Genomic DNA, 41,088 nt, shown 5'->3' on the forward strand with positions numbered 1-41,088 from the left:
TCCTTTTCTCTTCATCTTACTTCTTCCTTTTTTTTTTTGGTTTGGTTTGGCTGTTATTTTTTTATAAGACCCCGCACCTAACCGGCCCGGGAGCGGTGGCGCCACCGCTCCCGGACCGCTGAGAGGCAGGTGGACAGTGGCATCGACGACCCCGGACGGGCTCGGCCCGCAGCTGGGCAGGCTGGGCCTCGGCGAGACCGCCGCCCGGATCTACCGGCGGATGCTCGAAAGCGCGCCCGTCAAGGCCGAAGACCTGGCCTGGCGGGAGGACGACGCGGAGAACGTCGAGCTGGCGCTGAAGGAACTGGCCGACGCCGGCCTCGCGGTGTCGTCCGGAGTGGACGGACGCGAATACCTCCCGGCGAACCCGAGCGAAGCGCTCACCGCGTTGACCACGCGAAGACAGGCCGAACTGCACGACGCGCGGCTCGCGGTCCAGACCGCGTACCGCGCCTTCAGGCGGGCGCACTCGGGGATGCCGAACGCTCAGGACCTGCTCGAAGTGGTCACCGGCGACGCCATCATCCCCCGGCTGCAGCATCTCGCGACCACGGTGCGGCACCAGGTGCGCCGTCTCGATTCCCCGCCCTACTTCACCGGCGGCCGCCGGAATCTCCTTGAGGAGGAGCAACTTCGGCGCGGGATCGGTTACCGTTGTGTCTACAGTGGAGCGTCGTTCGGCGATCCCGGCTATCTGGCCGCGAACATCCTGCCGTGCCTGCGAGCCGGCGAGCAGGCCCGTCTGCTGCCCGAACTCCCGGTGAAGCTGACGCTGTTCGACGACCGTGCGGCCACCATCGCGCTGACCATCCGCGAGGCCGATCGCAACCAGTCCATCGTCATCGTGCGCCCCTGCAGCCTCTTCTCCGCGTTGGAGGGACTGTTCGAGACGTCCTGGGCGGCCGCGCTCCCGATCGACCGGCGGGGCCGGACGTCCGGGCAGCCGATCCGGCCGGTCGAACGGGAACTGCTGCTCCTGCTCGCCGCCGGGCGCAAGGACGACGAGATCGCCGCCGAGCTCGGCGTCAGCAGACGCACGCTGTTCCGCTATCTCGAGAACCTGATGGACCGCGCGGGCGTGTCCAGCCGGTTCCAGCTGGGAATCTTCGCCGCGCACAACGACTGGCTCTGAGAACCGGGTTCTCACCCGGCCGGGGTCACCCGGATGGACCTTCCCCGCTGCGGCGAACGCGCCGGGAGCGGATGGTGATCTTGGAAGGAGGGCGGAATCATGGGGAATCACCGGCACCACACCGGCACCGCGTCGCTCCGGATCGCCACCGCCGGCCTGCGGGTGTTCGCGGTCGTCGTCGCGATCGCGGCCTGCGCCTGGCTCGCGCTCTGGCTCGCGTTCACCCTCTGAGACCCGCCGGTCCCGGCTGGGATTCGGGCGGGCTCTCGGGTTCCGGCACCGGGCGGTCCGGTCCCGGACCGGGGACCCGTTCGGGCACCCCGGGGTCCGGGACCGGCTCCGGCCTGCCCGGGTCGGGCACGGGTTCGGGAATACCGGGTTCCGGCGGCATGGGGTCCGGCGGCGCCGGAGGCGCGGTCGTTCGAGGACTCGTCATCGCACTACCTCCTGATCACGCCACTACCCGATGCGCCACCGGCCGAAACGGTCCGCTAGCCCGTATGGGTGGCGATCCAGTCCGCGATGACGTCGGCGCGGGAGGTCGTCTCGATCCCGGCGTGCGGGCAGTCGGGTCCGGTGGCCTCCAGCGAGACCAGCGCGCCGCCCGTGTCCCCGGGGACGAAGTACGGCGCCCCCGAGTCGTATGTGCAGGCACTGGTCGTGATCGACGGTGCGGCGCCGCGGACGCCGAGCGTCGTCGGGGCCACCGTCGCCACCTGCACGGTGCCTTGCTGCATCCGGGTGGCCGGAGCGGGATTCTTGGCGGTCAGGCTCCCCCAGCCCGCCAAGGTCAGCTGCTGGCCGACCTTGGGGAGCACCCGGTTCACCGTCAGCGGGGTCACCGTCGTCACCGGGGTGTCCAGCTTGATGAGGGCGACGTCGTTTTCCTTCGCCTGCAGCACTTCGGTCGCCTTGCGGGCCACACCCGATTCGACCGCCTCGTCGACAAGGCCCAACGTCACCATCGTCGGATACGGCATCTTGCCGGCGACCCGCTTGCGGTGCGCGTCGTGGAAGCAGTGCCCCGTGGTGACGACCCAGCTCGGCGCGACCAGCGCGCCGGTGCAGTAACTGCTGTAGGTCGAGCCGTCGGGGCGCGGGATCTTCGTCATCGCGATCTTCGCGACGAACCCGAACCGCCCCGGCGGGACATCGGTGCCGTGGGCGACGTCCGGCGCGGCGAGCGCGGCCGGAGCGGTGGTGATGGTCAGGACAGCAGCGGCCAGCAGGGCGCGCAGACGCAATTTCTTACCCTTCGTCGATGAGGTGATCCGAGGCTAGGACCCCCTGCCCGACAAGGGGAATTCCCCGACCAGGTGTCACCCGATGGCACGCCCGCTCCTCGATCGGTCCCGCGCGGCGGGTGAGCCAGTGGCGATAGGGAAGGCTGTTTTCGGTGTCTGACCGGTAAGCCGCCTCGGCCGCCGCGATCAAGGCACCGGTGTCCTCGCCGAAGGCGCCTTCCGCGCTCCAGGCGATCAGATACCGCATCCACAGCGGATCCCCCGCGAGCGGCCGGATCGCGATCCCCGGTGAAGCGGGGAAGGTGACCTGGCACGGGGAAATCGCCCGGCCCGCGGCGATCAGGCGTTGCACGGGGCGCAATTCCGTGCTCCGGTGCGCGACCTGTGGCCGGAAACCCGCGCGGGCACAGGCTTCTTCGAAGCACTCCGGCCATCCGGCACCGTCGGACGGCCCGAGCACCCACCGTTCCCCGGCGAGCTCGGCGAGCTCGATCTCGGCGCGGCGGGCGGCGGGATGGTCCTCGGCGATCGCCACGAACACCGGTTGCGTGGCCAGCGGCCGCGACGTCACCCCCGGGGCCGACGGCAGGAGGTGGCCGGGATAGTCGGCGACGACCGCGGCGTCGAGCTGCCCGCCCGCCACGAGATCCAGCAACCGCAACGGCGAGAACTCGGTGGTCACCGAAACCGCTTGTCCCCGGCCCGAATCACCGAGCCGGTCCGCGAGTTCGACGACCATCGACCCGCCGATCCCACCCAGCGCGACAGGACGTTTCTCGCCTTCCGACAGGAATCGCGCCGCGTCCCGGTGCATCGTGTCCGCCGCGGCGAGGACGGCACGGGCGCGGACGAGCACGCATTCGCCGAACGCCGTCGGGAAGACGCCGTCCCGCCCCCGGACGAACAAGGTTCCGCCGAACGCGCGCTCGATCCGTTGCACGGAGGCGGTCAGCGCGGGCTGGGTGCTCCCGATCCCGATCGCCGCGCGCGTGATGCTGCCCGCGTCGGCGACGGCGCACACGACTCGCAGGTGACGTAACTCGACGTCCATCACGCGGACCTTATGGCCACTTGGGATGTGCCGGAAGCCGTCGAAAGTCGGGATCGTTTTTCGTACTCCACTCCCCCTCCCCGCAAGGAGTACGCATGCGACGCGTCTGCCTCATGGTCGCGCTGACCGCCGTCCTCGTCGCCGGGTTCGTTCCCGCGACGGCGTCGGCGGCTCCCCGATTCACGACGTCGATGGAAGCCTTCGAGCCCGGAGGAACCATCACCCGGGTGGACGTCACCCGGCCCGTTTCGGACCGGGCCGCGGCGACGCAGCGGATCGCCGCCGCGGTGACCCCGATCGAGACCAACGGCCCCAGCGAGACCACCTTCGACCTGGTCTTCGTCGGTGACGGCTACACCTCTACGCAGCTGGGTACCTATTCGCAGCACGTCCGCTTCAGTGTCGCGGCGCTGTTCGCCATCGAGCCGTACAAGAGCTACCGCAAGCAGTTCAACCTCTGGCAGGTCGACGTCGTCTCGGCCCAGTCCGGCATCACCAACGACCCGACGCAGGGCATCCGGCGCAACACCGCGCTGGGCTCGTACTTCTGGTGCGGCGGCATCGAACGGCTGTTGTGCGTCAACGAAACCAAGGCGAACCAGTACGCCGCGGCCGCGCCGGACGTCGATCAGGTCATCATGCTGGCGAACACCACGAAGTACGGCGGCGCCGGCGGCGGGGTCGCGACCTCTTCCGGCGGCAACATCCAGGCCAGCCAGATCGTCGCCCACGAACTCGGGCACTCGATCGGCGGGCTCGCCGACGAATACGACTACGGCACCTGCGACACCCGGGAACCCCGGGAGCCCAACGCTTCCGCGCTCACGGCCCAGCAGATGAGGGACCGCCAGGCCAAGTGGTACAAGTGGCTCGGCAAGCCCTCCCCCGACGGCGGCACGGTCGGCGCCTTCGAGGGGTCCCGCTACTGCAAGACCGGGATGTACCGCCCCAGCGTGAACTCGCTCATGCGCACCCTCGGCCAGCCGTTCAACCCGCCGGGCACCGAAGCGATGATCGCGGGCTTCCACCGCGAAGCCGCCCATCGGCACTGATCCCCCGTCATGGCCTCCGGACCGGGCCGCCGGCGTGACCGGCGAGCCCGGTCGCCATGTCGCGCATGAAGCGGCGGAGGTACCAGCGGAAGATCCACGCGCTCCCCTTGCCCACGCGATACGTTCCATGCCAACGGATCCGTGTTCCCCCGCCGGGCGTTTCACACAGGTCGACCGAGGCCTGGTAGTCCAGCATCACCGGAACGTCCACGCCCTCGTAGGAGAACCGGCGTTCCGGGTCGAGCGCGGTGATCCGCTCCTTGGTGACCGTCTTGCCGGTCCGGAAGGCGCGGACCGCGCCGACCTCGTCCCGTCCGTCGGCGGAAAGTCCTTGTGACGCGGCGACTTCCAGTGAACCGACCCGTGACCAGACCGGCCAGCTGCGGGCGTCCAGCAACAGGGCCCACACCGCTGCGGGCGGCGCCGGCGATTCGGCGGTGACGTCGTACGACTGCATTCCACTCACACGGCTCACCCTATGAACGGCCGGACGAGGCCACCATGCGCCGGATTGCGGGGCGATGATCAGGAATTGCGGTACTCCGAGGGCCTCGATCCGGTGTGCTTCAGGAAAGCGGCCGACAGGGCGCCGGGAGTGGCGAACCCGCACCTTCCCGCGATGGCGGCGATCGGGAGATCTGTGCCCCGCAACAGCCTTCGCGCCTCATCGATCCGGAGCCTCCCGAGGAACCGGTGCGGTGTCTCGCCGGTCTTCTCCTTGAAGACCCGGATGAAGTGGTAAACGCTCAGATGTACCTCACCGGCGATTTCGGCGACACTGAGCGGATCGGCCAGCCGGTCGCGCATCATCGCGGCGGCCGCGCGGACACGTTCGTCCTCCCGTCCCGCGCCCGGTGGGCCCGGTTTCCGCGCGTGGCGGGTGAGCAGGTGCACGGTGAGGAAGGCGGCCGCGGATTCGGCGTAGAGGTCGTCGTCCTCCCGCGCGTCCCCGACCGCGCGGACCAGCTCGTCGAGCAGCGGATCTCCCCCGGCCACGGACGCCGCCATCGCCTCGTGGTCGACCGCGCGGCCACCAAGCCGCGCGGCGACCGACTCCACCGTGGTGCCCGGGATGTGCACCTGCAGGCTGCGCATCGATTCGTCCCCGCGGTAGCGGCGATGCTGCGGCTTGCCGGGGACGGCGAGTTCGAGCCGTCCCCATTCGTGGCTGCTCCACCGGCCTCCGCCGCGGGTCTCCATCACCGCCCGCCCGGAAAGCGGCAACACCAGATGCAGATCCGCGACGGCGGGCAGCCGCAGGTCCTCCGCGACGGGAACGTGCTCGAACCGCTGGACGAGAAGCGACTCCCAGCCGGAATCCTCCCAGCTGCAATAGGTCCGCCGGACATAGCGGGACATGTCGAAACCGGTGTAGGGCTGAAGGTCGAATCGCTCGGAATCGAACACCACGGCTTCGAGGCTAGCTTGTCTCTGTCAAGGCGCGCTTTCGGATTTCCGTAGCCGGGCCGCGGCATCAGCTGATCTCACTCAGCCGTGTCGACGGCCCACCTCCGCAAATCCGAGGCCTCCGGCCGAAGAGAAACGCGCACGTGTCCTCACCTACCAGCCGAACTTCGGTCTGAGAGACACGCTCTAGCCGAGAAGTTCCTTCACGCGCGGGACGACCTGCTCGCCGTAGAGCCGGATCGAGTTCAGGCGCTGCTCGTGCGGAAGCGCGCCGACGCTGTACTTGAGCTGGAACCGCGAGAGACCCAGGGTCCGCACCGCCCAGGCGATCTTCTGCGCGACGGTTTCAGGGGAGCCGACGAACAGCGCACCGCGCGGGCCTGCCATGGCGTCGTAGTCGGCGCGGGACATCGGGCCCCAGCCCCGTTCGGCGCCGATTTTGGCGAAAGCGGCCTGGTGGTGCGAGAAATGCTGGGAGACGGCCAGTTCGTCGGTCTCGGCGACGTGACCGGGGCTGTGCATCGAGATCGGCAACTCCTGGTGGCCCGCCTCCTTCAGCGCGCGCCGGTACAGGTCGGCGAGCGGGGTGAACCGCTCCGGCGACCCGCCGATCACCGCCATCACCAGCGGCAGGCCGTACGCCGCCGCGCGGACCACCGACTGCGGAGTCCCGCCGACCCCGACCCACGCGGGCAGGCTGCCCGATTCGGTGACAGGGAAGGCCTGCGCGCCTTCGAGGGCCGGACGGACGGTCCCGGACCACTCGACCGGCTTCTCCTCCTGTAGATGCGTGAACAGGTCGAGCTTCTCGGCGAACAGCGCTTCGTAGTCCTCCAGCGAGTAACCGAACAGCGGGAACGACTCGGTGAACGAGCCCCGGCCGAGCGTGACCTCCGCGCGGCCGCGGGAAACCGCGTCCAGCGTGGCGAACCGCTCGTACACCCGCACCGGGTCGTCCGAGCTGAGCACCGTGACCGCCGTGCCCAGCCGGATCCGCTCGGTCCGGCCGGCGATCGCGGCCAGCACGACGTCCGGCGAGGACACCGCCATCTCGGCGCGGTGGTGTTCGCCGACACCGAAGTAGTCCACGCCCACCTGGTCGGCGAGGACGCCCTCGGCCACGACCTCGCGGATGGCCTCGGCCTGGCTCACCGGCTGGCCGTCCGCGCCGTTCGCGACGTCGCCGAAGGTGTCCAGGCCGAAAGTCGGCGCCTGCGGGGTGCCCAGGATCTCGTAACCCATGTCCAACTCCTCAAGTAGTTGAACGCTCAAACGTCGGGTGCGGTGATCGTATTCCGCCAGGTGCGCCCGGGGTCTCGTGAGTGGCAAGGACGGTTAGAACCGTCCTTGCCACTCACGAGCGGAAAGGTCAGCCGCCGGCGATGTCGCGCGCCAACTGACGGGCGTCGTCCATGGTGAACTTGCCGGTGATCTGGGTTTCCCCGCCGGTGATGGCCGACTGGATCGTCGGCGCGGTCAGCACCCGGCTCTTCAGCACCATCGCGACCTGCTTGCCGACGTTCGCCGCCGTCCAATCCGCCCAGGTCCGCGCGCCCGCGTCGGTGAAACTGAGCCCGACGAGCGGACCGCCGGACTGCGTGTCGAGGCGAGCGTTCGCCCGGCTGAGGTCGGCTCCGGTGAGGAACGCCGGGCCGAGCAGGTATTTCGTGCCCTGCACCCGGTCGCAGCTGACCAGCGGGAGCGCCGGGTCGTCGCGGCCGTCCAGCGGATCCGGCCCCTCCGAGCAGTCCAGCGCCGCCGCGGCGGCCTGCTGTCCGGCTGGATCCGTGCTCTGGCGGTCGGTCGCCGCGCCCGTCGCCGGTCCGGACGGGAACTCCGCCAGCACCGGGCGGAACCGCAGCCGCGACCCGTCCTTGATCGCGAAACTGTCGCCTTCGGGCTCGGCTTGGCCGGAAACCCCGCCCTGGCAACCGGTGACACCGAGCAGGACGAGGACGATCGCTACGAGGATGTTCCGCACCGGGACATTCTGGCGTGTTCAGCGTCCGTGCGTGGGCGAAACGCCCCGACGCCGCACAGTCCGCTCGAGGATCCCAAGCGTGGCCTTGAGCGCGGACTCGGGAACCACCGGGAAGGTGATGCGCTCCTTCCACTCCTCGCCCACTTCCGACCAGTCGTAGTACGACGTGACGAGCGTGCCGCCCTCGGCGGGTTCCAGCCGGTAGCCGTAGATGTGCCGGGCATGCGGCCTGATCCGGCCTTCGACGGTCCAGGCGATCTCTTCGTTCGGGGTGAGCGTGGTGATGACGACCTCGACGTCGTATTTCCCCAAGGGCACGTCCCCGAGCGCTTCCCGGTCCATGTGGACCACGAACCGGTCGCCCACCTGCTCGACCGGCTCCCCTTCCGCGTCGATGAGCATTCCCGACGCGTCGATGTCGACATGCCCCTGCGGATCGCTCAAGACCGCGAAGATCGCGCCGGCGGAAGCGGGGACGAGCCGCGAGACCTCGATGCGTTCGGGGCCCGGGGTTTCCGCCGTGGCGACCAGGACCGCGCGGGCGAGCACGTGCGAGGCCATGGTGAAGCCGAGAAAGGCGGGCGTGCTGTCGGCCGGGACGCCGAGCGACTCGACGTCGAGGGCGTGCACCACGACGAAGTAGCGGTGCACCCCGTGCCCGGCGGGCGGCGCGGCACCGAGATAGCGGGCGAGGCGGGCGTCGTTGGGCAGCTGGAAGGCGCCTTCGGGGAGCCCGGAACCGGTGTCGTCGCCGGCGCCCTCGGGCAGCTCGGTGACAGCGGCGGGGATGTCGGCGACCGCCCAGTGCCAGAAACCGGAACCGGTCGGCGCGTCGGGGTCGTACACGGTGACGGCGTAGCTCTTGGTTCCGCGCGGAGCGCCGCTCCAGCTCAGCTGCGGCGAAACGTCCTTGCCGGCCAGCTGTTCAGGCGCCCATGCGGCACCGTCGGCGACAGACGTGCTGGTGACGGTGAACGGGTCATTGACTGAGGTCATAAATCGACCATAACACAAATAATCGATTATCTTCCCGTTCGTCTATGCTCCGTGGATGGCCTCACCGGACAAGCGGATGCTCTCCGAGCAGGTGTACACCCGCCTGCGGGACGCGATCATGCGCGGCGACCACGCCCCCGGCGCCGCGCTCAAACCGCAGGACCTCGCCAAGGAACACGGCGTGAGCCTGGCGGTCGTCCGGGAGGCGCTCGTCCGCGTGGTCGGCGACGGCCTCGCCGACAGGCTCCCCAACCGCGGCTTCGCCGTCCCCGCCTTCTCCGATCGGCGCTGGCAGGAGATCACGGAAGCCCGCCGGACCATCGAGCCGCTCGTCCTGCGCCTCTCCGTCGAACGCGGCGACCTCGACTGGGAGGCCCGCGTCCGCGCCGCCCATCACCGGCTGAGCCGGACGCCGCCGTTCGTTCCCGAAGAAGGCGAGTACATCAGCGCGGCGTGGTCCGAAGCCCATCGCGTCTTCCACCGGACCCTGCTCGACGGCTGCGGAAACCCCGTCCTGCTGGAGACGTTCGACCGGATGTGGACCGCGAGCGAACTGGCCAGGCGCTGGGCGGCGCACCGCGCTCCGAGCCGCGATCATCTCGCCGAACATCGCCTGCTGGAGGAAACGGCGCTCGCGCGCGACGCCGACGCGGCCGCCGAGGCGCTGACCCGGCATCTCACCCTGACCGCCGCCGCCTTGGCAGGAAAATCACCCGGACCGACCTAGCCGAGATCATCGCATCGGGTGTTTGCTTGCTCACAGAACGTCGTTGATCGACGATTTGGGGGCCGCCGATGTCCTTCCGATGGGTACTTCGACTCATTCCGGTGATGTTGCTCGTGACAGCGGTGGCCGTCCCGGCCCCGGCGAGCGCGGCTCCCGTCCCGTCCTTGGCGCAGGTGTGGCCGACACCCCAGCAGGTGACGCCGCGATCCGGCCAGGTGACCATCCCGCGCACCGTCGTCGAAGTCGTGGGAGCGGGCACCGATCCGTCCGCGCTCGCCGTCGTCGACCAGGTCCTCCGCTCGGCGGGCGCGAGCACGATCGTCAAGATCACCGACCACGATCAGGCCGCCGCCGACCGGGAACGCGGCAACGGCGGCCTCGTCGTCTTCGTCGGCGGGCCCACCGAAAGCAGGGCGACCGCACTGGCACTCGCCGCGCTCCGCATCGAGGGGCCCGAAGGTCTGGCCCCCGGCGGATACGTCCTCGCCGCCGACCGCGGCGTGATCGCACTGTCCGGTGTGGACACTTCGGGGACGTTCTACGCCGCGCAGTCGTTCCGGCAGCTGTTCGCTTCCGGCAAGAGCCGCGCGTTCGGGATCCGTGACTGGCCCGCGGCCCCGCTGCGCGGCGTGATCGAGGGCTTCTACGGCGCGCCGTGGTCCCACGCCGATCGGCTGGCACAGCTGGACTTCTACGGCCGCACCAAGCAGAACATGTATGTCTACTCCCCCAAGGACGACCCGTTCCTGCGCGCCCGCTGGCGCGACCAGTACCCGCCCGAGCAGCTCGCACTGCTCTCGCAACTGGTGAACCGCGCCGACGCGAACCACGTCGAGTTCACCTACGCGCTCTCCCCCGGCCTTTCCGTGTGCTACTCCTCCGACGCCGACAAGACCGCGCTGGTCACCAAGTTCCAGTCGCTGTGGGACATCGGGGTGCGGTCGTTCGCGATACCGCTCGACGACATCTCCTACACCCGCTGGAACTGCGCCGCCGACGCCGCGAAGTTCGGCACCGGCGGCGCGGCCGCGGGCGCTGCGCAGTCGTTCCTCCTCAACCGCGTTCAGCAGGACTTCATCACGACGCATCCCGGCGTCGAGCGGCTGCAGACCGTCCCGACCGAGTACTACGACCTCGCCGACTCGCCGTACAAGACCGCGCTGCGCACCCAGCTCGACAAGGCGGTGATCGTCGAGTGGACCGGCGTCGGCGTGATCGCCGGGCAGATCACCGAAAAGCAGGCGCGGCAGGCGAAAGAGGTCTTCGGGCACGACATCCTGATCTGGGACAACTACCCGGTCAACGACTACATCACCGAACGTCTCCTGCTCGGCCCGTACATCGGCCGCGAACCCGGGGTCGCGAAGTACCTCTCCGGGATCACCGCGAACCCGATGGTGCAGGCCGAGGCGTCCAAGATTGCCGAGTTCACCTCCGGTGACTTCCTGTGGAACCCGGACCGGTACGACCCCGACAAGTCCTGGCTCGCCGCCATCGCCGACCTCGGCGGCCCCGCCGCACCCGCGCTGAAGGTGTTCGCGGAGAACAACTATTCGAGTCTGCTCGTGCGCCTCGAAACCGGGAAGCCGGATCTCGATTCACCGGTGCTGCGGCCGCTGCTGGCCGCCTTCTGGTCCGCGCTGGAGAAGAAGGACCCGTGGGACGCGGCCGCGAAACTGGATCGCTACCTGACCACGATGGCCTCCGACCCCGAAGATCTGCGGCGCGGGATGGCCTCGAACCCGAAATTCCTCGCCGAGGTCGGCCCCTGGCTCGACCAGGTCGGCCTCTACGGTCAGGCCGGCCGTCACGCGGTGCGGATGCTGCTGGCCCAGGTCGACGGCGACGGCGCGAAGGCGTGGGCGGAACGCGGCGAGCTCGTCGCCGCGCTCCAGCAGGCGCAGGCGATCCGCGTCCCGACCTCGCGCGGCCCGCGTAACCCGAGCACCTGCACAGGGGTCTGCGTGCCGTTCCTCAACAGCGCGCTGGCCACCGCCGACCGCTGGTTCGGCCTGCCCGGGATCCGGCCGCAGCCGACGACGTCGCTCGGCACCTACACCGACCACGTCCCCGCCCGGATGGTCGACGGCGACCCCGAGACCTACTACTGGAGCGACTGGGCGCCCCGGATCGGCGCCACCATCGGGGTCGATCTCGGTTCCCCGCAACGGGTGTCCCATGTGGACATCCTGATGGGAAAGCCGACCAGCCCGGACGACTACGTCCGCGACGGCGTCCTCGAATACTCCGCCGACGGCACCCGGTGGACGACGGTGAAGCCGGTCACCGAGCCGGTGATCTCGGCCGACCTGCCGGAGGGCGCCGTGGCGCGGTTCGTCCGCGTGCGCACGACCGGCGCCCAGACCTTCTGGGTCGTGGTACGGGAATTCACCGTGTCCACACCGGACAGTCCGAAGTACACGGTCACCGGCACGCCGGCGGGGTCGAACCTGGCCGCGGCGGCGGACAACAACGCCGATTCGCGGTACGCGGCGGCATCGGCGCCGATGCCGGGCGACGCGCTCGTCGTCACAGCCGTCGCGCCGAAGCCACTGGCCAAGATCGTCGTCCTGGCGGCGGACGCCGGTGCGGGCGCCGACGTCCAGATCGCCGACCCGGCGGGCGGCTGGCGGACGATCGGCAGAATGTCCGGCGGCTACACGGAACTGCCCGCCGAGGGCGCCGTGACCGACAAGGTCCGGCTCCTCTGGTCGCCGGGAGGCGCGGCACCGAAGATCGCCGAGGTCGTCCCGGTCAGTCCACCGCGACCGTGATGGCCGCCGTGTGCACCCGCCCGCCGTGTGAGAACTCGAGGAACAGCCGGTACTCCCCGCGTTCCGAGAACAGGGAGTGGAAGGTCAGCTCACCGCCGGCCAGCGCCGCGCCCAGCGGCTGGGCCGGATGCAGGTGCGTGGCCGACAACAGCATGGTGTGGAACCCGGTCAGATGGCCGTTGGCGCCCAGATGCGGGTCGACCGCGGTGACGGGCGCACCGTCCGGGCCGCGGAGGGCGAACCGGAGGACCTGCGCCCGCATCGACGGGATCCGGGCCGCCCCGTCCACCCGCGCCACCCGGTATCCCGTGGCCGTCACGGTGTCGGTCGACGGAGCGGGCACCGGCACGAAGGTGGTGTCACCGGGCACGGTGAACGGGACACCGAGCACCACCGGATGCTTCGGATCCTTGGTGTCGAGCGGCACGAACTCGGCGAACATCCGGTAGGCGCCACCGTCGGTCAGCGACAGGTTCGTGTGCCAGGTGTCCCCGTCCAGTCTCGGATGCACGTGCTGGAAGACGTTCATGTCGTCGCGCACGGCGAAGAAGTGCATCTGTTTGGTCTGGTTGTCCAGGAACCGGGTCACCGGCCGTCCGTCGGGGCCGAGGATCCGGAAGGCGACCGGTACCTCGGGGCCCCGGACGGCCGGTGTGGTGACCCGCTCGAACCGGTAGCCGCTTTCCGCCTCCGACAGCCCGTCGCTGTGGGCTGCCGGAAGCAGATCCGCGGTCACGACCGGCTGTTGGTGAGCCGAATGCGCGGAGCCCGGTGTCGGCCGGAGGGCCACGAACACCGCGGCCGTGCCGATCACCAAGGCCAGCGCGAGGAACAGCCAATCCGTCAGCCGGGGTTTGCGCACGCCCTGCCCCCGGTCACTTGCCGCCGAGGTTCGGCTTCACCACGACCAGGCCCTGCTCGATGCCGTTGACGATGACGATGCCGCTGGAGAAGTACGGGTAGTTGCTCCACGCCCCGTTGAAGTTCGCCGCGTCGCCCGCCGGGTAGATGTCGAAGTAGCCGACCTCGGACAACTTCGCCGAAGCGACCCCGCTGACGTCAAGGATGCGCAGGCCGGCCTGGTAGTTCGCCTGGTAGGAGTACTGGCCCTTGATGTACTGGTTGTGGTCGATCGCGGTGGCCGGCGAACTGTAGACGCCGGTGTGCACGGGGGCGGACAGTTTGGCCAGGTCCCACACGTAGGTCTTGGTGCGCTTGTCGGTGCCGCGCGACTCGTCCAGTTCGTCGTCGAGCAGGAAGTAGCGCTGGTCGCCGGTCAGCCAGCCCTGGTGCGAGTATTGCGCGCCCGAGTAACCCTTGCGCGAGATCTGGACCGGCCTGGCCTTGTCGGTGACGTCGACGATGGTCAGGGTGTCCTCGTTGGCGTTGAAGCAGATTTCCCTGCCGCTGTAGGCCGCGTCCGGTCCGCGGTAGACGACGCACTGCGTGTCGTGGGTGTAGCCGTCCTGCGAAACGCAGCCCGCCTTGGCCGGCGCCTTCGGGTTCTGGATGTTGACGACATGCGGCCCGCCGCTGCACGTGTTGGAGCCGATGGCGTAGGCGAAACCGGTCTCCTCGTTGATCGCGATGTTGTGCGCGGGACCGAATCCCTTGTACAGCGCGTCGGCGGTGAAGGTCTGCGGTGTGGTGACCGTGCGGAGCCTGGTCAGGTCGAACACCTGCATCCCGTGCCCGGTGATGAAGTCGGCCACGATGAACGCGTGGTTCTTGTACACCTTCATGTCCCGCCACGAACTGCTGCCGCCGTTGGAGGGCAGGTTGCCGAGGAACTTCGGCGAGGTCGGGACGCTCAGGTCGACGAAGGCGGTGCCGTTGGTCCGCCCGACAATGGCGTATTCCTTGCCGGACGAGGGATCCGTCCAGCCCCAGATGTCGTTGCCGTTGCCGCCGCCGAGCCCGGAAAGGGGGAGCACGCTGAGCAGGTCGACGTTCTTGCACGGGTACTTGTCGGCCTTGCCGTTGACACACGGCACACCCGCCGCGGTGCCGGTGACGGCGTGCCGCTCGGCCGGGACGTGGTCGGCCATGAAGGTCCGCGCCGCCGCCTGCCCCTCCGCCGTCTCGGGATCGTGCGCGGACGCCGCGGTCATCGACAGCACCAACGCGGAGGCCGTCAGCACGGCCAACCCCATCATCCGCACGAGTTTCATCAGAGGCGCTCCTCACCGGGTCGCGGTCGGCCTCCGACGATAGGAGCACCGACTCCCGGTGTATCCCGTCGAACGTATGGGGCTTTTAACCGTTTACCGGAGGTCCCGGAACGCTTCCCGGATCCCGGACACCAGCAGCTCCGGCGTACTCCAGTCCGGGGAAGTGACCGCCGCGGCCGAGTTCCGTCCACCGGTACAGGTTCCGGTAACGCCGCTCGGCCCAGCGTCGCGCGGTCGGCCAGGGATCGGCAGGGAATTGCGAGACGGCGGTGGGCACGGTCACCGGCCGCGCGTTCTCCTCCTCGGCGCCCCGCGGCATCGCTTCTCAGTACCAGCGGGCGCTCGAAGCTCCGGTGCCGGTCAGCCAGTACAACGCGATGTTGTCGACCTGGTCGGCCACACTCACCTCGCCGCCGGCTTCCGGCCGGTCGTCGGCGTAGGCGGCGAACTTCTCGCCGAGCCCCGCCGGGGAAGCGAGCAGGGAGTAGCCGAGGGTCTGCGGGCGCGTCCCCATGAGCATCCCGAAGGCGTATCCGTCGGCCAGGTGCAGGAAGCGCCGGTCCAGCATGCGCTGTTCGTCCGCGCTCGGCGCCGTCCGCCCCGGATTCCGGCCCCGCTCACGTGGCCGTTCGCTGAAACCGAAGCCCGGCAGCGAAGGCACGACCACATGGAAGGCGTCGCCCGCGGAAACCGGCTCGGTGAGCGGCCTGATCACCTTCTCGAACTCGAGGATCGAGCCCGCCAGCCGTGGGTCAGGATCAGCGGGAGCGCCGTGGGCTCGGCTGAGCGGACGTGCCAGAACCCGATGTCCAGACCGTCGGTCCGGGCCCGGTGATGAGGCTGCGTGTTCCAGCGGATTTCCCTTGCGCGCCAGTCGTGTTCCCGCCATGTCTGGAGCAACGCCGTCAACCGGTCCAGCTCGATTCCCTGCGTCGCGTCGGGAACCGTCTCGGGTTCGGGAAGGCGGACCTTGGCCAGTCGAGTGTGGAGGTCGGCCAGTTCGCGATCGGGCACACGGACGGGGAAGGGTTCGATATCGGGCACGGCGCCGAACCTACGGCCGGGTCGCGGCGTTGCATTTGCCCCTGGACCGGAATGCAACGCGGGGCCGGCGACTTCCTGACGCTCGTCGCCGCTTACGGGCGGCCCCGGGCGCAAGGGTGCCGTCCACGGATCCGGCGTGCTGGCCGTCATCGACGGCTCCGGTGGCGCGGTCTGGTCAGGACGGCTCCTGGGTGACCGTCCAGGAGGTGGGCGAGGTTCTCCGCGAATACGCGGATCAACTCGGTTGCCTGGTCACGGACCTCGGCGGGACCGACCACACCCAACGGTCTCGGGCGGTCGCGACGAGATCGAGAAGGCGTTCCCGGTCGAGTTCTGCACCGTCTCGAAGTGAGTCACCGGCGTACCTCATTTCCACCCGCACATTCGAGATCGCGGCGAGAAAGGCTGCATGGATCCGAAGTCGTTGATCGCGCCGGTATCGCTCGGTCTCTAGTTCACGCTCCCCTGTTCACCGCTGCCGTTCGCGGGCTTGCTCTCGGCGCCGGTGTCGTCCAGAGCGGTACCTGACCACCTCGCATGACAGCAGTCCAGGCTTCGGTCGAATGACGCTTTCCGACTGTGGGCATGCCGAGGAGCCCGTCGTCGGTGTGGCCGACGGGCTCCTCGGTGGTCAGACGTGATGCAGGGTGTTACGGCGGGGTTGTCGCAGCGGATCCCGGTATTGGGGTGGGATGAATTCCGGTAGGCCGTCGGCGGCCATCCGTACTTCCCAGTCGCCGTGATGAATCAACCGATGATGGAAACCGCACAGCAGCACGAGATTCCGGAGATCGGTGGGTCCGCCGTCTGCCCAGTGATGTATGTGGTGGGCGTGGCAGTTCTTGGGTTTCCGATGGCAGCCGGGGAAGGCGCAGCCCCTGTCGCGGATGTTCAACGCGCGTCTCTGCCCGGGCGTGACGAACCGTCTCAGCCGTCCCATATCCAGTGGCTCACCCGAGGTGCTCATCACGACCGGCAGCATCAGGCAGTCGCAGGCCGCGAGCCTGGCTTCCCGAGCGGTCATCGTCCCCACGAAGTCGAGACACGCGGTCCCGAGGCCGGACTTCAGTTCTTCGAGTCCGATGGTGACGTTCACGAGGGTGCGGTAGCCGCTGGTGCCGGGCTGGTCGGGGCAGGCAATGGCCAGGTCCAGCAGGTCGGCCCAGGCGTCGCCCATGCGTTCGCATTTCATCCGCAGATCCGCCTGCCCGAACTCGTCCACCGGCCGCGGCTGGGCGTGCGCCTCCAACGCGGCCGCCGTCCGGGCACCGGTCTCGTCATCGAGCAGGCCGGTCAGCTTCCAGAACCCGTCCTTGCGACGCTCCAAGGTGAGTTCGCGGCGTGGCTCTTTCGGTTCGGGTTCTTTGGGTTCCTTGCCGTCGGGATCGAGCCAGCCCAACAGGTTCGCTTCGGCCTTGGTGAGCTGTGCGGGACCGGCGTTCGGGGCGAGATCGGCCAGGATCTTCTCCGCGCTCGCCCGATCCTCGGCGGAGGTGTCGGCCGGGAGTCGTTTCAGGATGTCCAGGATCTGATCGATCCGTTCGTCCCCGACCAGCCCCTCCGCGGCGACGGCGGCGGTCGCGGGCGCAACAGGCGGAACCTCCGTGCCATCCAGAGCCCGGGTGGGGTTCAGGGCGATGGCCCGTTTCACGATCGCACCGGCCTCGCCGCGCGACAAGCCCGCCAGATCCGCGAGCCAGCTAGCCGTACTGCCGTGGCCGTACAAGTCCTTGACGCCCCGAGACTCGATCTCCGCCAAGAACCGCCCCAGCGCGGCGGTCGCCACCCGGATCACCTGCAGGGATTGCTGCACGCCATGGGCAAGCTCCAGCTTGCCGGCACGCCACAGCTCCTGCGGCAACTCGGGAAGGAAGGTCTCGGACACGACTCCATAATAGCACTGTTCTTCGAACATGTGTTCGTAATTTTAAGCGACCAGCGAAACGCGCCAACAACACTGAAGAGTGAATCAGCCTCACTTCAACCAAGCCAACCCAGTGACAGCGAGCGAGCTCCAACACTGACACATTTCCCGTTCGTTAAAAGAAATGCAGCACCGATGGCCGGTCGAGTAAGCGCTTACTGTCAGCACCGCGACCCCGGCGACCGACAGGAAGAACAGCACGAGGCTCGACTGACCAACTGCCGTCCACCCAAGGATGCTTGTCTGATCCCGAAGCGACCGAGCCGGAGTTGAGCACGAACGACGGCACAATCTCCGTAGCCGACATCGTGAACCGAACCTTCGCCGTCGAAATAGCCGCGAACATGGTCGGCCTGCGCGACACGCAAGGACGACCCGACGTCCACGACCCCGATTCCCCCAAAGGCCGCGCGGAGTTCGAGCAATTCCTCAGCGACATGAATGACCCAACTCAAGGGCACCCGAGGAGCCCATCGAACACTCCTACGAAACCAGCCGCCTGAGCAACGATCCGACATCCTCGGCGAGACCGTTCTCCTCGCCGGCGAGATGGTGCAGCAGCGCCTGCTGGAAAAGACCGTCGAAAGCGGCATAGGCGACCGCCCGCGTCACGACCGGCGAAGCGTCGGCGAGTTCGGCGTAGCGCTCCACGACCCGCCAGATCATCGCCTGCCGTTGAGTGTCGATCTCGAGCACGTCGGCGCGGAACGCGGACTCGAACAGGCTCTGGTTCCGCAGGTCGTACCACAGCCGGTGCATCACGGCGTCGGCTCGCAGCGTGTCCGCCATCGCGGCACCGAAGCCCCGCTCCAGTTCCTCGGCCGAACGCGCCGCGGCCACGGCCTCGTCGTAGCGGGTCACGCACACTTCCTCGAACTTGCGGACCGCGTAGGTCAGCAGTTCCACCTTGTCGGTGAAGTAGTAGTGCAGGACCCCGTGCGAGAAGTTCGACTTCTGCGCGATCTCCCGCAGGCTCGTCCTCGCGTATCCCAGCTCGGACAGCGTCTGCAGCGCGGACTCCGCCAGTTCCGCCCGTCGCTGGGCGAACTTGTCCACGCTCCGGCGTGCGATCCGCTCGCTCGTCTCGGTCACCACGAGTTCCTGTCCGGTCCGGGAGCCCGCGCCTGCCGCGGGGTCCCTCAGTCTAGCGTCGCGGATTTCTTGACGACTGTCCAAGAAAATCTTGACGACTGTCCAAAACTGGCTCAGGATGTGACCCACACCGCAGCCGCGGACCGTCTCAAGGAGGAGAAGTCCATGGGTTCGTACGACCTTTCGGGCCGGAAAGCCCTGGTCACGGGTGGCGCGCAGGGCCTGGGCGCCGGAATGGCCGAAGCGCTGGCACAGGCGGGCGCCTCGGTGGTCATCGGCGACGTCCAGGAGGATCTCGGGCGCGCCACCGCCGACAAGATCGACGCGGGTTTCGTCCGGCTCGACGTCACCGACGACCAGAGCTGGGAGCAGGCGGTCGACGCGGTGATCGCCGAACTCGGCGGGCTGGACATCGTGGTGAACAACGCCGGTGTCGAGATCACCGGCCTCGTCGCCGACCTCGACCCCGCCGACGTGCGCAAGATGCTCGACGTCAACGTGCTCGGCACGGCTCTCGGCGTGAAGCACGCCTTCCGCGCGATGCGGCCCGGCGGTCCCGCGGGTGCCGGTGGCGCCGTCGTGAACATCGCCTCGGTCGCCGCGACCATCGCCTTCCCCGGTATCGCGGGCTATTCGGCGACGAAATCGGCGGTCGACCGGCTCACCAGGGTCGCCGCGATGGAGGCCGGGAAACTCGGCTACGGCGTACGCGTCAACTGCGTCTACCCAGGCCTCGTGCCCACGCAGATGGGCAACCAGCTCGCGCAGGACGTCGTCGAGGTCGGCCTGTTCCCCAGCGTCGAGGACGCCATCGGCGCGGTCGTCGGGCAGACCCCCGCCGGACGGCTCGGCGAGGTCGCGGACATGGCCGACGCCGTCGTGTTCCTCGCCTCCGACGCCGCCCGTTTCATCACCGGCGCCGGGCTCCCGGTCGACGGCGGAATGGGCATGTGACCAGCACGAACCCGAAAGGAATCACCATGAGCAGCCCCAAACCCGTCGTGGTCTACGGCGCCTCCGGCTACACCGGACGGCTGATCTGCGAATACCTGCGCGAGTACAACGTCCCGTTCATCGCCGCCGGCCGGGACAAGGCTCGCATCCAAGAGGCGATCGACCACGTGCCCGGCCTCGACACCATCGAGCACGAGGTCGTCGAGGTCTCGCACGACGTCGAAGCGCTCACCGAACTCTTCCGCGACGCGAAGGTCGTGTGCAACACCGTCGGCCCGTTCAGCGAGTACGGCCACGAAGTCGTCGAAGCCTGCCTGCGCACCGGAACGCACTACCTCGACACCACCGGCGAACAGGACTGGCTGATCGCCGCCGAAGAGCGCTACGGCGCGCGGATGGCCGAGAAAGGCCTGCTGCTCTCCCCCGGCATCGCGCAGATGTACACCACCGGCGAGATCGCCGCGAACCTGTGCCTGGAGACGCCCGGACTGGACACTTTGGACATCCTGGTGTTCTGGAAGGGTTATCCCACGGTCGCCTCGACGAAGACCATCCTGGTCAACGCCGCGCTGTCCGCCGCGTACTACCTCGAGCAGAACGAGTACCTGCCCTGGCCTGCCGACGGCGGGCTGCAGGACGTCACCGTGCCCGGCCATCACGAGACCGGACTGGCCCTGCCCTGGGGCGGCACCTCGCATCCGGTCTGGTTCAAGAACGACGCCCGTGTGGCCAACGTCAAGGCCGTCGGCGGCGTCTTCGACCGCGCGCTGATGCAGGGCGTGCCGCAGATCGTCGCCGCCGTGCTGGAACAGGTGAAAGACCTGCCGCTGGACGAGAAGATGCGCGTACTTGCGGAGCAGGCGGCCGCGGTGCGCGACGAGATGCCGCCGCGCGAGAACCAGCGGCTCAACACGTCGCTGGATTCGGTGCACGCCTCGGGACCGCTTGGCCGCGCGCACTGCGTCATCCACGGCACCTGCAACTACAAGCAGACCGGGTTGATGCAGGCCTATGGCGCCTACTCCCTGCTTCAGCAGCCCCCGAAACGCGTGGGATTCGCCTCCGGGTGCCAGGCTTTCGGCCACCGCGAGCTGCTCGGCGTGCTACGAAGCTTCGGGCTGGTTTCGAAGCCGGTCCTGACCGTCCACGACTGACCGGAAGGACGAGCGCGTGCGACTGACCGACTACCTCGACAAGGGCGCTTCACTCGATCCGGCGGCACCCTGCCTCACCATGGGCGACACGTCCCTCGGCTACGGCGAAGTGCGGGAACTGTCGTGGCGAGTGGGGCGGGCACTGGCCCGGTCCGGCGTCAAGCCGGGCGACAAGGTGGCGATCCTGTCCGGGAACGATCCCCTGTCGTTCGGCTGCGTCTTCGGGATCAGCCGGGCCGGTGCCGTGTGGTGCCCGGTCAACCCGCGCAACGAGGCCGCCGAGAACAGGGAGCTGCTCGACCTGTTCGACTGCACCTGTCTCCTGGTGCAGGAGTCCTTCGCACCGCTCGTCTCCCGGATCCGCCCCGACCTGCCGAAACTGTCCACAGTGGTCTGTCTCGACGGCTCGATGCCCGGCGCCATCCCGTTTTCCGATTGGCTCGGCGACGCCGAGCCCTGGGAGGCAACGCCGCCGGACGACATGGTCCTGCTCGTCGGCACCGGCGGCACCACCGGCCATCCCAAGGCGGTGATGCTCAGCGGCACCAATGTGGAGACGATGTCGGCGCTCACGCTGATGAGTTACCCGTTCACCGGGCGGCCGCGGTACCTGGCGCTGGCTCCGCTGACACACGCGGCGGGCGTGCTCTGTTTCCCGGTCATGGCCCTCGGCGGCGAGATCGTCGTCATGCCGTCACCGGACCTCGGCGAATTCCTCGCGCTGGTGGAACGCCGCCGGATCACGCACACCTTCCTGCCACCGACGCTGATCTACCTGCTGCTCGACAATCCGGCGCTGGCCGACGCCGATCTTTCGTCGCTGCAATGCCTTTGGTACGGCGCCGCGCCGATGTCGGCCACCAAACTCGCCGAAGCGATCACCCGGATCGGCCCGGTCTTCGGGCAGCTGTTCGGGCAGAGCGAAGCCCCCATGATGGTCTCCACCCTGTCCCCCGCCGAGCATGTCCATCCCGATGGATCGCTTGCCCTGGAACGGTTCACGTCGGCGGGCAGGCCCACCCCGCTCACCCAGGTCGCGATCATGTCCGCCACGGGCGAGCTGCTCCCGCCGGGCGAACGCGGCGAGATCGTCGTCCGCGGCTCACTGGTGATGCTCGGCTACTACAAGAATCCGGACGCGACGGCGGAAGCGAGCGCGCACGGCTGGCATCACACGGGCGACATCGGCTACCTCGACGACGAGAACTACCTGTACATCGTCGACCGCGCCAAGGACATGATCATCACCGGCGGCTTCAACGTCTATTCGGCCGAGGTCGAGCAGGCGCTCATGGCGCACGAAGCGGTGCAGGACTGCGCCGTGATCGGGCTGCCGCACGATAAATGGGGCGAGCAGATCACCGCCGTGGTCCAGCTTCACTCCGGGAGAACGGCCGCGGCGCAAGAACTCCGCGCCGCGGTCAAGGAGCGGCTGGGCAGCATCAAGACACCGAAGGAGATCCTGGTCTGGCCGGATCTCCCTCGGTCCAAGATCGGCAAGGTGCTCAAGACCGAGATCCGGAAGGCCTTGCTGGACAACGCCTAGCGCCGCGCCAGCTCCTCCGCCGTCGGCAGCGGCCACTCGTAGCGTTCCTTGGCGATGCGGAGGTGGACCCACGTCTCCGCGGTCACGACGTCGGGTCTGCCGCTGATCTCTTCGAGCGCCCGGTCGAGCGCGCGGGCGGACTGCGCGGCGATGGTGGCGACGACGTCGAACCGGCCGATGGTCCTGGCGAGGAACTCGGTGTCGTCGCGTGCGGCGAGCGCGGCTGTCACCTCGTCTCCGGCGCCCCGCACGTTCAGGCCGATCCCGCAGACGAGGCCGGCGTCCGGCCTGGCCCGGCTGAGCACCGGCGCGATGCGGATGACGTCGTGCTCGATCAGGAAACGCACGCGGGTACGCGTGGCCGACGGCGACAGCCCGACATGCTCGGCGATCCGCGCGTAACTCTCCCGCCCGTCGGCCTGCAACCGCAGCATGATCGCGAGATCGCGGTCGTCGAGCCGCAGCCAGGGCGGCAGCGGGCGGCCCGGCATGAACAGGCCTTTGACCACGTCCACGTAGACGAGCGTGTTGACCTGTTCCACCTCCGGCAGGCCGCGGATGTCGGCCACCGTGCGATAAAGCTCGGGCGGGTCGGGCAGCCGCAGCTCGGCGACGGTCTGGTACTCCCCGCTCACCGCCGAGACGAACGCCGCGGCGGGCAGCGCCGCGATGGCGTCCGTCGTCGCCTGCGAGCGGCCCGAAGTGCGGATGGCGAGGTGCGCGTACGCGGTCAGGCCGAGGAATTCGGGATGGACCGCCGCGACCACGTTCAGCGAACCGTCGGACTTCAGTTGCTCCAGCCGGGCCGACACGGCCGACCTCGAAGCCCCGACGCGTTGGGCCAGATCGGCGACGCTCATCCGGCCGTCCGTGCGCAAAGCCGCGACCAGCGCGTCGTCCACGACGATTTCCCTCCGCTGAATTTCCGACGGCGAGAGGAACCATATCACCGGCATGGATGGCCATAGAACAGCCGAGATAGAGCGTTGTGTCCATGATCGGGTGCATATCGATCGTGAACACCGTCGGTGAGCAAGCGATCTGATTGCGCCGAGGGTTTTCGTCGCTTACCTTCGCCCCACTTCATCGTCGAAAACCCCAGGAGTCCGCCCGATGCGCCTGTTGCCCCTCGATCGTTCAGCCCTCGACGCGCGAGCGACGATCCTGCGTCCCGACGAGCTGGCGACCGTCGACGACGCCACCGAGGGCGCCGAAGCGGTGCTCGTGTTCGGCGAGGAGATCGCCGCGGTCGGTTCGGTGGACGAATGCCGTGCCCGCGCGGTGAGCCTCGGCCGTCCCGATCCGGAGGTGCGGCGGCTGCCGGGCACGCTCCTGCCGGGATTCGTCGATCCGCACGCGCATCCCTTGATGTACGGGCAGATGATGACCTGGGTCGACTGCGGACCCGAACGGGCCTCGACCATTCCCGCCATCGTCGCGCTGCTGCGCGAGGCGGCCGAGAACACCCCGGCGGGCAGGCCGGTCCGCGGTTACGGCTACGAACACCGCAACCTCGCCGAGAAACGCCATCCCCGCAAGGAAGAACTCGACGCGGTCGCCGACGATCGCGAGGTCTACCTCATGAACGCCAGCGGGCACGGCGGCGTGGTGAACAGCTTCACGTTGCGGCGCAACGGCGTCACCCGCGACACCCCGGATCCCGACGGCGGGGTGTTCTTCCGTGACGAGCACGGCGAACTCACCGGGGAGCTCTCGGACGCCGCGTGCAACATCCTCACCGGCGTCACCGGGGTGAAGGTCGGACGGCACGGGCCGAACTTCCACCTCGAGGACGAGCCGGAGGAGCACGCGCGGCAGCTGGCCGCGGCGCAGGAGAAGTTCCTCGCCGCCGGGGTGACCACGATCGGCGACGCGCAGGTCACGCGCCGCGAGTTCGACATGTACCTGCGGCTGGACGAAGCCGGGCGGCTCAAGACACGGGTCCACATGTACCTGCTGTCGCATCTGCTGGACCAAGCCCTGGAAATGGGACTGCACGGCGCTTTCGGCACCACTCGCCTCGCTTTCGCGGGCATCAAGTTCTACGCCGACGGCACGCTCGGCGGGTGGACCGCGTACTTCCCGGACGGCTACGTCGGCGACCCGTGCCGCACCGGGCAGCTCTACCACGACCCGAAGGACTACGCCGCGCTCATCGGCAAGGCGCACGAAGCCGGGCTCCAGACCGCGACCCACGCCCAGTCCCCCGACGCGATCGCCATGGTGCTCGACGCCATCGAGGACGCGCAGCACCGGAATCCCCGGCCCGACGCCCGGCACCGCATCGAACACTGCGGGCTGCCGTCCCCGGAGCAGATCAAACGGATGGCCTCGCTCGGCGTCCACCCGGTCAACCAGCCCCAGCACTACTACAACTGGGGCGAAGGCGTCACCGACGCCGTCGGCACCCCCGGCGAGCGGTTCAATCCCCTCGGCGAGTTCCAGGCCGCGGGCGTGCCGGTCACGCTGAGCTCGGACGCGCCGGTCGCGGAACCGAATCCGCTCGAAGCCATCCAGACCGCGGTGACCAGGACGACCCGCCGCGGCCACCGGCTCGGCGGCGGCGACCTGCTGATCGACGTCCGCTCGGCCGTCGCCGCGCATACGATCGCCGGCGCCCGGGTGCTCGGGCGGGAACGCGACCTCGGCTCCATCACCCCCGGCAAACGCGCCGATTTCGTGCTGCTCGGCGAGAATCCCCTCACCTGCGAGCCGGACCGGATCGCCGGTATCCGCGTGCTGGAAACCTGGATCGACGGCGAGGTGGCCCGATGACCGTCCGAACCGACACACAGTCGCTCCGCCGCGCCCGCCGGGCCGGGCTCGCGGCCTTCGTCGGCACCACGATCGAGTGGTACGACTTCTACATCTACGCCACGGCCGCGAGCCTCGTCTTCGGCACCGTGTTCTTCCCCGCGACCGGCGACCGGCTGACCGGTGTCGCGGCGGCCTTCGCGACGTACGCCGTCGGGTTCTTCGCGCGGCCGCTCGGCGGCATCGTGTTCGGGCACGTCGGTGACCGGGTCGGCCGCAAGACCGCGCTCGTGGTCACGCTGACCATGATGGGCGCGGCGACCTTCCTCGTCGGCTGCCTGCCCGGCTACGCGCAGATCGGCACGTGGGCGCCCATCCTGCTCGTGGTGCTCAGGTTCGTCCAGGGGCTCGCCGTCGGCGGCGAGTGGGGCGGTGCCGTGCTGATGGCCGTCGAACACGCGCCACCGGACAAGAAGACCTTCTACGGCGCGTTCGCGCAGGCGGGGAATCCGGCGGGCGCGTTGCTGGCCACCGGCCTGTTCAGCCTGCTGAGCACCGGCGGCACCGAATGGCTCACCGCGTGGGGCTGGCGGATCCCGTTCTTCGCGTCCGTGCTGCTCATCGGCGTCGGTCTCATCGTGCGGCTGAAGGTCGAGGAGTCACCGGTCTTCGAGGAAACCGTCGAAGACACCGGCGTGCCGATCCTGTACGCGGTGCGGACGAACTGGAAGCCGATCCTGCTGGGCATCTGCGTGCTGCCGGTCGCGGTCGGCGGCTATTACCTGGTCACCACCTTCGCGACGGCGTACGCGACCGATCCGGCCGTCGGCGTCTCCGAATCGCTGGTGCTCAACGCGCTCACCATCGCCGCGTTCGTCGAACTGGTCGTCAGCTTCGGCGCGGCATGGCTCGGTGATCGCTTCGGCCGGGTGCGGGTGGTCGTGCTCGGTCTCGCCGGGGTGGCCGTGCTCGCGGCCCCGCAGTTCCTGGTGCTGTCGACCAAGAACGCGGCGCTGATCATCGCGGCGTTCGTGGCGATGCGCCTGGCGATGACGGCGACCTACAGCCCGATCGCCGCCATCCTTTCGCAGATGTTCCGGCCGCGGGCGCGCTACACCAGCATCTCGCTGTCCTATCAGCTCGCGGGCGCGCTCTTCGGCGGGCTTTCGCCATTGGTGTCGACGCTGCTGTTCCAGGCGACCGGCAGTATCTGGCCCGCGATCGGCCTGCTGATCGGGATGTGCGTGCTGAGCATCGTCTGTGTGCTGGCCGCTCCGCAGCACACCGACGAGGTCTAGCGGATGCGCAAGCGCCGCATGAGTTTCAGTCCCGACAGCATCCCTTCGACGTACTTCTCGTAGGTCTGGCCGCCGCGGGGGCCCATGACCTGCTTCTTGAGCACCGCGACGTTCTTCACGTCGGTGTACTTGAGCAGGCCCTGGTCCCCGTGGCGGGCGCCGACGCCGGAGTTCTTGACTCCGCCGGACGGCGTCCCTTTCGAGGCGTACGCGGTGGCCAGGATGTCGTTGATGTTGACGTTGCCGGACTCGATCCGCGCGGCCACGGCACGTGCGGCGCCGACGTCCCCACCCCAGACCGAGGCGTTGAGACCGTACTCGGTGTCGTTGGCGAGCGCGACGGCTTCGTCGACCGTGCGGTACTTGTGCAGTGCGACAACGGGTCCGAAGGTTTCGGTGACGCCGCAGAGCATGTCCTTCGTGACACCTTCGAGGATCGTCGGCTCGAAGAACGCCGGGCCGAGGTCGGGCCGGGGCTTTCCTCCACAAAGGACTGTCGCACCCTTGGCGACGGCATCGTCCACATGGGACTTGACCCGGTTCATGTGGTCCACGGAGACGAGCGAGCCCATGTCCGGCCCGAAGTCGTAGGCGGCACGGACGTCGAGGGCCTTGGTCTTGGCCACGTACGCGTTCTTGAACTCCTCGTAGCGGGATTCCGGCAGGTAGATCCGCTCGATGTGCATGCAGATCTGGCCGGTGTTGCCGAAAGCGCCGAAGATCGCGCCGTGCACGGTCTCGTCCATGTCGGCGTCTTCCAGCACGATCATCGGGTTCTTGCCGCCGAGTTCGAGGCAGCAGCCGATGAGGTTGCGGCCCGCCTGTTCGCCGATCACCCGGCCAGTCGCGGTGGAACCGGTGAACATCACGTAGTTCGCCTGGCCGATGAGCGTGGGTCCGACGTCCGGGCCCTCGCCGCACACCACCTGGAACAGCCCCTTCGGCAGCCCCGCCTGCTCCAGCAGCTCGACGCCGTAGAGCGGGGAGAGCGCGGTCTTGTTGTCGGGTTTGAGCACCACCGCGTTGCCGGCCATCAGCGCCGGGACCGCGTCGGAAATGCCGGTGGCGAACGGGAAGTTCCACGGCGCGATGATCCCGACCACGCCCTTGGGCTGCCGGACCTCCGTCGACGTGGTCAGGAACGGCACCGGCCCCCCGCGCTTCGCCGGCGCCAGCAGTTTGGCGGCCCGCGTGAGGTAATGGCTCATCACCATCGCCGGATCGCAGGTCTCCTCGATCGCCATCCGCCGGTTCTTGCCGCTCTCGACCTGGATGAGGTCGGTGACGGCCGGCGCGTTGTCGACGAAGAGCGTGTGCGCCCGTTTGAACACCTCCAGCCGCTGCTTGAGCGGGGTGGCGGCCCATTTCTCCTGCGCGGCGCGCGCGGCGGTGAACGCCTGCTCGATGTCGGCGGGGGTCGACTGGGGCAGCTCGACGAGCACGTCACCGGTGTAGACCTCGGTCAGCTTCCAGGTCGCGCCGGACGAGCCCGGCACGCGGGCGACGAGCCGCTGAAGGAACGCGTCGGTCACCGACGCCGGACGGGTGAGCGCGAGCGGTGTGACGGTCATGGCCCTCTTCCCTCAGTTGTCCGAAAGGACGAGCTGCGCGCCCATCTCGCCGATCATGATGGCGGGCGCGTTGGTGTTGCCGCCGGTGATCGACGGCATGATCGAGGCGTCGCAGACCCGCAGGCCCTCGACACCGCGGACCTTGAGGTCGGGACTCACGACCGCGAGTTCGTCCACGCCCATCCGGCAGGTGCCGACGCCGTGGTAGACCGAGGTGGCGCGGTTCAGGATCGCGTCACGCAGTTCCTGTCCCCGCAAAGCCTTGCCCGGGTGCAGTTCCTCCTTGATCGAGCCGTTGAACGCCTTCGACGCGAAGATCTCGCGGACCATTTCCGAGCCCTCGCCGAGCACCTCGAGATCGGCCGGATCGGACAGGTACTGAGGGTCGATGAGCGGCGCCGCCATGGGATCGGCGGAAGCGAGCCGCAGCGTGCCGCGGCTCCTCGGGTAGATCAGCGTGGTGAGCACGGTGAGCGCGGGCCGTTTGTCGACGTCGTGCCGGATGGGCGCGTCCTGGTTCGGCGTCACGTACGCCCACGGCAGGAGATGCAGCTGGAGGTCCGGGACGTCGGTGGCCTGAGAGGTCTTGAGGAAGGCGACCGCCTCGAAGACCGAGTTCGCCAGGAACGTGGTCCCGGGCCGCATCAGTTCGCTGACGAGACCGCGCGCGAAATACGGCGGCGTGCCCCTGTTCTTGCTCGACGACGCTCGGAAAGTGAGCGCGTGGAACATGTGGTCGTGCAGGTTGTCGCCGACCGGCAGGTCCGCGACGACGTCGATGCCGTGCTCCTTCAGATGCTCGGCGTGGCCGATGCCGGACAGCATCAGCAGCTGCGCGGATCCGACGAATCCCGCCGAGAGGATGACCTCCTTGCCCGCGCGCAGGATGCGCTGTCCCCCGTTCGCGTCGACGACCTCGACGCCGACGGCACGGCCGTTCTCGATGACCACCTTCTTCGCCAGCACCCCGGACTGGACCTGCAGCGTGGCGGGCGCGAGGTGGTGGATGTAGCCGCGCGAGGCGCTGTAGCGCAGGCCGTCGGCGGCGTTCTGCTGCATCCGGCTGACGCCCTCTTGGGATTCGGCGTTGTAGTCGTCGAGGATGTCGCAGCCGATGGCGTCGGCGGTCGCCTGGAGGAACTGGAGCGTGCCCTCCTGCGGGGTCTTGTTGCGGGTGACCCGGATCGGCCCGCCCGTGCCCCGGAAGTCGTTCTCGCCGTCCTCGAAATCCTCCATCCGCTTGTACGCGGCGTTGACGCTGTCGGCGTCCCAGCCTTTGTTGCCTTCGGCGGCCCAGGAGTCGAAGTTGGCGCGGTTGCCGCGCACGTAGACCATCCCGTTGATGGAACTGGAGCCGCCGACCACCTTGCCGCGCGGCACCGGCATCCGGCGATCGAGAACGTGTTTCTGCGGCACCGAGTAGTAGCCCCAGTCGAACGGCTTCTTGAGCTGGGGCACCGCGTGCATCGGGCCGACCAGCCCCGGCTTCTTGACGAGCATCTTCTCGTCGGTCTTACCCGCTTCGAGCACGATCACGCTGGCCCCGGCCTCCGCCAGCCTGCCGGCGATCGCGGCGCCCGCGCTGCCCGATCCGACGACCACGTAGTCGGCCTCGTCGCCGCGCGCAGCCCTGTTCGCCATGTCCGCTCCTCGGTCAGCCCACCGTGCAGAACTGTAACCTGTTCTAGTTCTGTCACCGTATAGCGAGACCGGCCGGTTCCGCAACGGGCCGTCGCTCCCCGGCCGGCCTTCGAGACCTCAGCGGAGCGGTTCGAGCGCCTTCGCGAGCGGCTCCAGCACGGCGGGGGTGTGCGGCGGCGGCAAGTAGATGATCGCCAGGTCGAGACCCGCTTCACCGAGTGCTTCGGCCTCCGCGGCGACCTTGGCGTAGTCACCGTCCGTGCCGAGGCGCACGTGCGAGGACAAGGTGATCTCCTTCGGATCCCGGCCGATGTCCGCGCAGTGCCGGTGCAGTACCTCGCGCTTGTGCGCGAACTCCTCCGGCGTGCCGCCGACGAAGTTCCAGTGCTGGGCGTATTTCGCGGTCGTGCGCAGGGTCCGCTTCTCGCCGCTGCCACCGATGCAGATCGGCGGATGCGGTTTCTGCACGCCCTTCGGTTCACAGCGGGCGTCGGTCAGCTGATAGTGCTCACCCTGGAAGGTGGTGGTCTCCTGGGTCAGCAGGCCGACGAGGACCTCGCAGGCCTCCTCGAAGCGGTCACTGCGCTCCTTGATGGTGCCGAGTTCCATGCCGTACGCGCCGGATTCCTCCTCGTTCCAGCCGGCGCCGACGCCGATCTCCAAGCGGCCGCCGGAAACGATGTCCAGTGTCGCGGCCATGTTCGCGAGGAGCGCGGGGTGGCGGTAGTGGATCCCGCTGACCAGCGTGCCCAGCCGGAGCCGTTTCGTGGCCTGCGCGAGCGCCGTGAGCGTCACCCACCCTTCCAGGCACGGACCGGTCGAATCCGAGAAAATGGGGTAGAAGTGATCGAAGGTCCAGCCCGATTCGAAGAGTTCGATCTCGTCGGCGGCCTGCCAGACGGCGAGCATGTCGGACCAGACGGTGTCCTGCGGCGAAGTCTTGATGGCGAATCGCATGATCTCGAGCGTAAACCTGGAGTTCCTCCAGTCGCTCGCGGAATTCAGCGGGCGATGCCACGGCGAAGGTAGTCGTCGGCGTCCACTCCGGACTCGGCGAGCAACGCGCGCGTGTGCTCCCCCAATGCCGGGACGTCACCCATGCACGCCTCGAAATCGTCGAAGGTCGCCGGCGGCAGCAGCGCGTCGACCCGGGCGAATTCGGTGCCGATCTCGCGCCAGCGATCGCGCGCCCGCAGCTGAGGATGGTCGGCGACCTGACCGACGTCCTTGAGCTGTGCGGCGGGAACTCCGGCCGCGGCGAGCCGTTCGTCGAGTTCGCTGTTGGTCCACAGTGATGTCCTCGCGGCGACAGCGGCATCGCACTCCTCGCGGTGGGCCACGCGCTGAACGTTGGTGGTGAAGCGCGGATCGTCGGCGAGTTCGGGCGCGTCGAGGACGTCGGTGACGAGCGTGCGCCAGCCGGTGTCGTTCTGGACGCCGATCAGCATCTGGCCGTCGCGGGTGGGAAAGGCGTCGTACGGCGCGATCGAACTGTGGCTCAGCCCCATCCGCTCAGGCTCGGAGCCGGCGTACATCCGGGTGTTGAGTGCGTACCCCATCCATTCGACGGTGGCTTCCAGCATCGAGACCTCGATCGTCGCTCCCTCGCCGGTGCGCCAGCGCCGCAGCAACGCCGCCAGCACCGCCTGCGCGCAGTACATGCCCGAGGCGATGTCTGCGGTCGGGATCCCGGTCTTCGCCGGGGCGTCCGGGGTGCCGGTGATCGCGATGAGCCCGGCCTCCGCCTGGATCAGCATGTCGTAGGCCTTGCGCCGCTCCATCGGCCCGCCGGCGCCGAACCCGGACAGGTTCACCACGACCAGCTCGGGATGGTCCGCCCGCAGATCACCGAAACCGAGCCGCTCCGCCGCGCCGGGCGCGAGGTTCTGCACGAACACGTCGGCCTTCGCGACCAGCCGCCGGACGACGTCGCGGCCCTCGCCGGTCTTGAGGTCGACGGCGAGCGATTCCTTGCCCCGGTTGAGCCAGACGAAATGCGCGCCGCTGCCGTGCACGGCGTGGTCGTAGGCGCGGGCGAAATCCCCGCCGTCGACGCGTTCGACCTTGATCACCCGCGCGCCGAGGTCGGCGAGGTTGCGCGTGGCCAGCGGTGCGGCGACGGCCTGTTCGACGGCGACGACGGTGACCCCGTCGAGTGGCCGCGTCATGCTTTCTTCTTCTCGGCCCGCACGAGCCCGCCGCCGATGATCAGCCGCTGGATCTCGCTGGTGCCCTCGTACAGCCGCATCAGCCGGACGTCGCGATAGATCCGCTCGACCGCGACCTCACGCATGTAGCCGCTCCCACCGTGCACCTGCACCGCGAGGTCGGCGGCCTTGCCTGCCATCTCCGTGCAGAACAGCTTCGCCGCCGACGGCGCGATCCGCCGGTCCTCCCCCGTCACATACGCCCGCGCCGCTTCACGGGCGAGCGCGCGACCGGCGAGCACACCGGTCTGCTGATCGGCCAGCATCGCCTGCACCAGCTGGAAATCCCCGATCGGTGTACCGCCCTGGGTCGCCGTCGCGGCGTACGCGACCGACTCGTCCAGCGCCCGCTGCGCCGTGCCGACCGCGAGACCCGCCATGTGGATCCGGCCGCGTGCCAACGACGTCATCGCCGCCTTGTAGCCGACCTCGCCGTCCCCGCCGACCAGTGCTTCCGGTCCCACGCGTACCTGGGAGAACGTCACGTCCGCGGTACGCGAACCCTCCTGGCCCATCTTCGCGTCCTTCGCGCCCACCGTGATCCCCGGCGCGTCGGCGGGCACGAGGAACACCGCGATGCCGGTCTCGATACGCGCGAACACCACGAACAGCCCGGCTTCGGTGGCGTTGGTGATGAACTGCTTGCCGCCGTCGATCACCCAGCCGTCACCGTCCGGCTTCGCGCTGGTCCGCAGACCGGCCGGATTCGACCCCGCCCCGGGCTCGGTGAGCGCGAACGACGCGACGACCTCACCTGACGCGATCCCCGGCAACCATCGGGACTGTTGTTCCCTGGTGCCGAATCCGACCAGCACCTGCCCGGCGATCCCGTTGTTCGTGCCGAACATCGACCGCAACGCCAAAGACGTGTAACCCAACGTCATCGCGACCTCGACGTCCTGCACCAGGTCGAGGCCGAGCCCGCCCCACTCCTGGGGGATCGCGTAGCCGAACAGCCCCATCTCCGCCGCCTGCGCCCGCAGATCGGCCGGAATGGCGTCCGTATCCATGATCTCCAGCTCACGGGGCATCACCCTGGTGCGCACGAAATCCTTGATCTGGCCGAGAACATCCGCGAACACGTCGTCGGGGACGTCGGGGTTGCCGGTGTACATGCCCCTCACTATCGATCACCGTCCGGGTTCGGTCCACACCCTCGGGTGGACCTCGCCGCGAGACCTACCGGAGATGTTGATCACCGTCCTAACGTCGAAGGGCCCGTTTTCCGGAAAGGACACCTTTCATGCGCACACGTACCGCTTTCCTCGCCGTCGCCAGTGCCGTCGCCCTGTGCTTCACGATCCCCGCGGTGGCCTCCGCGGCCGAAGGCGAATTCAGCTACCGCTACTACGACGAAGACGAGGAGGTCCAGATCGGCGTCCTCGTGGATCCGCCCAGCGGCGAATGTATCGAGATCCCCGAAATAGCCGACTGGGACGTCGACGCGTTCCGTCCGCGCAACGACACCGACTCGACCGCCGTGGTGTTCCTGGACGACGACTGTTCGAGCGATTCCTACTTCACGCTCCGCCCCAACGGCGGCCGCGGTTCGGACAGACTTCTCCTCCGCTCGGTCATCTTCAGTTAGGCCAAGCGGATCTCGACACGGCACCCCCGCGCGGCGAAAGATGAGTCGCGGGGGTGGTCGTCGTGGCACGACGCGGACTTGTCTTCCTGGCCCTGCTCACGATCTTTCTGGGGCTGCTGGTTCCCAGTGCCTCGGCAGGCGGCGCGGTCACCAGGTACGAGGGGCAACTCGAAGGCGCGCGTTATCTGGTGCTGGTGCCGGAAAACTGGAACGGCACGCTCGTGCTGTGGAGCCACGGGATGTACTCCCTGGCCTATCCGGAACCGGATCGGATCGCGCTGACCTCACAGCCCGCGACCGAGACTTTCCTGCTGGAGCAGGGTTACGCGCTGGCCGCGTCCCAGTACCGGACCGTGCGCGGCTGGTCGATCGAGGAGGCGCTGACCGACCAGACCCGGTTGCACGACTGGTTCACCCGCACGATCGGCGCGCCGCGACGAACCATCGCCGCGGGCGAATCGGTGGGCGCGATCACCGCGACGCTGCTCGCCGAGCGGAACCCGCGCCGGTTCGACGGCCTGATGACCTTCTGCGGCAACCTCGCCGGCGGAGCCGCGCACTGGAACTCCTCGCTCGATCTCGGGTACGCGCTGAACACCCTGCTCGACGCGCGGCTCCAGCTGGTGCGGATCACCGATCCCGCCGCGAACGTGAGCAGATTCGTCGACGCCGTGCAGGCCGCCACCGCGAATCCGGGTGGCCGGGCCCGGCTCGCCCTGGCGAACGCGCTGGCCGAGATCCCCGGGTGGTTCGACGCCACCCAACCCAGGCCCTCGGACGTCGCCGATCAGGTTTTCTGGCAGGGCGTATGGGATCGCTTCTACCGCGCCGGCGCGTTCAGCGTCGACAGGGTCGCGCTGGAACAGCGGGCGGGCGGCAATCCGAGCTGGAACGTGGGCGTCGACTACCGGCGGATCCTGGCGAAGTCCGGCGAGCGCTCGCTGGTGGAACGGGCCTACGCGGAGGCTGGCCTCGATCTCGGCACCGATCTCGACAAGCTGGCGGGAGCTCCGCGAATCACTCCCGACCCGGCCGCCGTCGGCTATCTCGCCAGGTTCGGGCTGCCGCTGGGTCGCACGCGGGTCCCGGTGCTGACCATGCACACCGTCGCGGACGGCACCGCACCCGCGGCGCACGAACGCGCCTACGCCGAACGAGTGGGGCCGGACGGCGACCTCCGTCAGCTGTTCGTGAACCGCGCGGGTCACTGTGTGTTCACCGCGTCCGAGGAGATCACCGCCCTGCGCACCCTGGAACGGCGGCTGGACAGCGAAGATTGGCCGTCGACCCGCCCGGCCACGCTCAACGCCGAAGCGGGCACGCTCGCCCCGGAACACCAGACGATCTTCGACAGCGTCCGCGAAACCCGGGTGACGACCACGCCGGCGTTCGCGCGGCATTCGCCTCCGCCGTATCCGAGGGCACTGCCGTTCTAGGCTCCGGCGAGGATCGTCAGCCCGTAGGCCGACAGGACCCGGTTGACCGGGTAGAAGAAGGTGGAGCCGCCGCTCGAGCAGTTGCCGGTGCCACCGACCAGCACGCCCTGCGCCTGCGTCCCGCTGACGAACGGCCCGCCGTTGTCCCCCGGCTCCGCGCAGACGTTAGTGCGGGTCAAGCCGGTCAGCGTTCCCTCCGGGAAGGTGATCGACACGTTCTTCGCCTGGATGATGCCGCAGTGCCAGCCGGTGGTCGCGCCGTACCTGCACACCGACGCGCCGACCGGGGCCTCGACCGACCCGGTGATCGTCACGCGGGGCTCGGTGGGCGGGATCGAACCCACCAGCCGCCAGTCGGTCGTGTTGGTCACCCGGATGACGATCGCGCCCGTCGGCGGGGTCTGGGCGCCCACGACCACCCCGACCACCCGGCCGGCGCTGCGGATCGTGTCCCCGGGCTTGCCGCAAGCCGAACTCGCGATCAGGTAGCCGACCTTGCCCTGCACGGCGGCGAACCCGGCCGTGCACCGCGTCGCCGCGCTGCTCTGCAAGACGCTCCCGCCGCCGAGCGGGGCGGGAGCACTCGCTTGGGCCGTCGACGGCAGCGCCAGGCCTAAGGCCAGAACCAGGCAGGACAATGATCGGGGCAGTCGCACGGGACCCTCCGATGGCCGGGGATCCCCCGATCGTAACGAGCGGGACGCCCCGGCCCATCCGCCGAACCGCGCATTCTCAGCGCCAGCCGAGCTCCGGCGCCACGTGCGTGAGGATGCTCTCCAGCACATGCGCGTTGTACTCGACGCCGAGCTGGTTCGGGATGGTCAGCAACAGGGTGTCCGCGGCCTCGATCGCCTCGTCCTCCTTGAGCGCTCGCACCAGCTCGTCGGGCTCGGCGGCGTACGACCGCCCGAAGATCGCCCTGGTCGTCTCGTCGATCATGCCGACCTGGTCCCGCGAGTTCCGATCGCGGCCGAAATAGGCCCGGTCCAGGTCGTTGGTCAACGCGAAGATGCTGCGGCTGACCGACACCCGCGGCTCACGCGAGTGACCGGCCGCCTTCCAAGCCTCGCGGTAGGCCTCGATCTGCTTGCGCTGCTGGACGTGCAGCGGCTCCCCCGTCTCGTCGTCCTTGAGGGTGGAACTCTGCAGGTTCATGCCCTGCTCCGCCGCCCACACCGCGGTCGCGTTGGAGCTGGAACCCCACCAGATCCGCTCGCGCAACCCCTCCGAATACGGCTCCAGCCGCAGCAACCCCGGAGGATTGGCGAACATCGGCCGCGGATTCGGCTGCGCGAACCCCTCGCCCTCGAGCAGCTTGAGGAAGACCTCGGTGCGCTGCCGGGCCATGTCCGCCGCGGTCTGCCCCTCGGCGGGCCCGTACCCGAAGTATCGCCAGCCGTCGATGACCTGCTCCGGGGATCCCCGGCTGACCCCGAGCTGGAGCCTGCCGCGGGAGATGAGGTCGGCGGCGCCCGCCTCCTCGGCCATGTACATCGGGTTCTCGTAGCGCATGTCGATCACGCCGGTGCCGATCTCGATCTTCGACGTCCTGGCCCCGATCGCCGACAGCAACGGGAACGGGCTACCCGCCTGCCGCGCGAAGTGATGCACCCGGAAGTACGCGCCGTCCACACCGAGCTCCTCGGCCGCGACCGCCAAGTCGATCGACTGATGCAGGAAGTCGGCCGCGGACCGCGTCTCGGAGTGCGCGCTCGGTGACCAGTGACCGAAGGACAGGAAACCAATCTTCTTCACGCCCGTGTAAGCGCCCCGTGCCCGGGTTTGATTCCCCACTCTCTGTAGTCGCCGGTCACACTACGCACTTTCGGCTTCCGACCTGGGAATACTTGACCCTCCGGCCCCGCAGAAGCTGTCGGAGGGTAACCGAACATCGTCTCAATGTAGGTCTGCGTGACTATACGTACCCCCCTGATTGAGGCCCTCCAGGCGACGTATACTCTTCTCACATCAGCAAGTCCGAGTGGCGGAATGGCAGACGCGCTAGCTTGAGGTGCTAGTGTCCTTAACGGACGTGGGGGTTCAAGTCCCCCCTCGGACACCGCTTTAGGTGAGATCTACCAGTTGCGAGAACCTTCACTCAACACTACCGAGTGAAGGTTTCTTCTTTTCTGCAGCTTGCCTCGACGTCACGGTTGCGCGCCGCCGCGCTAGCGGATCAAGCGCGCAAATGACGTCGTGTGAGTTCGCATCCCTGGCAGCACGAAACCAAGACTCCGGCCGCGTGGGTTTGTGCTCCTGACGAGGTACGGACAGCAACCACGCGTCGTCCCAGCCCTCTGAGCTGCGGCTTTCCGTCACACTGAGGATCAACCGGCTGCGCCGGGACCGCGGTGGAGCCGCGTCATGAACACCTTCCGCCGCGACCTCTCGCTCTGGATTCAATGCGGTTCCACCGCCCTGGTCGCCCTCGGTGCCGCCTACGCCTCCTACATCCACGGACGCCAGTTCGCCCTCCGCTTCGGCGCCGACACCATGACCGCCTCCATCTGGCCACTGATCGTCGACTGTCTCCTCACCACCGCAACCGTCTAACTCTGGAAACCCAGATCCAGCCCGTGGGCAGCCTTCCTCTTCGGCATCTCACTCTGCGCGAACATCGCCTCCGCGCCATTGGCCGGCGGGTTCGGAGTCGCGCCGTTGCCGCTTGCCCTCCGATTGCTCTCTTGCTGGCAGTTGAGCTGCTGAACCGCGCGCTCGAACGTCACCGCACCGAACCCGTCGGCCGGACGCTCTCAACCGCCAGCAGCATGTGCACGAAGTCCGAGCCCCTCACGCCAGCTCCGGTCACCCCTCTGACACCGACAGGCCAGACAGACGAGCTACCCATGCCCACCGCCGAACAACCGATGTGGACCCACTACCAGCACGAGCACGCTCAGGGCGCCGCGAAGGCACACTCACCCACACAACCCCAGCTGACCCCGAACCACCCGATCCATGGAGAAGTCGCCCAGGCCGGGACCGGCGACATCGCAAGACCCGTTACCAAACGTCAACGCCCCAGACCGAACACTCGCCGAATCGACACCCTGGGTTTCGACTCGATCGACATGATCAACTTGAGGACAACTCGCCCGACACGTACAAGCGCCGACAGATCGCCGCAGGATCGTCCCGCTCCACCAACGCGATCGATTCATCGAACGCCCGCTACCGGTAGGCGATTCGCATACGCGCGAGCATCCCGACCGAGCCGGCCGCGATGAAATCGCCTGCACCTTGAGCCCCGCAGCCTGGACCCGACCGGGGCCGGGCGGCCGCGCCCGATGGACGATGCACTGGAAGCCCGAGCTGCCATCACATTCGGTGGCCGCCGGCCGGGCGCCGAAACCTACTGATCGACAACGCCGGAAACACCGATCACGGGATAGACGCACCGGCCCCCGGCCGGTCGGGGGCCGGGCGGGCGGATGCGGGCACCAGACGTAAGTCCCTACTGCCCGCTTGCGCGAATATGTACGCTCGGCAGAACTTGAGAGCACTTTGACGCATGTTCCTCCGTCGCTACTGGGAGATCGGCATGAGGATGAACCGCTCCGTCTTCCGCCCGGCGAGGCCACCTTCGCCGGATCCACCTCGAACCTCGCCCTGCCACCGCGGTCCATAATGGACAGATCGGCGCTGGCAAGGACCTACGATCTGGTCTCCCGGCCGGGCACCGCGGTTCTGGTCACCGGCGCCGCCGGAACGGGAAAGTCTTGGCTCGGCGAACGTTTGTCCGCCGCACCCCGTGTCGGGGAGAGCGTCCTCGTGAGATGCCGGGGGTTGCCGGACGAGCCGTACGTGGTGTTGCGGGAGTTGCTGAGCTGCCTTGTCGAGATCGGCTGCGACCCGTCCATCACACGAACCACCGCGCTGCAAGGAAAAAGTGTCTACGACGTCAGCGTCGTGATACGGGAGAGGCTGGCGGCCGCGGCTCCCGTACTGGTCGTGGTCGACGACCTGGACCTCGCCGACAGCCGATCTCGCCGGGTTCTGCGGTCGTGCGCCACCAGGCTCCCCGCAGGAGTCTCGCTCGCGGTCACCTCCGGGGTCGGCCGGATCGCGGCGGCGGACCTGCGGTGGGGCGACGGCCATCGGGTGGTGCTGGAGCCCTTGCCAGCCCCCGAGATCGCGCGGTGGGCGGCGGAGCGATTCGGCGAGCCGGTGTCCGAAGAGTGGGCGGTCGGGGTGCACGAGCTCACCGGCGGCGTGCCCAGGTTCATCGACGCGGTCATCGATCGGCTGAGACCGGAAGCAGGGGATCCACGCCGTGCTTTGGAACGGCAGGGCGTGCCGGCGGAGGTCGTGGCGGCGGTCTCGGAGTGCCTCGATTCCCTTCCCGCGACGGCGAAGCGAGTCGTGGCCACCGCCGCGTTGCTGCGCGGACGGTTCCCTTCGGGACTGCTGGCCGAAGTCTGCCGCGTCGGCGCCGTCACCACCGACGCGGCGCTCGTCCGCGCGGTGGACGCCGGGCTGCTGGACCTGGGCGACGACGGGTTGTTCGAGATCAGGCCGCCGCTGGTCAGACTGGTGATGGCACACACGCTGTCCGCGGGGGAACGACGGCGAGGCCACGCCGCCGTGGTGCGAGCGCTTGAACGGCTGGGTGTCGAGGCCCTGGTGGAGCTGATGCATCATGCGCGCGCCGCGGGTGATCTCGCCGCCGCGGCCCGGTTCGCGGAACGTGCGGCCGACCGTGCCGCAGGCGCGGGAGAACCGGTCGAGGCCATCGAACTGCTCAGAGACCTTCTCACCGAATCAGGCCTCCCCCGGCAGGTGCGGGCGGCACTGGCCGGGCGGTTGGGCAGGCTCGCGCTGGGCAGCCTCGCCTATGACGAGACCGTGGCGTTGCTGGGCACGATCATCACCGACAGCCTGCTGCCCGACGGCGTTCGCGGTGAATTACGCCTGCACATCGGCCTGCTGCGCGCCAACCAGGCCGGGGAGGTGGACGCGGGCTGGGCGGAGATCGTCAAAGCGGTCACGGAACTGCGCCGTCGCCCCTTGCTGAGGGCACGCGCGATGGCGGCGCTGGCGATGCCGCAGTGGAGCACGTGGCCCGTCGAGGAACACTTGCGCTGGCTCGCGGCGGCGGAGCGGACGACACCGGGACGTGGTGACCCGGCCCTGCTCACGGCCATCCGGGCCAATCGCGCCGCCGCACTGCTGCAACTCGGCGATCGGCGCGCGTGGGAAGAGATCGAGGCGCTGCCCCAGGACGGCACGACAGCGGACGAACGACAGGAACTCGTGCGCGGCTACATCAATCTCGCTGACGCCGCCATCTCGCTGGGGCACCACAACCCCGGTGGAGACTTCCTGGCCAAGGCTCAGGCGCTCGCTGGACAGGCTCCGGCATACCTGCGGCAGATGGCCGCCGCAAACGCGTTACGGCTGGCACTGGTCACCGGCCACTGGCCGGGTCTGGCGAGCCAGGCCCGGCGTCACCCGGCGACCCGCACTCCCCGGTCTTCGGCCGAGGCGAATCTGGTGCTGGCCCAGCTCGCCCTCGCCACGGGTGAGTGGGACGAAGCGGAACGGCTGCTCGCCGTCCCGGGCCTCCGGCTGGGCAACGGGTGGTACGGGCCGGCGGTCCTCGTCGCGGCGGCGACCAGGGTTCGGCTCGCCGCTCTGCGCGACCGGGTCTCCGACGCCGTCGCGGAGTTCTCCGACGCCGTCGAAGTGGTGCGCGGCAAGGGTGTCTGGGCCTGGGCGGCCGAACTGGTCGACGCCGGGGTGGAGGCCATGCTTCGGCAGTCCGATGTCACGGGCGCCAAGGCGATGCTCGCCGAGTTCGCCGCCGACATCGAGGATCGCGACTGCCCGCTGGGACACGCGCTGCTGCGCCACGGGCTGGGCACGGCCGCCGCCGCCGAACACAGGTTCCACGACGCCCTCGCGCTGCTGACCGAAGCGGAACAACGGCTGGAAGCGTTGCCCAGACCGTACGAACGGGCCCGAGCGCTGGAGGCGGCTGCCAAGTGCCTGTTCGCCTCACACGACACCGTACGGGCGATCGACCTCGTGAGCATCGCCGCCCGCGCTTTCTCCGAACTCGGCGCCACCTGGGACGCTTCGCGCTGTGAACACCTGCTTCGAGAACACGGGGGCACGCTGGGCGGCGGGCCCGGCAGGCGCGGTTACGGTGGCGAACTGTCGCCTCGCGAGGCGACGGTGGCGCGGCTGATCACCTCCGGGCACACCAACCGGCAGATCGCGAAAGTCCTGTTCCTGTCGACTCGCACGGTCGAGCGGCATGTCGCGAACATCCTGCGGAAGCTCCGCGTGCGGTCACGCCAGGACGTCCGGGTCGGCTGACGTGACGGCGTGCGGCCGAGGGC

The 41,088-nt window shown here is 68.8% G+C and carries 38 protein-coding genes and 1 tRNA gene; 16 read left to right on the forward strand and 23 right to left on the reverse strand.

The window, feature by feature from the left end; genetic code table 11:
- Positions 1-136: 136 nt before the first annotated feature.
- Together ACFWIW_RS36215 and ACFWIW_RS36220 are read left to right on the forward strand one after the other, a co-directional pair.
- Positions 137-1,132 carry a LuxR C-terminal-related transcriptional regulator gene (locus tag ACFWIW_RS36215; RefSeq protein WP_378372599.1) on the forward strand — a complete coding sequence of 332 codons (996 nt, stop codon included), beginning with the start codon at positions 137-139 and terminating at the stop codon, positions 1,130-1,132.
- A gap of 99 nt (positions 1,133-1,231) precedes the next feature.
- Positions 1,232-1,363 carry a hypothetical protein gene (locus ACFWIW_RS36220; protein ID WP_255355316.1) on the forward strand — a complete coding sequence of 44 codons (132 nt, stop codon included), beginning with the start codon at positions 1,232-1,234 and terminating at the stop codon, positions 1,361-1,363.
- On the opposite strand, the gene ACFWIW_RS36225 is transcribed toward ACFWIW_RS36220, so the two are convergent.
- The 3 genes from ACFWIW_RS36225 to ACFWIW_RS36235 are packed head-to-tail and all read right to left on the reverse strand — an operon-like array spanning position 1,353 to position 3,427.
- Positions 1,353-1,568, reverse strand: coding sequence for a hypothetical protein (locus ACFWIW_RS36225; RefSeq protein WP_378372600.1), 216 nt, complete (start codon positions 1,566-1,568; stop codon positions 1,353-1,355). The genes ACFWIW_RS36220 and ACFWIW_RS36225 overlap by 11 nt on opposite strands.
- 55 nt (positions 1,569-1,623) lie before the next feature.
- Positions 1,624-2,376, reverse strand: a complete 753-nt coding sequence (locus ACFWIW_RS36230; protein ID WP_378372601.1) for a trypsin-like serine protease — start codon at positions 2,374-2,376, stop codon at positions 1,624-1,626.
- Between the two features lie 4 nt (positions 2,377-2,380).
- Positions 2,381-3,427, reverse strand: coding sequence for a LysR family transcriptional regulator (locus ACFWIW_RS36235; RefSeq protein ID WP_378372602.1), 1,047 nt, complete (start codon positions 3,425-3,427; stop codon positions 2,381-2,383).
- 95 nt (positions 3,428-3,522) lie between these two features.
- On the opposite strand from ACFWIW_RS36235, the gene ACFWIW_RS36240 reads away from it, so the two are divergent.
- Positions 3,523-4,479, forward strand: a complete 957-nt coding sequence (locus ACFWIW_RS36240) for a M64 family metallopeptidase (protein ID WP_378372603.1) — start codon at positions 3,523-3,525, stop codon at positions 4,477-4,479.
- 7 nt (positions 4,480-4,486) lie between these two features.
- Here ACFWIW_RS36240 and ACFWIW_RS36245 read toward each other — a convergent pair whose 3' ends face one another.
- The 5 genes from ACFWIW_RS36245 to ACFWIW_RS36265 form a co-directional block, all read right to left on the reverse strand.
- On the reverse strand, positions 4,487-4,936 hold the full coding sequence (locus ACFWIW_RS36245; protein ID WP_378372634.1) for an SRPBCC family protein: 450 nt from the start codon (positions 4,934-4,936) through the stop codon (positions 4,487-4,489).
- A gap of 68 nt (positions 4,937-5,004) precedes the next feature.
- Positions 5,005-5,889, reverse strand: a complete 885-nt coding sequence (locus ACFWIW_RS36250; RefSeq protein ID WP_378372604.1) for a helix-turn-helix domain-containing protein — start codon at positions 5,887-5,889, stop codon at positions 5,005-5,007.
- 183 nt (positions 5,890-6,072) lie between these two features.
- Positions 6,073-7,128 carry an LLM class flavin-dependent oxidoreductase gene (locus ACFWIW_RS36255; protein ID WP_378372605.1) on the reverse strand — a complete coding sequence of 352 codons (1,056 nt, stop codon included), beginning with the start codon at positions 7,126-7,128 and terminating at the stop codon, positions 6,073-6,075.
- A gap of 127 nt (positions 7,129-7,255) precedes the next feature.
- Positions 7,256-7,867, reverse strand: a complete 612-nt coding sequence (locus ACFWIW_RS36260) for a precorrin-3B C(17)-methyltransferase (RefSeq protein WP_378372606.1) — start codon at positions 7,865-7,867, stop codon at positions 7,256-7,258.
- A gap of 18 nt (positions 7,868-7,885) precedes the next feature.
- A complete protein-coding gene (locus ACFWIW_RS36265; protein WP_378372607.1) occupies positions 7,886-8,863 on the reverse strand; it encodes a YbhB/YbcL family Raf kinase inhibitor-like protein in 978 nt (325 codons plus the stop codon).
- A gap of 76 nt (positions 8,864-8,939) precedes the next feature.
- Here ACFWIW_RS36265 and ACFWIW_RS36270 point away from each other — a divergent pair, with 76 nt between their 5' ends.
- Together ACFWIW_RS36270 and ACFWIW_RS36275 are read left to right on the forward strand one after the other, a co-directional pair.
- On the forward strand, positions 8,940-9,590 hold the full coding sequence (locus tag ACFWIW_RS36270) for a GntR family transcriptional regulator (RefSeq protein WP_378372635.1): 651 nt from the start codon (positions 8,940-8,942) through the stop codon (positions 9,588-9,590).
- Between the two features lie 104 nt (positions 9,591-9,694).
- Positions 9,695-12,364 (forward strand): beta-N-acetylglucosaminidase domain-containing protein, encoded by a 2,670-nt coding sequence (locus tag ACFWIW_RS36275; RefSeq protein ID WP_378372608.1) that lies wholly within the window; start codon positions 9,695-9,697, stop codon positions 12,362-12,364.
- On the opposite strand, the gene ACFWIW_RS36280 is transcribed toward ACFWIW_RS36275, so the two are convergent.
- The 6 genes from ACFWIW_RS36280 to ACFWIW_RS36305 form a co-directional block, all read right to left on the reverse strand.
- On the reverse strand, positions 12,345-13,226 hold the full coding sequence (locus ACFWIW_RS36280; protein WP_378372609.1) for a hypothetical protein: 882 nt from the start codon (positions 13,224-13,226) through the stop codon (positions 12,345-12,347). The two genes, ACFWIW_RS36275 and ACFWIW_RS36280, sit on opposite strands and share 20 nt — an antisense overlap.
- A 13-nt stretch (positions 13,227-13,239) precedes the next feature.
- Entirely contained in the window at positions 13,240-14,535 is a 1,296-nt protein-coding gene (locus ACFWIW_RS36285) for a choice-of-anchor B family protein (RefSeq protein WP_378372610.1), read from the reverse strand.
- Between the two features lie 85 nt (positions 14,536-14,620).
- Entirely contained in the window at positions 14,621-14,854 is a 234-nt protein-coding gene (locus ACFWIW_RS36290; protein ID WP_378372611.1) for a hypothetical protein, read from the reverse strand.
- 6 nt (positions 14,855-14,860) lie between these two features.
- Entirely contained in the window at positions 14,861-15,250 is a 390-nt protein-coding gene (locus ACFWIW_RS36295; RefSeq protein ID WP_378372612.1) for a hypothetical protein, read from the reverse strand.
- Positions 15,247-15,579 carry an epoxide hydrolase N-terminal domain-containing protein gene (locus ACFWIW_RS36300; protein WP_378372613.1) on the reverse strand — a complete coding sequence of 111 codons (333 nt, stop codon included), beginning with the start codon at positions 15,577-15,579 and terminating at the stop codon, positions 15,247-15,249. Before ACFWIW_RS36300 ends, ACFWIW_RS36295 begins: the two co-directional genes overlap by 4 nt.
- Before the next feature lie 631 nt (positions 15,580-16,210).
- On the reverse strand, positions 16,211-17,464 hold the full coding sequence (locus tag ACFWIW_RS36305; RefSeq protein ID WP_378372614.1) for a DUF222 domain-containing protein: 1,254 nt from the start codon (positions 17,462-17,464) through the stop codon (positions 16,211-16,213).
- Between the two features lie 278 nt (positions 17,465-17,742).
- Here ACFWIW_RS36305 and ACFWIW_RS36310 point away from each other — a divergent pair, with 278 nt between their 5' ends.
- Positions 17,743-18,006: a hypothetical protein gene (locus ACFWIW_RS36310; RefSeq protein WP_378372615.1), complete on the forward strand. Its 264-nt coding sequence runs from the start codon at positions 17,743-17,745 to the stop codon at positions 18,004-18,006.
- Here the strand turns inward: ACFWIW_RS36310 and ACFWIW_RS36315 are convergent.
- Positions 17,987-18,595, reverse strand: a complete 609-nt coding sequence (locus tag ACFWIW_RS36315; RefSeq protein ID WP_378372616.1) for a TetR/AcrR family transcriptional regulator — start codon at positions 18,593-18,595, stop codon at positions 17,987-17,989. The two genes, ACFWIW_RS36310 and ACFWIW_RS36315, sit on opposite strands and share 20 nt — an antisense overlap.
- Before the next feature lie 165 nt (positions 18,596-18,760).
- On the opposite strand from ACFWIW_RS36315, the gene ACFWIW_RS36320 reads away from it, so the two are divergent.
- Genes ACFWIW_RS36320 through ACFWIW_RS36330 form a run of 3 tightly spaced genes read left to right on the forward strand, consistent with a single transcriptional unit; the run spans position 18,761 to position 22,249 of the window.
- Complete coding sequence (locus ACFWIW_RS36320; RefSeq protein ID WP_378372617.1) at positions 18,761-19,549, forward strand: SDR family NAD(P)-dependent oxidoreductase; 789 nt, start codon at positions 18,761-18,763, stop codon at positions 19,547-19,549.
- Positions 19,550-19,575: 26 nt separating this feature from the next.
- Positions 19,576-20,703 (forward strand): DUF5938 domain-containing protein, encoded by a 1,128-nt coding sequence (locus ACFWIW_RS36325; protein ID WP_378372618.1) that lies wholly within the window; start codon positions 19,576-19,578, stop codon positions 20,701-20,703.
- 16 nt (positions 20,704-20,719) lie between these two features.
- Positions 20,720-22,249: an AMP-binding protein gene (locus tag ACFWIW_RS36330; RefSeq protein ID WP_378372619.1), complete on the forward strand. Its 1,530-nt coding sequence runs from the start codon at positions 20,720-20,722 to the stop codon at positions 22,247-22,249.
- On the opposite strand, the gene ACFWIW_RS36335 is transcribed toward ACFWIW_RS36330, so the two are convergent.
- Positions 22,246-23,151: an Lrp/AsnC family transcriptional regulator gene (locus ACFWIW_RS36335; protein WP_378372620.1), complete on the reverse strand. Its 906-nt coding sequence runs from the start codon at positions 23,149-23,151 to the stop codon at positions 22,246-22,248. The genes ACFWIW_RS36330 and ACFWIW_RS36335 overlap by 4 nt on opposite strands.
- 211 nt (positions 23,152-23,362) lie before the next feature.
- On the opposite strand from ACFWIW_RS36335, the gene ACFWIW_RS36340 reads away from it, so the two are divergent.
- Both ACFWIW_RS36340 and ACFWIW_RS36345 read left to right on the forward strand, forming a co-directional pair.
- Positions 23,363-25,024 (forward strand): amidohydrolase, encoded by a 1,662-nt coding sequence (locus tag ACFWIW_RS36340; RefSeq protein WP_378372621.1) that lies wholly within the window; start codon positions 23,363-23,365, stop codon positions 25,022-25,024.
- Positions 25,021-26,301: an MFS transporter gene (locus tag ACFWIW_RS36345; protein ID WP_378372622.1), complete on the forward strand. Its 1,281-nt coding sequence runs from the start codon at positions 25,021-25,023 to the stop codon at positions 26,299-26,301. The genes ACFWIW_RS36340 and ACFWIW_RS36345 overlap by 4 nt, the downstream gene beginning before the upstream one ends.
- Here the strand turns inward: ACFWIW_RS36345 and ACFWIW_RS36350 are convergent.
- The 5 genes from ACFWIW_RS36350 to ACFWIW_RS36370 all read right to left on the reverse strand — a co-directional run bounded on the left by ACFWIW_RS36350 (position 26,298) and on the right by ACFWIW_RS36370 (position 32,835).
- Complete coding sequence (locus ACFWIW_RS36350; RefSeq protein WP_378372623.1) at positions 26,298-27,872, reverse strand: succinic semialdehyde dehydrogenase; 1,575 nt, start codon at positions 27,870-27,872, stop codon at positions 26,298-26,300. The two genes, ACFWIW_RS36345 and ACFWIW_RS36350, sit on opposite strands and share 4 nt — an antisense overlap.
- 12 nt (positions 27,873-27,884) lie before the next feature.
- Positions 27,885-29,513, reverse strand: coding sequence for a GMC family oxidoreductase (locus ACFWIW_RS36355; RefSeq protein WP_378372624.1), 1,629 nt, complete (start codon positions 29,511-29,513; stop codon positions 27,885-27,887).
- Between the two features lie 117 nt (positions 29,514-29,630).
- Entirely contained in the window at positions 29,631-30,470 is an 840-nt protein-coding gene (locus ACFWIW_RS36360) for an LLM class F420-dependent oxidoreductase (RefSeq protein ID WP_378372625.1), read from the reverse strand.
- Positions 30,471-30,514: 44 nt separating this feature from the next.
- The gene (locus tag ACFWIW_RS36365) at positions 30,515-31,681 is read right to left on the reverse strand and encodes a CaiB/BaiF CoA transferase family protein (protein ID WP_378372626.1); all 1,167 of its coding nucleotides are present in this window, start codon (positions 31,679-31,681) and stop codon (positions 30,515-30,517) included.
- Positions 31,678-32,835, reverse strand: a complete 1,158-nt coding sequence (locus tag ACFWIW_RS36370; protein ID WP_378372627.1) for an acyl-CoA dehydrogenase family protein — start codon at positions 32,833-32,835, stop codon at positions 31,678-31,680. The genes ACFWIW_RS36365 and ACFWIW_RS36370 overlap by 4 nt, the downstream gene beginning before the upstream one ends.
- A gap of 128 nt (positions 32,836-32,963) precedes the next feature.
- Between ACFWIW_RS36370 and ACFWIW_RS36375 the strand changes: the two genes are divergently transcribed.
- Both ACFWIW_RS36375 and ACFWIW_RS36380 read left to right on the forward strand, forming a co-directional pair.
- Complete coding sequence (locus ACFWIW_RS36375) at positions 32,964-33,308, forward strand: hypothetical protein (protein WP_378372628.1); 345 nt, start codon at positions 32,964-32,966, stop codon at positions 33,306-33,308.
- A 62-nt stretch (positions 33,309-33,370) separates the two neighbouring features.
- A complete protein-coding gene (locus ACFWIW_RS36380) occupies positions 33,371-34,744 on the forward strand; it encodes a DUF6351 family protein (RefSeq protein WP_378372629.1) in 1,374 nt (457 codons plus the stop codon).
- Here ACFWIW_RS36380 and ACFWIW_RS36385 read toward each other — a convergent pair.
- On the reverse strand, positions 34,741-35,400 hold the full coding sequence (locus ACFWIW_RS36385; RefSeq protein WP_378372630.1) for a S1 family peptidase: 660 nt from the start codon (positions 35,398-35,400) through the stop codon (positions 34,741-34,743). The genes ACFWIW_RS36380 and ACFWIW_RS36385 overlap by 4 nt on opposite strands.
- A 76-nt stretch (positions 35,401-35,476) precedes the next feature.
- On the reverse strand, positions 35,477-36,499 hold the full coding sequence (locus ACFWIW_RS36390) for an LLM class flavin-dependent oxidoreductase (RefSeq protein ID WP_378372631.1): 1,023 nt from the start codon (positions 36,497-36,499) through the stop codon (positions 35,477-35,479).
- Between the two features lie 220 nt (positions 36,500-36,719).
- On the opposite strand from ACFWIW_RS36390, the gene ACFWIW_RS36395 reads away from it, so the two are divergent.
- The 3 genes from ACFWIW_RS36395 (at position 36,720) to ACFWIW_RS36405 (ending at position 41,065) form a co-directional block, all read left to right on the forward strand.
- Positions 36,720-36,803, forward strand: a tRNA-Leu gene (locus ACFWIW_RS36395).
- A 305-nt stretch (positions 36,804-37,108) separates the two neighbouring features.
- Positions 37,109-37,297, forward strand: coding sequence for a DUF2637 domain-containing protein (locus ACFWIW_RS36400; protein ID WP_378372632.1), 189 nt, complete (start codon positions 37,109-37,111; stop codon positions 37,295-37,297).
- Between the two features lie 1,074 nt (positions 37,298-38,371).
- Positions 38,372-41,065 (forward strand): LuxR C-terminal-related transcriptional regulator, encoded by a 2,694-nt coding sequence (locus ACFWIW_RS36405; RefSeq protein ID WP_378372633.1) that lies wholly within the window; start codon positions 38,372-38,374, stop codon positions 41,063-41,065.
- Positions 41,066-41,088 lie beyond the last annotated feature (23 nt).

It is taken from the genome of Amycolatopsis sp. NPDC058340, assembly GCF_042723975.1.
Taxonomy (GTDB): domain Bacteria; phylum Actinomycetota; class Actinomycetes; order Mycobacteriales; family Pseudonocardiaceae; genus Amycolatopsis.

Excerpts from the sequence above, each read along its gene's own strand:
- ACFWIW_RS36320 (WP_378372617.1), top strand. The coding sequence starts at position 18,761 with ATGGGTTCGTACGACCTTTCGGGCCGGAAAGCCCTGGTCACGGGTGGC.
- ACFWIW_RS36220 (WP_255355316.1), top strand. The coding sequence starts at position 1,232 with ATGGGGAATCACCGGCACCACACCGGCACCGCGTCGCTCCGGATCGCC.
- ACFWIW_RS36360 (WP_378372625.1), bottom strand. The coding sequence starts at position 30,470 with ATGCGATTCGCCATCAAGACTTCGCCGCAGGACACCGTCTGGTCCGAC.
- ACFWIW_RS36265 (WP_378372607.1), bottom strand. The coding sequence starts at position 8,863 with ATGACCTCAGTCAATGACCCGTTCACCGTCACCAGCACGTCTGTCGCC.
- ACFWIW_RS36245 (WP_378372634.1), bottom strand. The coding sequence starts at position 4,936 with ATGCAGTCGTACGACGTCACCGCCGAATCGCCGGCGCCGCCCGCAGCG.
- ACFWIW_RS36370 (WP_378372627.1), bottom strand. The coding sequence starts at position 32,835 with ATGTACACCGGCAACCCCGACGTCCCCGACGACGTGTTCGCGGATGTT.
- ACFWIW_RS36240 (WP_378372603.1), top strand. The coding sequence starts at position 3,523 with ATGCGACGCGTCTGCCTCATGGTCGCGCTGACCGCCGTCCTCGTCGCC.
- ACFWIW_RS36290 (WP_378372611.1), bottom strand. The coding sequence starts at position 14,854 with ATGCCGCGGGGCGCCGAGGAGGAGAACGCGCGGCCGGTGACCGTGCCC.
- ACFWIW_RS36375 (WP_378372628.1), top strand. The coding sequence starts at position 32,964 with ATGCGCACACGTACCGCTTTCCTCGCCGTCGCCAGTGCCGTCGCCCTG.
- ACFWIW_RS36345 (WP_378372622.1), top strand. The coding sequence starts at position 25,021 with ATGACCGTCCGAACCGACACACAGTCGCTCCGCCGCGCCCGCCGGGCC.
- ACFWIW_RS36270 (WP_378372635.1), top strand. The coding sequence starts at position 8,940 with ATGCTCTCCGAGCAGGTGTACACCCGCCTGCGGGACGCGATCATGCGC.
- ACFWIW_RS36225 (WP_378372600.1), bottom strand. The coding sequence starts at position 1,568 with ATGACGAGTCCTCGAACGACCGCGCCTCCGGCGCCGCCGGACCCCATG.
- ACFWIW_RS36405 (WP_378372633.1), top strand. The coding sequence starts at position 38,372 with ATGGACAGATCGGCGCTGGCAAGGACCTACGATCTGGTCTCCCGGCCG.
- ACFWIW_RS36365 (WP_378372626.1), bottom strand. The coding sequence starts at position 31,681 with ATGACGCGGCCACTCGACGGGGTCACCGTCGTCGCCGTCGAACAGGCC.
- ACFWIW_RS36275 (WP_378372608.1), top strand. The coding sequence starts at position 9,695 with ATGTTGCTCGTGACAGCGGTGGCCGTCCCGGCCCCGGCGAGCGCGGCT.
- ACFWIW_RS36255 (WP_378372605.1), bottom strand. The coding sequence starts at position 7,128 with ATGGGTTACGAGATCCTGGGCACCCCGCAGGCGCCGACTTTCGGCCTG.
- ACFWIW_RS36355 (WP_378372624.1), bottom strand. The coding sequence starts at position 29,513 with ATGGCGAACAGGGCTGCGCGCGGCGACGAGGCCGACTACGTGGTCGTC.
- ACFWIW_RS36350 (WP_378372623.1), bottom strand. The coding sequence starts at position 27,872 with ATGACCGTCACACCGCTCGCGCTCACCCGTCCGGCGTCGGTGACCGAC.
- ACFWIW_RS36285 (WP_378372610.1), bottom strand. The coding sequence starts at position 14,535 with ATGAAACTCGTGCGGATGATGGGGTTGGCCGTGCTGACGGCCTCCGCG.
- ACFWIW_RS36325 (WP_378372618.1), top strand. The coding sequence starts at position 19,576 with ATGAGCAGCCCCAAACCCGTCGTGGTCTACGGCGCCTCCGGCTACACC.
- ACFWIW_RS36235 (WP_378372602.1), bottom strand. The coding sequence starts at position 3,427 with ATGGACGTCGAGTTACGTCACCTGCGAGTCGTGTGCGCCGTCGCCGAC.
- ACFWIW_RS36400 (WP_378372632.1), top strand. The coding sequence starts at position 37,109 with ATGAACACCTTCCGCCGCGACCTCTCGCTCTGGATTCAATGCGGTTCC.
- ACFWIW_RS36340 (WP_378372621.1), top strand. The coding sequence starts at position 23,363 with ATGCGCCTGTTGCCCCTCGATCGTTCAGCCCTCGACGCGCGAGCGACG.